This is a genomic window from Massilia eburnea (genome assembly GCF_050709955.1).
Taxonomy (GTDB): domain Bacteria; phylum Pseudomonadota; class Gammaproteobacteria; order Burkholderiales; family Burkholderiaceae_D; genus Rugamonas; species Rugamonas eburnea_A.
The window spans coordinates 1-46035 of record NZ_JBNZFX010000019.1 but is presented as its reverse complement, the minus strand read 5'-3'; the positions used below and the strand labels follow the sequence as shown (position 1 = coordinate 46035).

Annotated in this window: 44 protein-coding genes, 1 tRNA gene and 2 pseudogenes; 15 read left to right on the top strand and 32 right to left on the bottom strand. The window is 63.4% G+C overall.

What is annotated here, in order from left to right; genetic code table 11:
• Positions 1-152 precede the first annotated feature (152 nt).
• From ACQ4MM_RS10895 to ACQ4MM_RS10865, 7 genes are all read right to left on the bottom strand, one after another.
• On the bottom strand, positions 153-2519 hold the full coding sequence (locus tag ACQ4MM_RS10895) for an ATP-binding cassette domain-containing protein (protein ID WP_431477386.1): 2367 nt from the start codon (positions 2517-2519) through the stop codon (positions 153-155).
• Complete coding sequence (locus tag ACQ4MM_RS10890; RefSeq protein ID WP_431477385.1) at positions 2516-3373, bottom strand: SagB/ThcOx family dehydrogenase; 858 nt, start codon at positions 3371-3373, stop codon at positions 2516-2518. Before ACQ4MM_RS10890 ends, ACQ4MM_RS10895 begins: the two co-directional genes overlap by 4 nt.
• Complete coding sequence (locus ACQ4MM_RS10885; protein WP_431477384.1) at positions 3370-4698, bottom strand: YcaO-like family protein; 1329 nt, start codon at positions 4696-4698, stop codon at positions 3370-3372. The genes ACQ4MM_RS10890 and ACQ4MM_RS10885 overlap by 4 nt, the downstream gene beginning before the upstream one ends.
• Positions 4699-4701: 3 nt before the next feature.
• Positions 4702-5676, bottom strand: coding sequence for a TOMM precursor leader peptide-binding protein (locus ACQ4MM_RS10880; protein WP_431477383.1), 975 nt, complete (start codon positions 5674-5676; stop codon positions 4702-4704).
• 81 nt (positions 5677-5757) lie between these two features.
• The gene (locus tag ACQ4MM_RS10875; protein WP_154668206.1) at positions 5758-5895 is read right to left on the bottom strand and encodes a hypothetical protein; all 138 of its coding nucleotides are present in this window, start codon (positions 5893-5895) and stop codon (positions 5758-5760) included.
• Positions 5896-6051: 156 nt separating this feature from the next.
• A complete protein-coding gene (locus ACQ4MM_RS10870; protein WP_431477382.1) occupies positions 6052-6915 on the bottom strand; it encodes a class I SAM-dependent methyltransferase in 864 nt (287 codons plus the stop codon).
• Between the two features lie 6 nt (positions 6916-6921).
• Positions 6922-7047: a hypothetical protein gene (locus ACQ4MM_RS10865; RefSeq protein WP_431477381.1), complete on the bottom strand. Its 126-nt coding sequence runs from the start codon at positions 7045-7047 to the stop codon at positions 6922-6924.
• On the opposite strand from ACQ4MM_RS10865, the gene ACQ4MM_RS10860 reads away from it, so the two are divergent.
• On the top strand, positions 7037-7357 hold the full coding sequence (locus tag ACQ4MM_RS10860; RefSeq protein ID WP_431477380.1) for a hypothetical protein: 321 nt from the start codon (positions 7037-7039) through the stop codon (positions 7355-7357). The genes ACQ4MM_RS10865 and ACQ4MM_RS10860 overlap by 11 nt on opposite strands.
• Here the strand turns inward: ACQ4MM_RS10860 and ACQ4MM_RS10855 are convergent.
• Complete coding sequence (locus ACQ4MM_RS10855) at positions 7350-7487, bottom strand: hypothetical protein (RefSeq protein ID WP_431477379.1); 138 nt, start codon at positions 7485-7487, stop codon at positions 7350-7352. The genes ACQ4MM_RS10860 and ACQ4MM_RS10855 overlap by 8 nt on opposite strands.
• A gap of 174 nt (positions 7488-7661) precedes the next feature.
• Here ACQ4MM_RS10855 and ACQ4MM_RS10850 point away from each other — a divergent pair, with 174 nt between their 5' ends.
• Positions 7662-7847, top strand: coding sequence for a hypothetical protein (locus tag ACQ4MM_RS10850; protein ID WP_431477378.1), 186 nt, complete (start codon positions 7662-7664; stop codon positions 7845-7847).
• A 152-nt stretch (positions 7848-7999) separates the two neighbouring features.
• On the opposite strand, the gene ACQ4MM_RS10845 is transcribed toward ACQ4MM_RS10850, so the two are convergent.
• From ACQ4MM_RS10845 to ACQ4MM_RS10790, 12 genes and pseudogenes are all read right to left on the bottom strand, one after another.
• On the bottom strand, positions 8000-9139 hold the full coding sequence (locus ACQ4MM_RS10845; protein ID WP_431477388.1) for a hybrid sensor histidine kinase/response regulator: 1140 nt from the start codon (positions 9137-9139) through the stop codon (positions 8000-8002).
• A gap of 1 nt (position 9140) precedes the next feature.
• Positions 9141-9878 (bottom strand): CHASE sensor domain-containing protein, encoded by a 738-nt coding sequence (locus ACQ4MM_RS10840; RefSeq protein ID WP_431477377.1) that lies wholly within the window; start codon positions 9876-9878, stop codon positions 9141-9143.
• Positions 9878-10474, bottom strand: coding sequence for a YfiR family protein (locus tag ACQ4MM_RS10835; protein WP_431477376.1), 597 nt, complete (start codon positions 10472-10474; stop codon positions 9878-9880). Before ACQ4MM_RS10835 ends, ACQ4MM_RS10840 begins: the two co-directional genes overlap by 1 nt.
• A complete protein-coding gene (locus ACQ4MM_RS10830) occupies positions 10402-10839 on the bottom strand; it encodes a hypothetical protein (RefSeq protein ID WP_431477389.1) in 438 nt (145 codons plus the stop codon). The genes ACQ4MM_RS10835 and ACQ4MM_RS10830 overlap by 73 nt, the downstream gene beginning before the upstream one ends.
• Entirely contained in the window at positions 10761-11234 is a 474-nt protein-coding gene (locus ACQ4MM_RS10825; protein WP_431477375.1) for a hypothetical protein, read from the bottom strand. Before ACQ4MM_RS10825 ends, ACQ4MM_RS10830 begins: the two co-directional genes overlap by 79 nt.
• Before the next feature lie 697 nt (positions 11235-11931).
• A pseudogene (locus tag ACQ4MM_RS10820) lies at positions 11932-12405 on the bottom strand (TonB-dependent receptor plug domain-containing protein); the annotation flags it as partial.
• A gap of 295 nt (positions 12406-12700) precedes the next feature.
• Positions 12701-12853, bottom strand: coding sequence for a hypothetical protein (locus ACQ4MM_RS10815; protein ID WP_431477374.1), 153 nt, complete (start codon positions 12851-12853; stop codon positions 12701-12703).
• Entirely contained in the window at positions 12837-13793 is a 957-nt protein-coding gene (locus ACQ4MM_RS10810; protein WP_431477373.1) for an SMP-30/gluconolactonase/LRE family protein, read from the bottom strand. The genes ACQ4MM_RS10815 and ACQ4MM_RS10810 overlap by 17 nt, the downstream gene beginning before the upstream one ends.
• Positions 13794-13888: 95 nt before the next feature.
• Entirely contained in the window at positions 13889-14326 is a 438-nt protein-coding gene (locus ACQ4MM_RS10805) for a DUF5605 domain-containing protein (protein WP_431477387.1), read from the bottom strand.
• 49 nt (positions 14327-14375) lie between these two features.
• A pseudogene (locus tag ACQ4MM_RS10800) lies at positions 14376-15098 on the bottom strand (DUF4038 domain-containing protein); the annotation flags it as partial.
• Between the two features lie 62 nt (positions 15099-15160).
• On the bottom strand, positions 15161-17602 hold the full coding sequence (locus ACQ4MM_RS10795; RefSeq protein ID WP_431477372.1) for a pectinesterase family protein: 2442 nt from the start codon (positions 17600-17602) through the stop codon (positions 15161-15163).
• Position 17603: 1 nt separating this feature from the next.
• The gene (locus tag ACQ4MM_RS10790; protein ID WP_431477371.1) at positions 17604-20513 is read right to left on the bottom strand and encodes a TonB-dependent receptor domain-containing protein; all 2910 of its coding nucleotides are present in this window, start codon (positions 20511-20513) and stop codon (positions 17604-17606) included.
• 174 nt (positions 20514-20687) lie between these two features.
• Between ACQ4MM_RS10790 and ACQ4MM_RS10785 the strand changes: the two genes are divergently transcribed.
• The 4 genes from ACQ4MM_RS10785 to ACQ4MM_RS10770 all read left to right on the top strand — a co-directional run bounded on the left by ACQ4MM_RS10785 (position 20688) and on the right by ACQ4MM_RS10770 (position 28241).
• The gene (locus ACQ4MM_RS10785; protein ID WP_431477370.1) at positions 20688-21344 is read left to right on the top strand and encodes a FadR/GntR family transcriptional regulator; all 657 of its coding nucleotides are present in this window, start codon (positions 20688-20690) and stop codon (positions 21342-21344) included.
• 10 nt (positions 21345-21354) lie between these two features.
• A complete protein-coding gene (locus tag ACQ4MM_RS10780) occupies positions 21355-23220 on the top strand; it encodes a glycoside hydrolase family 28 protein (protein ID WP_431477369.1) in 1866 nt (621 codons plus the stop codon).
• Positions 23221-23245: 25 nt separating this feature from the next.
• The gene (locus tag ACQ4MM_RS10775; RefSeq protein ID WP_431477368.1) at positions 23246-25234 is read left to right on the top strand and encodes a site-specific recombinase; all 1989 of its coding nucleotides are present in this window, start codon (positions 23246-23248) and stop codon (positions 25232-25234) included.
• Between the two features lie 103 nt (positions 25235-25337).
• On the top strand, positions 25338-28241 hold the full coding sequence (locus tag ACQ4MM_RS10770; protein ID WP_431477367.1) for a response regulator: 2904 nt from the start codon (positions 25338-25340) through the stop codon (positions 28239-28241).
• Here ACQ4MM_RS10770 and ACQ4MM_RS10765 read toward each other — a convergent pair.
• Positions 28238-28753, bottom strand: coding sequence for a DUF4256 domain-containing protein (locus tag ACQ4MM_RS10765; protein WP_431477366.1), 516 nt, complete (start codon positions 28751-28753; stop codon positions 28238-28240). The genes ACQ4MM_RS10770 and ACQ4MM_RS10765 overlap by 4 nt on opposite strands.
• A gap of 178 nt (positions 28754-28931) precedes the next feature.
• On the opposite strand from ACQ4MM_RS10765, the gene ACQ4MM_RS10760 reads away from it, so the two are divergent.
• On the top strand, positions 28932-29945 hold the full coding sequence (locus ACQ4MM_RS10760; protein ID WP_431477365.1) for a glycoside hydrolase family 53 protein: 1014 nt from the start codon (positions 28932-28934) through the stop codon (positions 29943-29945).
• A 1-nt stretch (position 29946) separates the two neighbouring features.
• On the opposite strand, the gene ACQ4MM_RS10755 is transcribed toward ACQ4MM_RS10760, so the two are convergent.
• Together ACQ4MM_RS10755 and ACQ4MM_RS10750 are read right to left on the bottom strand one after the other, a co-directional pair.
• Complete coding sequence (locus ACQ4MM_RS10755; protein ID WP_431477364.1) at positions 29947-30579, bottom strand: glutathione S-transferase family protein; 633 nt, start codon at positions 30577-30579, stop codon at positions 29947-29949.
• Positions 30580-30645: 66 nt separating this feature from the next.
• Positions 30646-31164: a hypothetical protein gene (locus ACQ4MM_RS10750; RefSeq protein WP_431477363.1), complete on the bottom strand. Its 519-nt coding sequence runs from the start codon at positions 31162-31164 to the stop codon at positions 30646-30648.
• A gap of 116 nt (positions 31165-31280) precedes the next feature.
• On the opposite strand from ACQ4MM_RS10750, the gene ACQ4MM_RS10745 reads away from it, so the two are divergent.
• Positions 31281-32177 carry a LysR family transcriptional regulator gene (locus tag ACQ4MM_RS10745; protein WP_431477362.1) on the top strand — a complete coding sequence of 299 codons (897 nt, stop codon included), beginning with the start codon at positions 31281-31283 and terminating at the stop codon, positions 32175-32177.
• Here ACQ4MM_RS10745 and ACQ4MM_RS10740 read toward each other — a convergent pair.
• Positions 32174-32551, bottom strand: a complete 378-nt coding sequence (locus tag ACQ4MM_RS10740) for a thermonuclease family protein (RefSeq protein ID WP_431477361.1) — start codon at positions 32549-32551, stop codon at positions 32174-32176. The two genes, ACQ4MM_RS10745 and ACQ4MM_RS10740, sit on opposite strands and share 4 nt — an antisense overlap.
• 128 nt (positions 32552-32679) lie before the next feature.
• A complete protein-coding gene (locus ACQ4MM_RS10735) occupies positions 32680-34752 on the bottom strand; it encodes a TonB-dependent receptor plug domain-containing protein (RefSeq protein ID WP_431477360.1) in 2073 nt (690 codons plus the stop codon).
• A 104-nt stretch (positions 34753-34856) separates the two neighbouring features.
• Here ACQ4MM_RS10735 and ACQ4MM_RS10730 point away from each other — a divergent pair, with 104 nt between their 5' ends.
• Positions 34857-35975 (top strand): sensor histidine kinase, encoded by a 1119-nt coding sequence (locus tag ACQ4MM_RS10730; protein WP_431477359.1) that lies wholly within the window; start codon positions 34857-34859, stop codon positions 35973-35975.
• Positions 35972-36727: a LytR/AlgR family response regulator transcription factor gene (locus ACQ4MM_RS10725; protein ID WP_431477358.1), complete on the top strand. Its 756-nt coding sequence runs from the start codon at positions 35972-35974 to the stop codon at positions 36725-36727. The genes ACQ4MM_RS10730 and ACQ4MM_RS10725 overlap by 4 nt, the downstream gene beginning before the upstream one ends.
• On the opposite strand, the gene zwf is transcribed toward ACQ4MM_RS10725, so the two are convergent.
• Positions 36711-38174 (bottom strand): glucose-6-phosphate dehydrogenase, encoded by a 1464-nt coding sequence (zwf, locus tag ACQ4MM_RS10720; protein ID WP_431477357.1) that lies wholly within the window; start codon positions 38172-38174, stop codon positions 36711-36713. The genes ACQ4MM_RS10725 and zwf overlap by 17 nt on opposite strands.
• A 317-nt stretch (positions 38175-38491) precedes the next feature.
• On the opposite strand from zwf, the gene ACQ4MM_RS10715 reads away from it, so the two are divergent.
• Positions 38492-38878 (top strand): hypothetical protein, encoded by a 387-nt coding sequence (locus ACQ4MM_RS10715; protein WP_431477356.1) that lies wholly within the window; start codon positions 38492-38494, stop codon positions 38876-38878.
• Here the strand turns inward: ACQ4MM_RS10715 and ACQ4MM_RS10710 are convergent.
• The 4 genes from ACQ4MM_RS10710 to ACQ4MM_RS10695 are packed head-to-tail and all read right to left on the bottom strand — an operon-like array spanning position 38871 to position 42832.
• Positions 38871-40103 (bottom strand): MFS transporter, encoded by a 1233-nt coding sequence (locus ACQ4MM_RS10710; RefSeq protein ID WP_431477355.1) that lies wholly within the window; start codon positions 40101-40103, stop codon positions 38871-38873. The two genes, ACQ4MM_RS10715 and ACQ4MM_RS10710, sit on opposite strands and share 8 nt — an antisense overlap.
• A gap of 11 nt (positions 40104-40114) precedes the next feature.
• A complete protein-coding gene (locus ACQ4MM_RS10705) occupies positions 40115-41008 on the bottom strand; it encodes a sterol desaturase family protein (protein WP_431477354.1) in 894 nt (297 codons plus the stop codon).
• Between the two features lie 13 nt (positions 41009-41021).
• Entirely contained in the window at positions 41022-42464 is a 1443-nt protein-coding gene (locus ACQ4MM_RS10700; RefSeq protein WP_431477353.1) for an NAD(P)-binding domain-containing protein, read from the bottom strand.
• A 56-nt stretch (positions 42465-42520) separates the two neighbouring features.
• Positions 42521-42832 carry an ArsR/SmtB family transcription factor gene (locus tag ACQ4MM_RS10695; RefSeq protein ID WP_431477352.1) on the bottom strand — a complete coding sequence of 104 codons (312 nt, stop codon included), beginning with the start codon at positions 42830-42832 and terminating at the stop codon, positions 42521-42523.
• A 163-nt stretch (positions 42833-42995) separates the two neighbouring features.
• Here ACQ4MM_RS10695 and ACQ4MM_RS10690 point away from each other — a divergent pair, with 163 nt between their 5' ends.
• From ACQ4MM_RS10690 to arsH, 4 genes are read left to right on the top strand one after another with little or no spacing between them, the layout of a single operon-like run.
• Complete coding sequence (locus tag ACQ4MM_RS10690; protein WP_431477351.1) at positions 42996-43334, top strand: ArsR/SmtB family transcription factor; 339 nt, start codon at positions 42996-42998, stop codon at positions 43332-43334.
• Between the two features lie 40 nt (positions 43335-43374).
• Positions 43375-43854: an arsenate reductase ArsC gene (locus ACQ4MM_RS10685; RefSeq protein ID WP_431477350.1), complete on the top strand. Its 480-nt coding sequence runs from the start codon at positions 43375-43377 to the stop codon at positions 43852-43854.
• Positions 43855-43869: 15 nt separating this feature from the next.
• Positions 43870-44631 (top strand): aquaporin, encoded by a 762-nt coding sequence (locus tag ACQ4MM_RS10680; protein WP_431477349.1) that lies wholly within the window; start codon positions 43870-43872, stop codon positions 44629-44631.
• 5 nt (positions 44632-44636) lie between these two features.
• Positions 44637-45350 carry an arsenical resistance protein ArsH gene (arsH, locus tag ACQ4MM_RS10675; RefSeq protein ID WP_431477348.1) on the top strand — a complete coding sequence of 238 codons (714 nt, stop codon included), beginning with the start codon at positions 44637-44639 and terminating at the stop codon, positions 45348-45350.
• A 137-nt stretch (positions 45351-45487) separates the two neighbouring features.
• On the opposite strand, the gene ACQ4MM_RS10670 is transcribed toward arsH, so the two are convergent.
• Positions 45488-45577, bottom strand: a tRNA-Ser gene (locus ACQ4MM_RS10670).
• A gap of 82 nt (positions 45578-45659) precedes the next feature.
• Positions 45660-46035, bottom strand: a 376-nt coding sequence (locus ACQ4MM_RS10665) for an aminoacyl--tRNA ligase-related protein (protein WP_431477347.1), incomplete at its 5' end; no start/stop codon positions are given.

Sequence of the window (46035 nt, the reverse complement as noted above, 5' to 3'; positions counted from 1 at the left end):
CACCAGCGTTACCGGGCCGAGCTTCGCCTCCTGCCCGAACAAGGCCATCTGCATCATCAGCATCAACAGCGGGAAAGCAAAGGTCCAGAACAGCGCCAGGCGGCCGCGCAGGAAAAGCGCCAGGTCGGCGCGCACCAGGTGCAGCAGGTTCTTCATGCGGTTTCACCTTTGGTGAGGTCGGCCAGGAAGTCTTCGATGGTCGAAGCTTCGAGGCTGAAGTTGGCGATGCCGTGCTGCTCGATGAAGTGCCGGAAGCCGGCATCGAAACCTTGCCCGCCCTGTAGCTGCCAGCCTTCTTGCGTCGCTTCGGCACGCAAAAGCGCCGGCAGCGCGTGCATGGCCTGTTCTACGTCGCCGGTCAATATCTGGCCGATTCGGGCCTTGAAGCGGCCAATGCGCCGCGCCAGCAGTGCATCGAGCGTGCCGCCGTCGACAAGCCTGCCCTGTTCCATGCACAGGATGCGGTCCATGCCGAGCAGGTCGGCCGGGATGTGGGAGATTTGCAGCACGGTCGTCGGCATGCCGGCCAACAGCTCGCGCAGCGCGCGCGCGTGCCATTCGTCAAGGCCGAGCGAAGGTTCGTCGAGCAGCGCCAGCTCGGGTACGTGGGACAGTGCGAGCCACAGCATGACGCGCTGCTTCTGGCCGCGCGAGAGCTGTTGCCAGAGTTTGGTGCGCAGTTCTTCCATGCCGAGGGCGCGGGTCACAGCCGGCTCGGTGCGGGTGTAAATCGTGGCGTGCATCGTCATGATCTCGCTGACGCGCATCTGGCCTGGCAGGTCGGCGCTTTGCAGCAGGCCGCCCAGCTGCTGCCTTACCTTGGCGTTGCGTGGGTCGCCGATTGCCAACTGGACCTTGCCGCTGTCGGGTGTACGCAGGCCGAGCAAGGTCTCCAGGAGGATGGTCTTGCCGCTGCCATTAGGGCCGACGACGGCGACGCGTTCGCCCTGGAGCAGCGTTATGTCGCCCGGATTCAGCATGAACCCGGAAGGAAGGCGCAGTGTGATCCCGTGCGCTTCGAGCGCGATTGCCGCCGATGCAGCGGCGGCAATCGCGGCAGCGCTGGAGTTCGCCGGCACTGCTGTCGGCTCGGGCGCCGAAGGAGCAATGGCCAGCACCTGGTCGCCCGGATCGATCTCGTTATCGAGCAGCATTTCGCGCGCGTGGGCGCGGTAAAGCGGGTGCTGCATCGCTTCGCGCAGCATGCCTGCGCCGCGGTCGCGGTCACCGCCGTAATTGGGCGGCGCGTGCAGCAGCAGCGAGGCGTGATGGATCAGCAGGTCCGGGTCACCGGCAATCAGTTCCTGCGCCTTGCCAAAGGCGTGCAAAGCATTCTGCCCTGCTGTTGCGACCTTGATGATATTGGGTTGGGCCAGCAGGATCGCGAGGATGGCGCGGACGCCGCGCCACAGCCACTGTCGTCCGGCCGGCAGGATGTCGGCGGCCTTGAGCAAGGCGTCAATGCCAGCCTCCTGCTCGGGCGCCAGCTTGGCGCCGCTATGGACGTGGAGCAGCGCCTGGTTCAGGCGGGCACCAAGCAAGGCGTCCAGCAAGGAAGGCTGGACAAATACAGGTTGCGCTTCGAGCTGAGCGATGCTGTCCGACAGGTCTTCGGCACGCTTGCTGCTCCAGGCGGCAAAGATGGCCTGCTGTGATTGCGAGATCAACGCGGCATGACCCGCGCCGACGCCGCCACCGCTCCCCTGTCCCGTGGTATTGGCGTCCGCAGCAGCGATTGCGATGCCGCTGGCCCGCCCTGCCAACTCGGCGATCTGGGCGTCCGTTGCGGCGCGCGCGACGGCACGGAACAGCGAGACAATCGCCACAGCACCGCCCCGGGCATCGACCGCTTCCAGCAGGTCGGCACCGAGACGGCAGGCGGCACGATAGGCGTCAATGCCCGCTCCTGTCGCTGCGCCGAACATGGCATTGCCGTCGCGGGACAGCATCGCAAGCAGCGGCGGAGCCAGTTCCGGACGCTGCGGCAATGGCGCAGCGCCGCCGAAGCGGTTGGCAAACAACTGCGCCAGCCCTTCATCCAGCAAGCGCACGCCGCAAGTCAGGAAGCAATGCGCGACTTCATGGAACACCACGGCGCGCAGGCCGTCGGCATATCCGTCCGACTGGGTAGAGAGCCGCACCATCGCCAACCCCGGCAAGCTCTCCATCGTCAAATGCATATCGCGCTCCGATGGCACGCATTGCAGCAGGATGCACGGCGGCGGTAAGCCTAGAAAAGCGGCGCAAGCGCCGACCGCCTCGTCGAAATTGCGCAGCAGCGCGGGCGGAAGCTCGGCATCGCCCAGCACATAGACGCTGCCGCAAGCACGCCACGGGCGCCGCCCGGCCAGCATGTCCTGCAGGATCGAAAAGGCATGAAAGCGCCCGCGCAGTGCGAACAGGCGCTCCAGCGCCTGCCCAGCACCATCGCTGTCGCCGGTTGCAGCCTGCCGCAGCACGGCACCAGCCGCGTCGCGCAGCCACAACTCGCTATCCTGCCAGCCCGGTGCGTCGTTCATTCGTCCTCGCTGGCGGCAGGTGCCGGCGGCGCTTCGCGGCCCAGCAGCATGACCGAAGCCACCGTCTCGGTCACGCCGTCGATATCCAGCAAGGCCGCCAGCTCATCGTCGTAGTAGGCGCCATATACCAGGGAGCCAAGCCCCAGCCCCTGCGCCGCAAGGCACAGGTTCTGCGACGCGTGCCCCGCCTCCAGCAGCGACATGCGGTAGCCGCGCGCGCCATATTTGGCAGTCGCCCGCTGCGGCACGCTGGTCATGACGCACACCACGGGAGCCTTGACGCCCGATTCGCCCGACTTGACTTCCGCGCTGCCGAAAGCATCGCCCTGCTGCGGCTTCAGCACGCGCAGCAGATGGTTGCGCGCGTCGTAATGCGCGATGCAAGGCGCGATGCCTTCCACGTCATTGAGGAAGAAATAGAACTCGGTCGGATACAAGCCGCCCGGCGATGGGTAGGAACGGAAAGCCAGTTTCACGTGCGGCGCGATATCGCTCTTCGCCATGCGGCGCACACGCAGCGAATGATGCAGCAGGCTGGAAAGCTCCTGCAGCGTCATGGCACCGGCAAAGGCGCGCGCGCTCTTGCGCTGCTCCAGCGCCTGCGCCAGGTCGCCCAGCGCCAGCACCGGTTCCGGCAATTCGATCGCCGGGCAGGACGGGTAAGCGTTATAGCCCGCCGCCCCGCGCGCGATATAGGCCGGGTGGCGCAGGAAACGCACGATGTTCTTCACCTGCCCCATCAAGGTAGCGCGGTGGAACTTGGTCTGCTCGTGCAGGATCTCGGCCGGGTCGTCGATATCGAACTGGCCTGCCATGGCCTGCGGCGGCAGCAACTCCTGAAGGGTCTTGGTCATGGGAACGGATGCGGTTCGAGGTTAGGTTCAGGCACGCCCGGCAAGCCCCAGTGCGCGGCAATGGCGCGCAGGCGGCGCTCGTCGCGGCTCACCAGGCCGTCGCCAAACAGCAGCGGATGCAGGCCGGGAATGAAGGCGCGCAGCACGCAGAAGCCCAGGCTGGCCACGTCGGCGGACGTCACATCCACCGCCAATGCGCGCAAGCCCATGACTTTCAGGCGCGCCAGCAGGTCGCCCATGCCGGACAACTGGCGCAGTGATGGATCGTCGGACGAAACCGTGGCCTCGCTGGTGAACAGGAAATCCATCGCGCCCTGGCGCGAACGGTCCAGGAAGAAGGCGAAGTGGTCGCCCGGATTGCGGATCGCGCTCTGCTCCGGCAGCGGCGCGCCGGCTGACAGGATCGAGCTGCCCCACACATAGCCGTGGAAGGCTTCCACCACGGCCTTGTTGATGGCCGTTGCCACATCCAGGTGGGCGCTGGCGCCGAGCGACATGGTGCCGTCGTTGCGGCTGCGCGCCAGGCACAGCACCACCGGCATGCCGACGTCGGTCGTGATATCCCACAGGTGAACGTCCAGGCTTGGATGCGCCAGCTGGCGGCGCACGCCGGGCAGCAGGCGTTCCATGGTGGATGGTGCCACCACCAGCCTGCGCGGCGGATACTTCATTTGCCACATGGCGGCAAAGGCATCGCGCTCGATCACTTCAGCCAGGCCGCTCAGCAGCGCCCTGCCCTCGTCCATGCCCGTTGCCAGGCCGGTCGAAGAAGACTGCATCACGATCTCGCGCTTGTCCTTGACCTGCATCCCGAGGTAGACCATCTGCGCCGGCACATAGGTCTCACGCGCAGGGTCCATCAGGTCGGCGGCCGGCGCCCAGGCGCGTACCACCGAGGTGTCGTCGGGCGCGAATTCAAAGCCTTCGCCGTATTGTTCGGGCGCGAACAGCACGAACTGGCTCGGGCCAACTGCCGCATCACCCAGCGCTTCCTGCGAGGCATACAGCACCTGGTCGTCGAAATGCGCAGCCGCCGCATAGCGTTCCACCGCTTCGCCGAACGCCGCCCACATGGCCGAGGTACGGTCGAAGGCAGCGCCGGAACCGGCCAGGCTGGCGCGGTCGGAATTGGGGTTATTCGCTTTGCCGCGCGCCGGGTCGATCATCATGCTCTTGATGTCCACCATCAGGGCATTGAAGACGAACAGGCCGCGCGCGTCGGGGTGCTCGGTTTCTTCCAGCAGCGAAGTGATGATGCCGTGGCGCCGGTGCACCAGGGCGTCGTGTACCAGGGCCAACTGGCCCGCATCGGACAAGCGCTCCATGGCTCAGGCCCGACGGCGCAACAGCGCCTGCTGGAATACGCTGCCCACCGGGCGCTCCGTGCTGGCGGTACCGCACACCTGGCAACGCGGCAGGCGCAGCACGCGGGAGCGCACAATCTCGCCGCTCGCACTGTCGATTTCGCTGAACACGCTTTGCTGCAAGCCTTCCAGCGTGCCGGCCAGGAATTGCAGGGCCACGCGCGACGCTTCCGCCACGCCGAACTGCACCGCCAGGCGGCTAGGCAGGGCGTGGTACAGGATGTTTTCGGACTGGCTGCGCATATCGAATTCCGCCACGAACGTGCGGGTCGAGCGCACGCGGTGGAAATAGCATTCGTAGCAGCCGGTGGCTTTCGGCAGTACCAGCGGCCCGCAATGCACGGTGTTCCAGTCGATGCCGACGAACAGCGCCGGCCAGCCGGCGGCAACCGCCTTGGCATTCATGGCGCGGAACAGCGCGATATCGTCGAAGTCGGACGCCACCAGCAGCAGCACGCGGCGTTCGCCCTTGTCCGGCAAGGGTCCGTCGCGCACCACGCGATGGACCTGCACACCGAGTTCGGTCAGCGATGCGGCCAGCGCATCGGCGCAGGAACCGGTGCCGGCCAGCGCCAGCACCCAGTTCGACTTGTCGTACAGCGGGCGCTGGGCCGGGCCGGACATGCCATCCTGCTCGCGGCGGTGCTGCAAATGATGGAAGGTGGCATCGCCGCCGCTGCGGCCATTCTGTTTCAGCAGCACGCGCGCTTCGACCAGGGCATTGACCGCCGCTTCCACCGCCTCGGGCGGGAAGCTCTCGGCACGGGAATCGAGCAGTTGTTTCAGCGTGACGCCTTGCGCGGCGTCGGCCAGGATGCTTTTCAGGATGCCGACCCGGTCTTCCACCGTAAAACGGCGGCCCACGACGGAAATGGCAATCTTGTCTTCGCCCAGCGTGGTCACTTCGGCCAGCGGCGAGATGTACAGGGACTCACTCATTCTCTTAACCAATCTCAGAAAAAAGGCGTAGCACCGGCGAAGGTGCGCGAGGCATCGACGCCGGTGTCCGGACTTAGCCGTTTAGCAGCAGCAAGAGCAAGAGCAGGTGCAGCAGGAGACACTAACGTCGGCCAGGGCGCCGCTCATGTCGTCCATCAGGTATTCCGGCTCGGTGGAGTCGGTGATCTGGATGTGGGTGGTTTCAATCAGAATGGTCATTTCTCTGCTTCCTTTTGAGTTTTTAAGAGAATGGACGCGCCATATGCGAAACCAGCATAAGCAAATGCGGATTCCGCATTGGGCACGACCGCTCAGGAAGGTAGCATGAAACTAAACTACATCTAGTAGAAGAAACATTCCAAAAATTATAACTATTTAGTTGCTAGCAAGCATCAAATGGGTGCCGCCGCCGAGCCGCAGATTGTCGCCGCGCCCAGCAAAATAGCGGGTTTCCAGGGCGTCACGCCCAAAATCTTGCACTATGGAAAAATTTAACGCTCGTAGTTGCGCACACAGTTCAGCAGGATCAAAAAACGACAACCAGGGCTCGCCTTGCTCGGCATAACGGCGGGCAAAGTACTCGACGCCGGCCTTTTCCAGCGTATCCAGCAGCTCCGGCTTGACGCCGTAATCGAAGACGATGCCACTGCCGGGGGGCAGGCTGGCGACCAGGCGCAGGGTGTCGAAAATAGCCGGCCCGGTCAGGTAGAGCGTGACGCCGAGCCACGAAAAGAATACCGGCTGGTCCAGGCGGCAGCCGGCCGCGCGCAGCGCATCGGCCAGCGCATCGCGCTCGAAATCGACCGGCACGAAGCGCAGGCTGTCCGGCACGGTGATGCTGCTGGCGGCCAGCAGCCCGCGCTTCCATGCCTGCGTGGCAGGATGGTCGACCTCGAACACCCGCAGCGCCGCGTCATGCTGGTGGCGGCAGGCAAAGGTATCGAGGCCGGCGCCCAGCACCACGTATTGCCGCACGCCGGCTGCGGCAGCGCGCGCCAGTTCATCTTCGGCAAAGCGGCTGCGCACGGCCATGGCAGCGCGCAGGATGCGGCTGAAACCGGCGTCGTAGGAACGCGCATTGGACTGCACCTGCACGCAGTCTTCCGGCCCCAGCACCGGCAGTGCCAGCGGGTCGTCAAAAATGGCGGGAGTGTCCAGCAACTGGTGGGCGGCACGCAAGCGCGCCACCATCAGCGCGCTGCGGCTGGGCTGGCCTTCGCTGAGCAGGTGGCTGGACATGGGCGCTTACATGCCCAGTGCTTCGATATCGGCCAAGGACTCGCGGCCTTTCTCGGTGATCGCGAAACCATCCTCCGTCGCCACGATGTGCGACTTCTTGCCGAGGAACAGCGCCACGTCCTTGTCCGCCACTGCCCCCGGCGCCGTGGCCCAGTGCCCGCAGCGCCAACACGCAGCGGCGCAGGAACAGCTGCTGGCGGCCGGCATCGGTCAGGATGATGGCGCCGCTGCGCTCAAATTTGATGAACTTGATGCCGGACAGGCGTTTGCTGTTGCGGCCAACGCAAGCGCTGGGCTTGCCCTTGATGCCGCGGGCAATCTCTTCCAGCGCGTTGAATTCGTCGGTGCTCAGTTTTTCGTTTTTCATTGCTCGTATTCCATGATGGTGCCTTTGCAACCCATCATGGTACGCGCCCGCACCCGACGCGGCAAGCTTACTTGAGCGCGCGCAGCGCCAACCACATGAGCGCAAGCCCTGTTACGGCACTGGCACAGACCAGCGCCTGGACACGGCGGCTGTGCAGGTCAATACGGCGTTTGAGGTAGATCTTGTTGTGCAGTGAATTGCCCATCGCGGCCTCCGACTAAGAAAAAGCGTATGTCGATGACCTATTATAGATAGCGGACCGTGACGCGCTCGTGACAGGGCAAAATATATTCTATGCGCACAACACTTATTTCCTTTTAGCAAGCAAGCGACAGCACGCGTGGGGCGCTGGTAGCATCGGCAACAAGGAGGGCTTAGCATGGAACAGCCAGCAAAATCGCAGCCTGAAAAAGGCCGCCATCTGATTGAGGAAGCCGATATCGGCAGCGGCGAGAAAACGCCGGGCGAGCAGGATACCGACGAGCAGATCCGCCAGATTCCTCCGTTGCCCGAGCCGCCCGTCAAGCCTGCATCGGCGGCGCCTTCGGCTGCGGTTCCTCGATAGGCGGCTCGCTCGGCCGTGGCTGGTCGTCCGCCGGCGGATCTTTTTCCGGTTCGGGCGGCGGGGATTCCGGGTCGGGTGTGGTATGCGCTCGCATGGCATTACTCCTCGATTAACATTGCCTGTTAAAGCAGATCGGGCGCTTTCCCGATTTATCAAGGGCCAGTCTGGGACAGGAGTTCCTGGAACTGGTCAATACTGACCGGCTTCACCAGGTGATGGTGGAAGCCCGCTTCGAACGCCTGCTGGCGGTCCTTCTGCTGGCCCCAGCCGGTCACCGCCACCAGCACCGTGTGGCGCAGCGCCGGCAAGCGCTTCAGCGCGCGCGCCAGGTCGTAGCCGTTCAATTCCGGCAAGCCGATATCGAGGAAGGCGAATTCCGGCGCAAACGCTTCGGCCGCCGCCAGCGCCTGCTTGCCGTCGTGCGAGATATGCACCTGGTGGCCCATCGAGCGCAGCAAGCCGCCGATGCCGTTGACGAAATCCACATTGTCGTCAGCCAGCAGGATGCGGTGCAGACGCGCATCGGCCGGCAGCGCTTCCGCCGCAGGCGCGGCGACACTGGCATCGGACAACTGCGGCAGCGTGACGGTGAAGGTGCTGCCGTGCCCGTCGCCGTCACTGTCGGCGCGGATGCTGCCGCCATGCAGTTCCACCAGCTTGCGCGCCAGCGACAGGCCGACACCCAGGCCGGCCGTGCTGCGCTCAAGCGAAGAATCGGCCTGGATGAACATCTCAAAAATATCGTGCAGCAGCGCCGGCGCAATGCCGATACCGTTGTCGCGCACGCGCAGTTCGACCTGCCCCGCTCGCGCCGCCGCTTCCAGCGTGATGCTGCCGCCGCGCGCGGTGTACTTGGCGGCGTTGTGCAACAGGTTGGAGACCACCTGCGCCAGGCGCGTCGCATCGCCCACCAGATATACCGCCTGGTCCGGCACCTGCACATGCAGCGTATGGCCCTGCGAGGCGATGAAAGGCCGCGCCAGTTCCAGCGCATCGTTCACCACGTCCTGCAGCATCAGCTGCTCGCGGCGGATGGTCAGCTTGCCGGTATTGATGCGCGAGACGTCCAGCAGGTCGTCCACCAGCCGCACCATCTGCTTCAACTGGCGCTCCATGATGGAACGGGCGCGCTCGCAGGCCACCGGATCGCTGGCATTGATGCGCATGATGTCGAGGCCGGTGCGGATCGGCGCCAGCGGGTTGCGCAGCTCGTGCGCCAGCGTGGCCAGGAATTCGTCCTTGCGGCGGTCGGCCAGCAGCAGCGCGCGCTCGGCGCCCTGGCGCACCGTCATTTCATGTTCCAATGTGCGGTTGGCGTCCTGCAGCGCGTTCGAGCGGCGCGAGATCTCGGCCAGCATGTCGTTGAAGGCATCGATCAGGGTGCCGATTTCGCCGCTGTCCTGCTCGCCGACCCGCAGCGAATAGTCGCGCCGCAGCATCACGGTGCGCGCCACGTCGGTCACCGCCAGCAGCGGACGGGGTGATGGTCTGCTGCAGCCGGTGCGCCACCACCGCTGCCAGCAGCAGGCTGCCGAGCGTCACGCCGAGCAGGATCAGGGCATAACTTTGCACGCGGTCCAGCAGGCGATAGGAGGCGCTCAGGTAGACCGTGCCGATACGCTCGCCCTCTTCGACGATCGGGTGCGTCACCACCATATGCCCGCCTTCGATCGCATAGCCGAGCGGACCGGGCTTGGGCGGCAGCGCCGGCACTTCGGCCGGTGCGTGCACATACGAGGCGAACAGCGCGCCGCTGGCACTGTAGATCGCACCGGCCTCGATCTGCGGCCGCACACGCAGCAGGCCCAGGTTCTGGCGCGCCGCGCGCGGGTCGTTGAAGGAGAGCGCCGGCGCCGAGGCGGTGGCAACCAGTTCGGCCTGCGTGGTGAGGTCATCGACCCAGCCCTGCTGGAAGCTGTGCAGGTCGTACACCAGCATCGACACCGTCGTCACCACCAGTGCGACGAACGTAGTGGCCAGTGCCGTCAGGATCAGTTTGATGCGTACCGATCCCGCCGCCTTGGCGATCATCACTGCCCGCCTTTCTGCACGAAATAGGCGACCGACAACAGGCGTGAGCTGAGGCGCACATTGCAGCGCTCGGCAGCCGGCAGCGACACTTCAAAGCGCACGCGCTCGTCGACCAGGCGGAAATTGATGACACTACCGTTTTGCAATCCATTATCCTGCTCGGTGACGATCACCGTGCCGTTCTTTTCCGCCGCGCGCTGCGCCGCTTCCGGCAAGGCAGCATCGCCGCCGACAAACAACAGGTTCAGGCCGCCCAGTGCATCGCCCTCGCCCAGCTTGCGCACGCTGATGCTGCGATTGCCGACGTTGCGGCCGCTGGTGATCTGCGCCAGCTCCGCCGCCACGTCGTCCGCGCCAAGCACGCCAACCACCAGGCTTGACCCTGAGTCGGATGGAAACTCCATGTAACCCAGGAATTTATACAAGAAAGCAGCTTTGACGCTGCGCTCCAGCAAGGGCGTGGTGCCACCCTGCTGGGAGCCCACCGCCAGGCAGCTGAAGGCGAACAGCAGCATCGCCAGCGCTACCAGGCGAGTTCTCCAGCCGCCCGCCAGCAAAGGCGGTACGCCAAATAAACCAAGGCTTGCGCTTGCCATCTCGTTAGTATCGCATCGTCAATTTCAGGAACGCGCGCCGCTCGAACACATTGCGGCCAGGGTGGCCGCCCCCACTCGCCATGCCGCGCATGCAGCAGGTTCTGCCCAGCGAGCGCGACGTCAATATGCGGACTGGCTTTCCACACCAGGTTCGCATCCAGTTCATGATACGACGGAACGTGGGGCTTCGGCATGCTGCCGTTGTAACGTAACGTCCAGTCGAACTGCATGTGCTCGCCAATTTCGTGGGAAGAACGCAACTGCCAGTAGCTGTGCGGGTCGTTGATCACCAGGCCGACGGTGGTGGCGTCCTTGCTGCCGGGCTTGAGGCGGGTATCGACGTCCTGCACCACCAGCCCCCGCATTCAGGCGCCAGCGCAGCATCGGCTGCCAGCGCGCCCAGAGTTCGAGGCCGCGCGTACGGCCCTCGGCCAGGTTGCGGAATTCCAGGATGCCGCGGTAGGGGCCGGCGGGAGTATTCGGCCTCCAGCGTGCGCAGCTTGTCGTAGTCGGCGTACCAGGCAGTGGCTGAATAAGACCAGTTCTGCGCAGGCTGCGCGCGGTAGCCCAGCTCCAGCACGTTAGCCACTTCAGATTCGAATTCGGGGCTGGTGCCGATGCTGAAGCGCGGCACGCCGCCGATCATGACCGGCTTCGCTGGCAATACGAAGTCGCGGTCGCTGCGTGCCGGCGCGCGCACTGTGCGCGACAGCGCGCTCCAGACAGTGTGCGTGCTGTTGGGGCTCCAGGCCAGGCGCACCGTGGGCAGCCATTCGGTGCCGGTGTAGGTGTTGTGCTCCGCCTTGACGCCGCCCCGTCACGTGCAGGTTCCCTGTCAGCGCCACTTCATCCTGCGCGAACAGGCTCCCCCAATGCAGATTGCGCTCATAAGGCCAGAAGCCAAAGACCGGGCCGGGCATATTGTCGTCGCGCGAATGGCGGTAGCCGCCGCCCCAGGACAGCTTGTGGATGCCGAAGCGCACGTCGTGCTGCCCTTCCAGTTCCACCGTATCGAGGCGGTCGATATAGGCGCCGGGCTGGTTGCGCTCCGTGTGGTCCAGCACCAATTGCACGCGCAAGGCGTTGCCGCCGGCCAGTTGGCGCATGTAACGCCCGACCAGGTTGGCGCCGGACAGGCGGATGTCGCGGGTACCGATCTGCCCCAGGTTGGCCTGGTAGGCGTCGCCCGACACAGTAAAGCTGCCGTCCTGCAGGCTCCAGTCGGCGCGGAAGCCGGCCTGCCGGCGCTGCATGCCGGTGAAAGTGTTGACGCCGGCCGCAGTTTCTGTATCTTCGGCGGCCATGGTTTGCGCGTAGGCGCGGTAGTAGCCGTTGTTGGACAGGCGCCCACCGAAGCGCAGGCTGGCATCGCCCTCCCCGCTCGACGCTGCGACCGACAGCAAGGTGCCCTGGCTGTCTTTCGCGTTGCGCGTGATGACGTTGATCACGCCGTTGACGGCATTCACGCCCCAGATGGTGGCGCCGGGGCCGCTGATTACCTCAATGCGTTCGATATCTTCCATCACCACCGACTGGGCGTCCCAGAACACGGCGGAAAAGAACGGCGAATAGACGCTGCGGCCGTCGATCAGCACCAGCAGCTTATTGGCGAAGGGACTGTTGAAGCCGCGTGCGCTGATCGCGTAATTGCGGGCGTCGACGCGCGCCACTTCCAGGTTCGGCGCCAGGCGCAATGCTTCCGGCAGGCTGCGCGCGCCGCTGCGGCGGATATCGGTGGCGCTGATGACGAACAGCGAAGCGGCCGCATTGCTCAGCTTTTCCTCCTGCCGCGACACCGAGGTGACAACAATTTCGTTGAGCTGTTCCAGCGTGAGGTCGGCGATGTCGCCATCCCCCAAACCCTCAGCGCGCGCACCCGGCGCAATGGACAGCACGGCCAGCAACAGCAAGGGAGTAGGTTTCCGGTACATGGCTAGGAGGCAAATTGTCGGTAGGGAATTATAAGCACAACTTTCAGAAGCACGATTCACATTGTGCGTATTGGCAACATCAAGTGCTTGCAAAATTGCCAATGCGCCCAATATGGGCCCAAGTCCTACAGGAGTCTTAATGTTCCCCAAACCGCCCCGACCCGAACCGCCGCGCAGAGCGGTCGCCATGCAAGTGGTCCAGCAGCGGCGTGACCGGCGCCGTGGATACCACGACTATTGTGCTTGCTGCACCGGCCCCGCCAGCGCCAGCGCTGCTGGACGATGCGCCGCCCGCTCAGGGACGCGGCATCCAGCCGATATAACCAGCGTGCAAGCTCTGGATGTAGAGGCGGTCCCGGGTTTCGAGGACAGCCGTGGTTTCCGGATAGGCGCCGGCGGGGTCTTGCAGGTCGGCCAGCACTTTTCCGTCTTCACTGAACGCGAACACGTGGCCGTAAGCCCTTCGGCACCGGCCACATGGCGCGTGGCAGGCGCAGCGTGAGCTTGCGCATGAAAGGCTTCTGGGCGAGCTTGTCGATGGTCGGGTTGCGTGGCTTGACCAGGCCCACCCAGATCTTTCCGTCACGGCCGCGCATCAGGTTATCGGGGTAGCCGGGCAGGTTGTCGAACAGGACCTCGCGCTTGCCGCTTTGCACGTCGATTTTCCAGATGCGGTAGCGGCCAGTCTCGTTCACGAACAGCGTGCGGCCATCGCCGGACAAGGCAATCCCGTTGGCAAACGACAGGCCGCCGGCGACGATTCGGGTCGAGCCGTTCGATGGGTCATAGGCCAGCACGCGTCCGGTCGATGACTGTTCGAGAATGTCCAGCACGCTCGCTTCGAAGGTGCCGCCCCATTCGGCAGGCGCGAAGTGGGTCGAGGCATCGGTGAAGTAGATCATGCCGCTGGGCGCTACCACCACGCCGTCGGCATAGCGGATTGGATCGCCTTGAGCGACTTGCGCGGTCAGCACGCTGACCTTGCCATCCGGAGCGATGGCCAGCAGGCCTTTCATCGCATCGGCCGCGATCAGGCGCCCGCTGGCGTCGAAGTCAAAACCCAGCACCCGGCCGCCGGTGCTGGCGAACACTTCGCGCTGGCTGCCGTCAGGTGCCATGCGCAGGATTCTTCCGCTGGCGACGGCGGCGTACAGTTTGCCGTCCGGGCCCACGGCAAGGTGCTCCGGGCCCTGCTCGGTACCGATGTCGATCTTCTGCAGGCCCGCCAGCCTGGTGTTCAGCGTGTGCGCGCCAAGGTATCCGGGCGCCTGCTGCGGGGTCCACGACACTGGTTCAGCAGGTACCGGCCACAGAAGCAGGTACCCCACCAGTCCCGCCAGCGTCAGGGCGGCGCCGGCCGCGATCTTATGTCCCTTCGAGCTTTCCAAGCGCATCTCCTTCCGATCAAGCCAGTCGACATTGTTAACTAATTATTAACCATCATCGAGCAATTTCGGTGCCGGCTGTCGCGGGGAAGCGAGAATCACGGCAGCCGCGTGATGCGAATCGCCATATAAGGCCTGCCGGGCAGCGCGATGCTGCGCCCACCCTTGTCGGCAAAGCTGTAGTTATCCCGCTTGCGGATTTCAAATGCCTCCGCAACCGGCGTGACCGTCATGTTCCAGGTGTCGATCACCTCGGCCTTGAACTTCATGCCGTCCGCCAGGCCCGGCTGGGCCAGCACAAACGGCCAGGTCGCCGGCGCCTGGCGGCCGAAGTAACCAAGGTAATACTGGCCAGGCTTGCCGGCGAATGGATACTCCTGCCACTTGTCGATCGGTTCCAGTCCCTCTGCCGGGCTTTCGGACAGGATCTTGCGGAAGAACGCCAGCCCGCGCCGGGCTCTCGCCACGCATGGTCCCACCCTTCGCCAGCCAGGACATATCGCCAGGGTCCTTGAAAATCTCGCTATGGCCGACATAGGTGCCGGCAATCGCACCCATCCAGAACCGCAGTACCATTTCCTGCCCCGACAACTGGCCCCAGCGCCGCTCGATGTTGCCCTCATATTTCACTTCGTCGTAAATCACCGGCTTTGAATACACGTCGCGCAACAGCACGGCGCGTTCGAAGTCTTCTGCGATGGCGCCGCTTTGCACGCTGACGTGGGTCACCCAGGGCTTGCTATGGTTGTACAGCACCATGGCGTTGTGGATCGATCGCAGGTGCTGGTATGGGTCGCGTGCCCGGACGATTTCAAAATAGCGGTCCCATTCCGGCATCTGCTTTTTGGTGAGGTAGTCGAATTCATTCGCCATCGACCACCACACATTGCGATAGGACGCGAGGCGCGCCACGACATAGCGCAGGTAGCGCTCATTGACCGCGGCAGGCATCTGGTCGAATCCCCAGTACCCTTTGTCGTAAGGGTGGAAAAGGATGACATCGGCCTCGATGCCAAGCGCGCGCAGGTCGCCAAGGCGCTGCTCGATATGGCGGAAGAACGCGGGATTGAAGCGCGAAAAGTCCCATGCCTGGGGCGGTGATCCTTCGAACGGAAAGCGCGGCGGCGGCTGCTTGACGTCCCGGTTCGGAAAAACCAGCATGCGGATCTTGTTGAACGGCCCGGCTGCGAGCGTCGCCAGGGTCTGGCGTTCGGTCGCTTCAGTCTGGTGGGTCCAGCCATAACTGGTGGTGCCGACCTGCCAGAACGGCGTGCCATCGGCATAGCTGAAATGATGGCCCCCCTTCACGCGCACCGGGCCATGGTTGCCTGGCTGCGCGCCAATCACCGTGAACTTGCCACGCTTGCCGTTCAGCGCCGCCCGATTGCTGTGTGGGTCTCGTATTCCCACTCGCCCGTGCTGTCTGGCATGAACCGTAACTTGTACTGGCCTTCGCCATCGTAGAATCCGTCCACTGCCACGGTTCGCGCGCCCTGGCGGAAAGTTGCGGAGAGCTCCACCTCGGTGAAAGGGTTGCCGTCGCGCGGCCCGTCCAGCGTGAGCTCCTTGCTGCCCCAACGCTCAACAGGATCGGCGTCTTGTGCCAGGGCTGGCTGGGGATTCCATCCTTTTCCATTGGCGAATTGCGCGAATACCTTGGTGCGGCTATCGTAGCGCGCGGCATCGGCTGGCGCCAGCACGCCCCCTGCCACGCGCTGCGACAGGTCAAGTGGCCGGCCCGCAAGGTCGGTGCTGCCGCCCTCTTCCCACCCTTTGCCGCCGCGCGGCCTGCCGTGCCAACCCTGCGCATTGATGTGCGGGCCGATGCTGCAATTGATGTAGCGGACACTATCCCAGGCAGCGACCACACCCGGCCGCGCGAGAAAGGCCGCGCCCGGCGCCACATCATTGCCTGCGGGGCCGGGGCCGTGCGTCAGGCGGCTGTTCAGGAATACGAAACCGGGATCGCCTTCGGCCACGGTGCGCGCCTGCACCAGGTAGCCGCCGCTCGATGGATTGGCGCTGTCGCCGACCGACCGGATTTCGGATTCTTCGAACAGGGCGGCGCGGTTGTAGCCCCAGATGAAATCCACATTGCCTGCAACAAGGCTGCGGTAGAACCAGGCATAGCCCTTGACCTGGATGGTGTCCTGCTCACTGAAGAAATCGACCTCATTGGCGATGAGGCGGCCCTCGCTGCTGAAGTTGAGCACTTCCGCCTGCGCGCCAATGGTCCTGCTGCGCCAGGTGGTGTTGGCCAGGGTCAGCGTATCGAGGCGCAGCAGGTCGGCGTCTTCGACCAGGAAAACCGAGCGGCCACCGGTGGCGCCGGGAGCAAGCGGTAACTGGCCTGCACCGCTGCCTGGATTGATGCCGTCGCTGTTCTCGCCCGTGATGACGGCGCCGTGACGGCTGTCGCCGCGCAGTGTGACATTGTCTTTGCCACGCAGGTACAGCAATCCTTCGTACCTGCCATCGGCAAGGCGGATGGTCACTGGCTGTTCACGCGGGAAGTTCCGCATCACATGGTTCAAGGCGCCCTGCACCGTGCGGAAATCGGCCTTTCCTTTAGCCGCTACCCGCAGCGTTATGCCGCGCGGCGCCTGCTCCCGGGTACGAAACGCCCAGGCGGTCCTCGATGCGATACCGTCAAATGGCGCGCCGCCCAGCGTGGCGCCGGTGAAGACGTTGCCGTCGACCAGGACGTAATAGCCGGTACCATATGCCAGCTTGCCATCGTGCGGGTGGATAGTCGCTGTGGCGCCGTCGAAAGAAATTGCCTTATAGCGGACGACACGCTTGACGCCGTCACGGGTGGCGCCGATTTCATCGAGCTCCATGCCGGGGCGGATCACATCGACTGTCACATTGTCTTTCGCCCGGACGATGCGTATCGAGCCGTTCTCGCCGATGATCGGCGCCTGGTCGAAGCGAATCTGAAGGCGGGTGTCGACCGGAACGTCACGCTCCTTCGCTGCCGGCAACACCCTGCCCGCCGCCATCGGAACGCGGCCTGCCGGCGCAGCGAACGCTTCTCCTACGCGCACCGCCAGCGTCACCGCCACGTTAGGATCTTCAGCGCTGGTGAGCGTGACTGCCGCCCGGCCGAGGCCGCGCGGCGCCAACAGAAGCTTGTCGCCATCCACGCCGGCTTCCAGCACCGATGCGTCGCTCGACGTGGCGGAGAAAGGCACGGCACGCACTTCGCCGCGGCGGGATGCGCGAACTGCAAACCGCTGTGGCGCATCGCCAAGCTGCAGCGTCAGCTGCTTATGCCTGTGGACCAGCCCAATGCTGGTTGGCGCTTGCGTGATGTCGCCTGCACGCAGGCCGTCGATTTCGAACTGGCCGCCTTGCGCCAGTATGCCGATGCCCGGCGGCAGCGGCGTGGGCTCGTCGACCCCGATCAGGCGCGTGCCATTGACATAGGCCGTGAGAGCTGCGCCATCCACGTCGAGGCGGATGGTGTAGAACGCATCGCCCGCGTCGGGATCAATCCTTACTTGCTTGAGGAACTTCGGTTCGCCATCGACCATGCGAACGATATTGACTGCCAGCTTGCCGGCCGCGGCCGCATCCAGCCCAAAACCCAGCCAGTTGCGGTCATCGCGGTAGCGGACAATGACATAGCCCTGCCCAACCGCGCCGGGCGCCGCGCGCATGCGAGCTTCGACGAAGTACGGGCCGGAACCCGGGGCGGCGGCTTCCACCGCCGGCACGCGTTTCACGGCTCCAGGCGCCGGCAAGCCGGCGTACGCCCCTGCTGTCCACGTCAGCAGGAAGCCGGCCAGCAGCAGGCAGCGTCGCAGCATCTTAGAACTTGTACTCCACCGAGAAGCGATAGACACGGCCCAGCATATCCGCCATCGACGTCACGTAGCCGCCGCTGTAGGTGCTGTTGGAGGTCAGTGGCGGCCATTCCCCGGTCAGGTTGTTGACGCCGAAACTGATGGTCGTGTTCTTGAAGCCGGTGTAGTTCACGTTCAGGTTGTACTGCTTGTAGGCTTCCACTTCGGTCAGGGTGGAACCGGCACGCGGTGTAACGTCGGTCACGCTGGAGTTATAGCGCTGCGACAGCGTGCTGGCCCAGGCGCCGTTGGTATAGGTGACCGAGGCGGTATGCTTCCAGCGCGGGTTGATCTGCGGCAGGCCGGCCAGGCCGGCGTTCGGGCCCGAGCCGCCGTAGCGGCCATCGTTGGTGATGATGCCCACGTTGCTCAGCCAAGGACCGTTCTTCTCGGACTGGAACTCATACTTGTCCATGTAAGTACCGTCCAGTTTCGCATCGAAGGTGCCGAAGCTGGTTTTCGGGAAGCGGTAGCTGGCCGACAGGTCCAGGCCACGGATGCGGGTCTGGCCGCGGTTGGCCTGGCTCGCCACGATGTGGTCGATGGTGCCGTCCGCATTGCGCACGAAATTCACTTCGTACTTGGCTGGATTCTGCTGGATCTCGGCGATGGTCACGGCGCCCAGCACGTCGCGCAGTTTCAGGCCCCAGTAGTCGACGGTGATCGACAGGTCTTTCACAGGCTCCAGCGCAAAGCCGAAGGAGAAGCCACGCGATTTTTCCGGCTTCAGGAAATCGTTGTTGGGCGACTTGGTCCAGTAGTTGGTGGCGACGTTACAGACCTGGTCATAGGTGTAGCCGGACTTTGGCGTTCCGGTAGCGGCTACCAGCGGCTGCGAGCTTGGGCACAGGACCGGATCGTCCATCACCTGGTTGCGCACTTCCGGCGTCGGGTTCTGGATGTCGATGATCGACGGCGCGCGGAAGCCCGTATTCACGTTACCGCGCAGGACCAGCTGCTGGAACGGCTGCCAGCGTGCGGCCAGCTTGGGATTGACGGTGGTCTGTTTCAGGTCGGAATATCGGTCGGCACGCACCGCGGCGTTGAGCAGGAACTTGTCGGTGATCGGCGCTTCCGCTTCCATCAGCAGCGACGCGATGGTGCGGTGAATCTTCTTGGCCACGCCTTGCGGGGTTTCGCCCACCAGGTCGGACTGCACGACACTGCCTGCGGCGTCGATGTTGTAGCTGCCGTCAGCCTTTTTCAGCACATAATCCAGCGGCGCATTGAAGGTCTGCGCGCCGTCGCGGCGCAACTCGCCGGATACCGCCAGGGTCAGCGGACCGCCCGGCAAGTCCCACAGGCCTTTGGACAGCGTCACGTCCACGCTCTGGTTGTAGGCTTTATTCAGGCGATAGGTATAGTCTTCCGCCTGGATGCTCTCCAGGTAGGCCTGGCCGGCGGCGTCCTGCAGGCCGAAGGGATTCAGGGTGCCGTTGTTGAAGCCTTCCTGCGCCTTGCTGTACAGGATATAGCCTTCGCCGGCGCGGGTGTCGCGCTTCGATTCGCCGTAATTCAAGCCTGCGCGATAGTCCCAGCCCAACACCTCGCCCTCGGCGCTCAGCACGATGCGGTCATTGGACTGCTTGTCGTTGCGGTATGCTGGGCCAAGTTCGGCGGGACCCCACTGGAAGTAGATGGTGCGGTTGTTCATGTTCAGGTCACTGACCGTGCCTGGCGTCTTGGCCGGGTCGATGAACATGGCCGGTGTGTTGGAGCCGGTATTGCTGCCCACCACCGGCACAGCCGGGGTGATGCCTTTGCCCGGATAGTATTTGCTGGTGGCCGGCAGCGAATAGGTGGTGAACGGCTGGGCGGTGCCCGGCACCTGCATGCCGCGGTACTTCTGCACCGTGAATTCGGAGTGCAGGACATCCAGGTCCAGCTTATGGCCGCCCGGCAGGTTCAAGCTGGCACGGCCGCTGACGTTGATGATTTCGCTGCCGTCGGTCACCGCATTCCAGAACAGCGGATTGCGCACGCAGCCCGCTGCATAAACCGGCGTTGCAGCAGTACTGTTGTTGCCCAGGGTCGGCGTGGCGTACGGTGCCAGGCAGCCGGTGGCGAAGGTCGGGTTGTAGTTCGAGTTGGCATTGCGCGCAAAGCCGAAGTTGGCAACCGGGGTCGGATTGCGTGCATCGGGCGTAATGCCCAGGCCCAGCGTGCGCAGGATGGCCGGATCATGCTGCTGCGGCCGATCGCCCTGGAACAGGGCATCCTTCTTCTGGTAATCGAGCGCCAGGTAGGCATTCCAGCCGTCGCGCGACAGGTTGCCGGTACCCAGGATGGCGCCGACGCTCTTCGAATCGGCACCGCCCTTCTGCGTCGGCGCGTACTCGGCCTTGACCGAGACGCCTTCGAAACCGCGCTTGGTCAGGAAGTTCTGCACGCCGCCGATGGCATCCGCACCGTAGATCGAGGCGGCGCCGCCGTTCAGGGTTTCCACGCGGTCCAGCGCCATGCGCGGCATCACGTTGACGGAGACATACTGGTCCTGCAGCGGCTCGTTGGCCAGGCGGCGGCCGTTCAACAGGGTCAGCGTCCGCATCGGGCCCAGGCCGCGCAGGTTGATGACCGGGCCGGCCGCACCGCTATTGGTACCGAGCGACAGCGACTGCGGCATCTCCAGCACCAGGTCTTTCAACTCGGTATTGCCGCGCGCCTGGAGCTCGCTGGACTTGATGGTGACCAGCGGGGTCGCGCCCTCATTGGCGACGCGGCGGATCAGGGAGCCGGTCACCACCACGGCAGTCATCGCTTCCTCCGCCGGGGCGGCGGTCTGGGCGGCCGCCTGGTTCGCCATCTGCAAAACGGCAGCGGCCACTGCTGCCGCCAGTACGGCGCGTTTGGTTTGAGGGCCTGGAACGTAATTCATGAGTCTCCTCCATATTTGCGATCAAATTGGTTTGATCGATTTTCAGTTTTGGTATAACCACAGACTAAAGTGGTTAGGCCAATTTAACAAGAGAAAATTCCGGAACTGTGTAAAAAAGCCACTATTGGCCAGTCCGCATTGCTGTTTTGGCCTGACCACTTTAGAATTCAACTTATGGAGACCAGGCTATATAAACAGGTGGCGGACAAGATCCAGGCGATGATCGCCACCGAAGGATTTACCTGCGGCGAGCGGCTGCCGTCGGAACGCGAGCTTGCGGCCAAGCTGGAAGTGAGCCGCGCATCCCTGCGCGAGGGGCTGATTGCGCTGGAATTGAGCGGCGTGATCGAGGTGAGGAGCAATTCCGGCGTGTATATATGCGGCCGCCCCGGCCACGCGCCGCTGCCGGAAGCCGGTCCGGGGCCATTCGAGGTGCTGTCCGCACGGCGCGTGATCGAGTCCGAGATTGCGGCAATCGCAGCGCAGGTGGCCACCGACCGCGCCATCGACGCCATCCTGGTCGCGGTGGAAGCCATGGAACGCGACCACGACGACGTGGCCACCAATGAACAGGCGGACCGCAACTTCCACATGGCGCTCGCCCATGCTACCGGCAACAGCGCACTGGTCGGCGTGATGAACCACCTGTGGGACCAGCGCGGCCACCTGTGGCACAAGCTCAAGGAACACTTCCAGACCGAAGAGCTACGCAAGGAAACCCTGGGCGACCACCGCGCCATCCTGCAGGCCATCGCCAGCCATGACCCGGCCGCCGCCCGCAAAGCCATGCGCGTACACCTTGGCCGCGTTACCCGAACCTTCTCTTCCTAGGAGATGCACCTTGACCGCATCACGACAACTGCGCCGCCGCAGCCTGCTGCAAGCCGGTGCTGCCGCCCTACTCGCTTCGCATTGGCTTCCGGCGCTGGCCGCGGCGCGTTCCAGCGGCGCTGCCGCGCGCGCCAAAGCATGGCGCCGCGCCGACGCCATCGTTGCCGCACTGCGCGCGCACGTCAGCTTCCGCAATGAGGACTTCCTGGTCACGGATTTCGGCGCGCAGCCGTGCGGCACCAGGCAGGTCAAGGCCTGGGTCAGCCACGACGACCAGCAAGCAGTGCCAAGCCAGGCCGACAGCGCCCACGACTGTTATGCCGGTTTCAAAGCCGCCATCGATGCCTGCGCCGCTGCCGGCGGCGGCCGCGTCGTGATCCCGCAAGGCTATTGGTACTGCGCCGGCCCGCTGGTGCTGCGCTCCAACGTCCATGTCCACCTGCAAGCCGGTGCCCACATCCTGTTCTCGCAAAACCCCGAACACTACGCCCGCCATGGCGACTTCGATTGCGGCGCCAACGGCAAGCTGTCGCTCTCGCGCTGGCAAAGCAACGACTGCCTGAACTACTCGCCCATGATCTACGCCCTCAACGCCAGGAATATCGCGCTGACCGGCGCAGACTGGAGCTCGAAACTGGACGGCCAGGGCGGCGTTGCCTTCAACGAAGCCGGCGACTGCTGGTGGTCCTGGAAAGGCCGGAACCGCACCATGAACGCCGTTTCGCAGACCACCGCACCGGGCTACAAGGAAGGCCAGCCGACGCAAGTCGTGCCCAATCCGCTCAACAAACCGCTGGCGGAAATCGCGCCGGGCCTGAATGCCGCACAGCGCAAGCTGATCGAGGGCGAAGGCGAGCAATGGCGCAGCGATGAACGCTACCTGCCTGCCCTCTCCGAGGCCGGCGTGCCGGTCGAACAGCGCGTGTTCGGCAAAGGCCACTACCTGCGTCCGCCGATGATCCACTTCATCAACTGCAGCAACGTGCTGCTGGAGGGCTACCATGTGCTGAACACGCCTTTCTGGCAGCACCACCCGGTCAACTGCCGCAACCTCGTGATCCGCAAGGTACACGCCGAAAGCCGCGGCCCGAACAGCGACGGATTCGACCCTGAAGCCTGCGACCACGTGCTGGTGGAAGACTGCGTTTTCGATTCCGGCGATGACTGCATCGCCATCAAGGCCGGCAAGAACCGCGACATCCAGTACGGCCCGTCGCGCAATATCGTGATCCAGGGCTGCACCATGCACAGCGGCCACGGCGCCGTCACGCTCGGCTCCGAGATGGCCGGCGGCATCGAGCATGTCTACGCCCGCGACCTGGTATTCGAAAACGCGCATTGGGAAACCGACCCGCTGAATATCGCGATCCGTCTCAAGACCAATATGAACCGCGGCGGCTACCTGCGCCACTTCTACGTCAAGAACATCAAGATCCCGAACGGCGTGCAGCTTAGTGCCTCGCATTACACCCTACTGCCCGGCTCCCCGATCGACACCAAAGGCCTGGCCACGGCGGCCGGTGCCGTGGTCTCCTTCGACTGCGACTACCAGCCGGCTGCCGACAGCGTGCGCATACGGCCGCCGGAAGTCTCCGACGTCCACATCGAGAACATCACCGTCGGCAACGTAAGCAAAGCTGGCACCACCGGCTCCTGCTACCAGGCCGTCGCCATCCTCGGCCCGGTGGCCAGCGATTACAACGGCGCGCTGCAGGCGCCGCCTGTACTCCCGGTACGCCGAATAACGATCAGCAACTGCGACTTCGGCAACCCCGTCAACGCCAGCCAGCCGATCTGGCTGTACAACGTGTCCGACCTCACACTGGACAATGTGACCATCGGCGGCAAACTTCTTAAGGCTACCCTAAGGTCCTGATTGGACAATCCTAGCGAACGCCAGTATGCTTTCGCGCATGATGATGGACAGCATACTGGCGCGCATCCAGGCTACGGCCCCCTCGCGCGATACCTCCCTGCTGCAGGATTTGATTGGCACGGTACGTCCCAAGCACGCCAATGACCTGCAACAGGCTACCAACCGCCTGCGTGCGCTGACGCACCTGCTTGCAACGCGGCCCGAATGGGCGCAAGCCTTGCGCGAATACCTTGCTGAGGTAATCGGGCAGCGCAAGCTGGTGCACCTGCTCACCGATACCGGCGTCCTGCAGAACCAGGGCTTCTTTGGTGAGCTATGGCGCCGCCTGAATCACAAGTGGCTGCCGCCGACGGTCAACGACGCTTACCTGAAAGACGTCTTCGGCCGCATCTTCGATCAGCGGGACGATCACAAGTGGGTCAACGGCATCGAACCATCGGTCTGGCTGGACTTGCTCAATGCCCTCCAATTGCCTCCGCATGGATGGTTGCAAGGCCAGGTGCTGGGCGAACTGCTGGAAGCCATCCAGGTGCTGTCGTACCGCGTCAGCGCCATCGGGCTGGAGCCTGAACTGGTACGCATCCACCCCGACATCGAACGCTTCGAATCGCCCTTCCTGCGCCAGAACGCCGAGGTGGTGCAGCTCACGGAAGCCTGGCGCGCGCGCCAGGTCGATGCGCAAGCCGAAGTGCCGGACGCCCGCCACCTCGACGTGCTCCTCAGCCAGTGCGAAGAAATTATCGGCCGTGTGCGTAAGGCGGCATCGGTGCAAGGGGTGTCGGTGAGCCTGACCCGCCTGCTGTTGCGCCTGACGCAAAGCATCGGCCGCCTGCGCATCCTGCTGGACTTGCTGGAAGCGCCCTCGCTGCAGCAAGCCCTGCCCACTGCGCTCGGCCTGTTCCAGCAGTTGGTGGAAGCCGACAACCGGAAGCTGAGCCTGACCGACCTGTTCCAGACCAACACCGAATTGCTGGCACTGCAGGTCACCGAGCACGCCGGCCGTTCGGGCGAACACTATGTGGCCAGCTCGCGCGCGGAATGGCTGTCCATGATGCGCTCGGCGGCCGGCGCGGGATTCATTGTCGGCTTCATGGCAACGCTCAAGGTGCTGATGGCGCGCCTGCTGCTTGCTCCGGTCGGCTATGCGGCGCTGTATAGCCTGAACTACTCGCTCGGCTTCATGCTGATCCACGTGCTGCACTTCACCGTCGCCACCAAGCAGCCGGCGATGACCGCGGCGCGCATCGCCGCCGCCATCGACCAAGGCCAGAAGAAGCTGGACGAACTGGCGGAACTGGTCGTCAGGGTGCTGCGCTCGCAGTTTGTGGCCATCGTCGGCAACGTGGCGCTGGCCATGCCAACCGCCTTCGCCATCGCCGTGGCATGGCAGGCTGCTTTCGGCCAGCATCTGGCCGGCGCGGAAAAGGCACAACATCTGCTGCACGATATCGACCCGCTGCATAGCCTGGCATTGCCGCATGCCGCCATCGCCGGCGTCTGCCTGTTCCTGGCAGGCCTGATTTCAGGCTACTACGACAACAAGGCAGCGTATAACGACATCGCGGCCCGCCTGCGGCAACTGCGATGGCTGCGCTGGCTGCTGGGCGAAAAGCGCCTGGCGCGCGTGACCGATTACATCGGCCGCAATCTTGGCGCACTGGCAGGTAACTTCTTCTTCGGGATCATGCTGGGAACGATCGGCACCATCGGTTACGTCCTCGGCCTGCCGCTCGACATCCGCCATGTCACCTTCTCCAGCGCCAATTTCGCTTTCGCGCTGGTCGGGCTGGATTACCAGCTCACCACGGAGCAGTGGCTGCTGTCGCTGTCGGGCATTGTGCTGATCGCGCTGACCAACCTGGCGGTGAGCTTCACGCTGGCCCTGCTGGTTGCGCTGCGCTCGCGCCGCGTCAGTTTCGGGCGCGGCCGCGCGTTGGCTGGCCTGGTATGGCAGCGGTTCCGCCTGTCGCCGCGCAGCTTCTTCCTGCCGCCGCGGGAGGTGGAGGCAAGTTGAGCCGCCCTCCCGCACTCGATCGGAATCCTGCGCCCAGCCGAAGCCGACAACGGTACAATGCCGTGACCAGCTTACGACTTGCCCATCTGAAGGAAGATGCAACTTGGCTCGAACCCGGCAACCAAGGCGGCCCACCCTGCGCCGCATGCTGTTCGCACTGGTGCTGGCATGCACATTGCCAGCGACCCTCGGCTTCGGCCTGCTGATCCAGCACTTCTATACCCGCGAGCGGGTCCAGGTTGAGCGTGACTCCCTGTTCGTGGTGCGCTCGATGATGCAGGCGGTCGACCGCGACCTCGATCTCGGCATCGTCGCGGCGCGGGCCCTGGCCATGTCGGCGGAGCTGGACCAGGGCGACCTGGCCGGTTTCCATCGCAAGGCCGTCGGCATCGTCAATGCCGGTTTTCCCGGCTCGAATATCGTCCTCAGCACGCGCGACTCGGTCCAGTTGCTCAACACCCTGCGTCCCTTCGGCCAACCGATACCCGACCCCGGCAGCCGCGAACGCATCCAGCGCGTGTTCGAAACGGGACAGGTGGTGGTGTCGGACCTGTTTATCGGCGGCGTGACCCATAAACCACTGGTTGCCGTCCACCTGCCTGTGATTCGGGCCGGCCAGGTCGTGTATTGCCTCTCGGTCGGCTACCAGCCGGAACATCTGGGGCGGGTGCTCAGCTCGGAAAGCCTGCCAAAAGACCGTGTCATCGCCATCCTGGACCGTAAAGGCGTGATCATCGCCCGCACCCATGACGCGCAGCGCTTTGTCGGCAAGCCCGGTTCGGCGACCCTGGTCAAGCGGCTGGCCGAGGCCGACGAGGACGTATTCGAATCGACCACCCTGGAAGGCATTCCGGTATACACGACTTTCACGCGCTCCAGCCGCACCGGCTGGGCCGTCGCGGTCGGCGTGCCGCGCGCTACCATCCTGCAAGAGCTGCTGGCATCGGTCACCTGGCTTACCTGGATCGTGCTGCTGTTGTTGCTGGCGGGCTTCGGCCTGGCCTGGTTCATCAGCGGCAAAATCCGCCAGCTCGAAGGCTTGATCCACGAACGCACCGACCAGCTCGAGGACGCCAACCTGCGCATCAGCACCGTGGTCGACAGCGTTGGCGAAGGCATCGTCACCATCAATGAAGAAGGCCAGATCGAGACCTTCAACCGCGCGGCCAGCCAGATTTTCGGCTACTCCGCAGAAGAGGTCATCGGCGCCGGCATCCAGGTGCTGATGCCGGAATCCATGCGCGCCGCGCACCAGCAGGGCATGCAGCGCTTCCTGTCGGGCGGGCCGCCGCACGTGATCGGCAGGGGCGCGGTCGAATTGCCGGCCCTGCGCAAGGATGGCAGCCAGTTCACTGTCGAACTGACCATCAGCGCCATCATCGATGAAGGCAACTACCGCTTTGTCGGCGTGCTGCGCGACGTGACCGAGTTGAAGAAGTCGCAGGCTGCCTTGCGCGAGGCGGTCAAGGAAGCGCAGGCAGCCAACGCGGCCAAGAGCTCCTTCCTGGCCAATATGAGCCACGAATTGCGCACCCCGATGAACGCCGTGCTGGGCATGGCGCACCTGATGACCACCACCCCGCTGTCGCTGGAGCAGCGGCGCTACCTGACCATGCTGCGTACCTCGGGCCAGTCCTTGCTGGCACTGTTGAACGACATCCTCGACTTTTCCAAGATCGAAGCGGGCAAGATCCAGCTCAACGCCATCCGTTTCGAGCTCGATCCGGTACTGCACTCCGTATCGACCATCATGAGCGTGAATGCGGGCGAGAAGGAACTGGAACTGGCCATCGGTGTCGAGCCGGATGTTCCGCGCCAATTGGTGGGCGACCCGCTGCGCCTGCAGCAGATACTGGTCAACCTGACCAGTAACGCCATCAAGTTCACGGCACGCGGTGAAGTCAGTCTCAAGGTCGAATGCGCGCAGTGCACCGAAGAGCGCAGCGTCATGCGCTTCATCGTGCGCGACACCGGCATCGGCATTTCGCTGGAACAGAAGGTCAACCTGTTTGCGCCCTTTGCCCAGGCCGACGAATCCGTTACCCGCAAATATGGCGGCACCGGACTTGGCCTGGTGATCTGCCAGCGCCTGGTGGAACTGCAAGGCGGCAGCATTGCGCTCGAAAGCCGCCCCGGTGAGGGCAGCACGTTTACCGTCACCCTGCCATTCGGCACCGTGCCGCCAGCACAGCAGCAAGCCCCAACCGGTGCCGGCTCGCGGCCGTTGCGCGTGCTGGTGGTCGACGACCATTTCACCAGCCGCGTCTACCTTTCCAAGACGCTGCAAGCCTGGGGCTGGAGCGTCGACGTGGCTTCCTCGGGCGAGGAAGCGGAAAAATTGCTGGCCCTTGCCCGCCTGCGCGCCCTGCCCTATGACGTAATCCTCGCCGACTGGAGCATGCCTGCCGATGACCAGCGCTATATCGACTCGCTGCGCCACGCGGAAGCGGCGGCGGCCCCCGTGATACTCATGGTGAGCGCTTATGAACGCAGCAAGATGCTGGAAGAAGACGCTGACCGCAAAGGACTGGTCACCAAGCCGATCACCGCCTCCACGCTGTTCGATACGGTGCATGAAATGCTGGACCAGGCCGAGACCCTTGAGGTGCACGCCGACGCGCCGCCCGCCCCGCGCATCAGCGGCCGCCTGCTGCTGGTGGAAGACAACGCCATGAACCAGCTGGTTGCCGTCGGCATCCTGGAACGCGCCGGCGCGACCATTGAAGTCGCCCACAACGGCGAAGAGGCCGTGCGCATGTTGCGCGCCGCGCCCGACGCCTACCGCATGGTCCTGATGGACGTGCAGATGCCGGTCATGGATGGCTATACGGCGACCCGCATCATCCGCCAGGATCTGGGACTGAAGCTGCCTATCGTGGCGATGACGGCCGGCGTGATGGAGTCCGAACGCGCCGACTGCCTGGCGGCCGGGATGGACGATTTCATTCCCAAGCCGCTCGACATCGACGAGATGATGCAGACGCTGGAACGCTACCTGCCGCCTTAAACCCGCAGCATGCCGCGGAAGCCGCGCGCTGCGTAATACGAATCGGCGCCGTTGTGGTACAGGAAAACGTGGCCATAACGCCGATCGCAAAACAAGGCGCCGCCCTGCTGGCGGATAGCGTCCGGCGTCTGCACCCAGCTCGAAGTCTTGCGGTCGAATTCACCCAGCGTTTGCAAATGACGGTATTCGGCTTCGGTGAGCAGCATGATGCCCATCGCTTGCGCCACTTCCAGCGCGCTGCCGGATGGTTTGTTTTCCTTGCGGGCATCGAGTGCGGCCCGGTCGAAACACAGGCTGCGCCGGCCCGCCGGGCTTTCCGGCGAACAATCGCAGAACACGACTTCGCCTGTTGAGGGATCGACGCCGACAACATCCGGTTCGCCGCCGGTATGCTCCATTTCAGCCAGCACCTGCAACTTGCCATCGTTGAGCCGTGCGCGCACAGTTTCCCACGCCAGCCCGGCATGGCGCCGCATATTCTTGCTGAACCGTTCTTCCAGGATAGCAATCAACTTGGTATCTCCTTGTCCAATCGCCTGCGTGGCCGAAGACTCGATACTAAAGCCATCCACCTGCCTGGCACAACACGCTTGTCATATCGATCCGGCATGGACCCGACGAGTTTCGTCATACCTGCGATGCGGCGGCTTGCTCTAGCATTGCTGCCATTTACCAGATCGAAAGCGCTAAATGAAGAAATTCGGCTTGCTGTTTGCCTTGTTTGTTGCGCACGCATTCTCCGCCCATGCCGGGGAATTCGCCAAAGGCGCCGACATCGGCTGGCTGCAGCAGATGGAGTCGACCGGCTACAAGTTTTACGACGACCAGGGAAAGCAGGAAGACGCGCTGCAAATCCTCAAGGATCACGGCATCAACACTGTACGCCTGCGCACCTGGGTCAACCCTTCGGACGACAGGACCAATGGCCACAACAGCAAGGAAGAAACGGTCGCCATGGCGGTGCGCGCCCAGCGCATGGGCATGCGGGTCATGATCAACTTCCACTACAGCGATAGTTGGGCCGACCCGTCGAAGCAGCAAAAGCCGGCCGCGTGGGTGGGCCACGGCTTCCCTCGCCTGCTGGAAGACGTCTACGGCCATACCTTTGATGTGATGAGCGCCCTCAAGGCCGCCGGCGTCACGCCGGAGTGGGTCCAGGTAGGGAATGAAACCCCGGGCGGCATGATTTATCCGGAAGGCAGCACCAAAAACTGGCCGCAACTGGCGCAGCTGATCAACCAGGGTCATGACGCCGTCAAGGCCGTCAGTCCGACCTCAAAAGTGGTCCTGCACCTTGACCGTGGCAATGACAGCAAACGTTTCAGGACCTGGTTCGACAACGCCAAGGCCAACGGAGCGCGCTACGACGTGATCGGCCTGTCGTACTACCCCTACTGGCTGCCCGGCAAACCGGATTACAAAAAATCGATTGGCGACCTTGGCCGCAATATGAACGACATGGCCTCGCGCTATGGCAAGGAAGTCATGGTGGTGGAAGTGGGCGGCGAAGACAAGCGCGCGCAAAACACTTACGACATGCTGGTTGCCGTGCAGCGCAAAGTCAAAGCGGTGCCCGGCCGGAAAGGCCTGGGCGTCATCTACTGGGAGCCCCTGGGTGCGCGCAGCTGGAGCCAATACCCGCTGAGCGCGTGGGGCGAAGACGGAAGGCCGACCAAGGCGATGCAAGCCTTCCTCGCTGAATAGGTCAAAACGCCTTCTTGCCCGGCATCAGGTCGTGCGGATGACGCCAGCCGGGAAGATCGCTGATGCGCCCCTTCCAGGCCGCGATGTTGGGGAACTCGCTCATGTCGATGCCGGTTTCCTCCGGCATGTAGACATAGCCAACCAGCGACAGGTCCGCGATGGTCAGGCGGTCGCCGACCAGGAATCTGTTTTCCGCCAGATGCTTATCGACGATCCGGTAAGCACCCACCGCACGCTCGCGCAGGAACTGGGTCACGGGCGTGTCGCCAACCTTCTGCAAGCCGACCATGAAGCGCAAGGTGGCGTAATAACTGGTGAACTTGTGATTGTCGAACAGGATCCAGCGCCAGATGTCGCGCTTCTCATCGTCGTTGCGGGCGCCGAATTGGCCGGTCACCTCGGCCAGGTAGTCGAGGATCACGCCGGACTGGCTGATCTTCAGGCCTTTGTGCTCCAGCACCGGGATTTCCCCCATCTCGTTCAGGTTATCGCGCCAGCTTTCAGTGCGCGTCTCGCCACCGAAATAGTCCACCACCACAGGTTCCCAGTCCGCCTTGGCCAGCGCCAGGAAAAGGGCAACCTTGTACGAGTTGCCCGAAGCAGCAAAGCAGTGCAGTTTGAATTCCGCCATCATGGTCCTTTTGAGTTGGAGTAATCAGGCGGACAATAGTAAAACAGTTTGCCGGCGGCTGCAGGCGCCCTACTTTACCAGGACTTTATCGGTACGGCGCAGCCATGCTTCGTGCAGGACGTTCCAGGTCACGCCGCCATCCGTGGTGGCATCCCACACATGGTGCACGCCGCCAGGAATTGGCTTCCATACCGTGCGATGGAATTCCCGCTCGCCCTTGTCGTTGATGAAGTAACCAGTCATCAGCATACGGTCGCCCTGCCAGCCGCCATCGATCGGCGCGAAATTGCCGCGCGCGCTGGCCCAGACATGGCGCCACAGTTTGTGCTTGCGGTCATACATGCTGAGGCTTGTACCTGCACCGTTTTCCGCGCCATTCCCGCGCCACCACTCCTGCAATACGCAACCCTGCTCAATTTTCTCGATCAGCGTATGACCAAGCAGCTTGCCATCACGGTCGAAGGCTTCCCAGTTGCCGACCCAGAAATCGAACTGTTTGTATTCAGGCGCGCTGCAAGCCGCATTTTCAGCGCCGTGCGCAGAGGCGGCGACCAACATGGCAAGTGCTATCAGGAGCTTGCGAATCATTTTTCATTCCTTGGAAGAGTGGTTGAATGGCTCCATTCTGGCCACCGGCGCCACCGGGCGACAGGCATGGAATGAACAACGTGCTTTCAAAAATGAACAACGCGTAGAATGCGGCGATGAACAAATTCCTGACCAGCCGACTCGCCTGGAACGATTACCAGGTGATTCTTGCCGTGGCCCGCCACGGTTCCCTGTCCAAAGCCGCCGAAGCCTTGGGCTCCAGCCATCCAACCCTGTTCCGCCGAATTCGCGATATCGAGGCCAGCCTCGGAGCCACCTTGTTTGAGCGCAGCCGGCAGGGATACCAGCCAACTGCGGCCGCGACGGAGCTGTTGGCCGTCGCGGAAGAATTCGACCTGCGCCTGCGCGACCTGGAGCGTGATGCCGATCTGGGTGTCGCCGGCCGCCTGACCCTGGCCACGACCGAAGTGCTGATGCCGCGCATCGTGCCGCCACTGCTGGCGCGCTGCCGGCGCGAACTGCCCGACATCACAGTCAACCTGCAAATCGGCGAAAGCCTGGCAAACGTACGCCAGCGCGAAGCAGATATCGCCCTGCGCTCCGGAGGGGAACCGGATGGAGAGTTGATCGGCCGCGTAATCTGCAATATCGAGTTGGCCATTTACGTCCCGGTGGGCTGGCCCAACGTCTCCGAAGAGAACCTGCACCAGCAGGCCTGGGTCACGGTCGATGAATCGCTGGGACACCTGGCGTCATCGAAATGGCTTGAAGCGGAAGGCCTGATGCGGCGCGCGGTGGCGCGCTGCTCCAGCACCCTGGCGGTATGCCGGCTGCTTGAAGAAGGACTAGGCGTCGGCATCCTGCCTTGCCACCTGGGCGATGCCAACCCGCGCCTGCGGCGCGTATCGCCGCTGCTGACGGACTTCCGTTCGCAGCTTTGGCTGCTCACGCCACGCCAGCTGCGCGGCATTCCGAAGGTATCTGCGACAGTCGAATGCCTGACCGCCGGCCTGCGCGAAATGAAAGACCTGTTTGAAGGCCGAGGCGCCTAGTTCAGGTAACTGCTGCGCGCCTTGCGCTCCTTGCGGTACAGCCAAGGCTCGAGCGGATCGCGTTCCGCCCATAAACCGACCCGGGAATTGCGCGCCGCGGCCTCGACCGCCGGCAGCGACGGGTCGTGGTTGTACTGGGGGTAGACCCAGGCCATTCCTTTGCGGACTTGCGCCACGTTGGCGTTAACGTTGCCGCAACGGACAACAGCTACGGTGCGCCCATAGCGGTCCTGTTTTCCCGAGTCGAGCGTCGCATCGCGGCCAAAGCAAAGGTCCGACAGCGACTGCTTGGAGCGCGCGCCGAAAGGCTGCTTCTTTTCCGGCGCATCGATATTCGCAAGGCGGACCTTGACGGGGTGTCCTTTGCTCAGCACAGTCAGCGTATCGCCATCGGAAACGCCGATGACCGGGTCTGCGTATGATTGGTTGCAAATCAGTGCAAAGATCAGTGCAAGCTTCTTAATTTCCTACTCCACTTGTTTGGATGGCCGCAATTGTATCGTCACAGCGCGACTTCCGCAGCAAGCTTGAAGGTGCGCTGACCACTGCCCGTCACCTCGCGCAGGGCATCGTGGCGTCCATCCTCGAATAGTTGTGTATTGCGCGTGTCAGGCTTCAGCGCATTGCTTGCAATGGCGCGCAAGGTCAGGCCAGGCCGCAAAGGCCAGGTGGCCTGCAGGTCCAGGCGGCGTTCTGTGCTTTGCCCGCGCCATTGCGAGACCGATACATGCGTCTGGCCGCCCTTCTGCAAATTCCAGTTGAAGCCTGCCGTCGCTCCAGCGCTAAAGCGGAAATCAAGGCCCGCGTTGATCGTCAGCGGCACTTGCTCGCCAAGGCGGTTGCCTGGCGCCGGCACCGAATCGACATGCGACCAATTGCGCGTCACTCCCAAACGCGCCATAGAACCCGCGCCGAATGCCAAACGCGCGTCGAGTTCCAGGCCCTGGGTAACGGCGCCGCCGATGTTGCTTGGTGTCGCCACCCATTTCCCCTTATCCTCGAAGAGGAGCGACTGGATAACGTTGGCAATGCGCCGGTGATAGGCAGCCACACTGAACATGCTGTCCTTGCTGAAATAGCTTTCGTACGCGGCATCGATTCCCCACGCCAGTTCCGGACGCAGGGCCGGGTTGCCCTGCACGTCGGGATTGGCCGGGCCGTTGCCATTGTTGACGGTGAAGCGGCGCGGCACCAGGTCACGCGTATTGGGCGCCTTGTAGCTGCGGGCAAGGCCGAGCCGCAGCTGGTCGCGCGAACCGGGCAAGCGCCACAGCAGGTGGGCCACCGGGCTCCAGACGCTGGACGTGCTGCTGACGTCCGCCAAATCACGTCCATTGGTCAAGGTGCGCAAGCCTTCCCAGCGCAGGCCGAGATATGCGTCGAACCCGGGTGATACCGTCCATTCATCTTGCGCATACATGGCGAATCGCCGCACGCGTGCGGTGTAGCGCTGGTCAAGCTCGCCAAGCGGTGCCCCCGCCGCACTGGCATCCTCTTGCCGCCGCCATTCGGCACGCCGAACTACCGAGCCATCCCATCCTGCTGCCAGCGCGTGCACGCCGCTGCCGCCAAAACGCAGCTTGCCACTGCTGCTGGCGCCATCGTCCGCCGCGCTTGAGGTGACGTGACGCAGCCAGAGCGCATCGCCCGCCGCGCTATTTCCATTGAAAATATAGTCGCCATCGCGCCGGTTATGCGCCAACCCGGCTTTCCAGTCGATGCGGTTTGCGTCGCCAAAGCGATGGCTCGCCTCAATGTCGCTGCGGGCAATGTCCGTGCGGGCATCTGCGCTGTATGCATTCAGGGGAAAATCGCTCGAATCACCGAACAAGGCAATTTCCCGGGCTGTTCCACGGTTGCGATTGCGGGAATGATCCAGCAGGCCTTGCCAGGCCATCTTGGTTTCGCTGTCGAATTTCCAGGTCAGGCGCGGGGCCAGTCCTATACGCTCGCTGGCCGAGAAATTCTGTTCCGCAGTGAGTCGCCTGGCCGACGATGTGCTGTCGAAGATGCTGCTTTCGGACGCACTCTTCCCGCGCGCGGCCTGTATCGTCACGTTGCCGGAATAATCGTCACCGGGGCGAGACAGGTCGAACGACGCTTCCGGTGACCAGCCGGAGCCAGAGTCCTTGCCGGCCAGCGTGGCCAGCGACCTGGCACGCCCGGCGCTTCGGCGCAGAACGAGATTGATGCTGCCGGCGATACCCTGGGTACTGCTGTCGGCACTGGCGCTGCGCAGGATTTCGATGCGCTCGATAAGTTCCGGCGCCAGGCTGTCCGGCGAAAATCCCGGCGGTGCCGGTTCTCCATTCAGCAGGAATTGCGTGCGCCCGCCGCCAAGCCCCCGCAACTGAACTTGCGCCCCGTTTACCGTCACCCCGGGCTGGCGCCGCAGGGTATCGGCCAGGGTGGAATCGCCGTAACGTAAAAGCTCGTCGCGTGACACGACAACCCGGCCGGCACTATCGTCGCGGCGTTGTTGCAGGGTGCTGGCCGCCTTGACCTCGACACGCACCACATCGTCTGCGGCACTGGCGCAAAGCGGAACTAAAAACATGGAAAGCAGGATTCGCATCGTAATTACCCGGTTGTGAAAGAACGATGCGCATTGTTGGCGAGAGTTCCGGAGAAACGATACGGATTGTGACGAACACCGGGCCCACCGGGACGAGCGCCCAAATGCGGCTGATATACTGCCGCGCCATGGACCGACTACTTTCAATGCCGCCCTGGCTGCGCGCTTTGCTGGCCAACTTCGCGCTGTGGACGCTAGTCTGCGCGCTGGCCGGCATCACCACCTACGGCGACCGTATCGACAGCGGCGACACGCGCAGCTACTGGCAAATGACAGCCGGGTGGTGGTTCGGCTACTCCCTGATGATGGCGCAAAGCTATCTGTTGTACATGCTCTACCGGCGCCATCCTGGTTGGCTCGCCAGCATGCGGCGTGTCGGCCTGGGCTACCTCGCCTATCTCGCACTGTGCTGGCCGACAGCGATGCTTGGACTGGCATTCCGCCGTTGCTTTAAATTCGACATTCCACCGACCCTTGGCAACGCCTGGAATTATGTGCTGACCATGGACAAACTCGAATGGTTTGTCGAATACGTATTGTTGACGATGGCCTTTGGGGTCGTAGTGGCGATCCACCTTTGGCGCCAACGGCGGCGGCAAGACCAGCAACTGGCCCAGGCCCTGCTGTCGCTTGAGCGCCAGCGGCTCGCCGCGCTGCGTGGCCAGCTCGAACCGCACTTCATTTTCAACACGCTGAGCGCGATCGGCGCCCTGGTGCGCATGGACGACAAGACACTCGCGCTGGAGGGACTGTCCCGCCTCGGCGACCTGCTGGAATATGCCTTGGCAAGCAGCGAAAACGACTGGGTGGAAGCTTCCAAGGAACTGGAGTTCGTCCAGAATTACCTGGACTTGCAGCGCCTGCGTTTTGGCGAACGCCTGCAGGTAAGCATTGAAGGCGCACACTTGCTGGAGAACGGCATCGATTGCCCGCCGATGCTGCTGCAGCCACTGGTCGAGAACGCCTTGCGCCACGATCTTGAATGCCGTGAAGGCGCCAGCGATATCGAAGTGGCATTCATGCGGCACGGTGACCATCTCAAAGTGCGGGTCTCGAACCCGGTCAGTTCGCTGGCGGCTCCATCCGCGGGCCTGGGAATCGGCTTGCGCGGCATTCGCGCGCGCCTTCAGCTGGCCTACGGTGACGCCGCCATGCTGGTGACCAGGCATTCCGGCAACCGCTTCCTGGCGGAGCTGTCGCTGCCCTGGAGGTCTCGCCAATGAGAGCACTCATCGTAGACGACGAGGCCCACGCCCGCACCAACCTTCGGTTTGCCCTGCACGCTTTGGGCTGGCAGGTCGCCGCGGAATGCGCCAGTGCGGCGGCCGCGCGCTCCTTCCTGGAATCGGGCAGCGCAGACATCGTGCTGCTCGACGTGCAGATGCCGGTGGAGTCAGGCCTGGATTTTGCGCTTGAAGTAAGCCGCCTTGAATCTCCGCCCTTGATCGTATTTGTAACGGCCCACCGTGGCCACGCCCTGGAGGCATTTGACGTCCACGCGCTCGATTACATCGTCAAGCCGGTGGACGAACGCAGGCTGCGGCAAGCACTCGATCGCGCCGGCAAACTGGTTGACCAGCGCGCCGCATATACACGGGCCCTGCGCGGTTTCGTCGACCCAACGCCAGGCTACTGGACCGAACTGGCGGTACGCTCAGTCGGCAGGATAGACCGCGTCAACCTGGCGGACGTGCTATGGATTGAGTCTGCGGGCAATTACGTCGAGCTGCACCTGTCGCAGCGCACCTTCCTGCACCGCAGCACCCTGTCGGAGCTGGAACGCTACCTGGACCCGGCACAATTCCTCCGCATCCACCGCCGCATCCTTGTGCGCAGCAGCCAGTTGCAGGCCATGCGCCAGCTCCAGGAAGGAAGCCACGAATTGACGCTGGCCGGCGGTGCGCAGCTGCCGGTCAGCGAGCGTTATGCCGCATCGGTGAAGGCGCGCCTCGCGCGGCCTACTCTACCCAGCTAAAGCCATCGCGCGCCAGCAGCGCGAACGATTCGGACGGCCCCCAGGTACCGGCAGCGTAAGGATTCGGCTTTTCGGCCAGGGCGCTCCAGCCGTTGATAATCGGATCGGCCCATTCCCAGGCCGCTTCCAGCTCGTCGCGGCGCATGAAGTGGGTCAGGCGGCCGCGCACCACGTCGATCAGCAGGCGCTCGTAGGCTTCGGCCCGGCGCTGCGAGAACGCGGACTGCAGGTCCAGGTTCAGCGCCACCTGCTGCATCTGCATGCCACTGCCAGGCTGCTTTGCCATGAGCTGAAGCTTGATCGCCTCTTCCGGCTGCAGCTCGATCACCAGCCGGTTGGCCACCCCGCCCGGCGTCTCCGGGAACAATGGGAACGGTGGATTTGCGAACTCAATCACGATCTTGGACGAGCGGCGCGCCATGCGCTTGCCGGTACGCAGGTAGAACGGCACCTTGGACCAGCGCCAAGTGTCGATGTAGGCGCGCATTGCCACAAAGGTCTCGGTGCCGCTGCCCTCAGGCACATTGCGCTCTTCCAGGTAGCCGGGCACTTCCTGGTTGCCGCTCACGCCGCGCACGTATTGGCCGCGCACGGTGTCGCGCGCGATAGAGGCCAGGCTGAAACGGCGCAGCGAGCGCAGGACCTTGAGTTTCTCGTCACGCACCGCATCCGGCGCCAACGAGGCCGGCGGCTCCATCGCGACGATGCACAGCAGCTGCAGCAAGTGGTTCTGCACCATGTCGCGCATGGCGCCGGCACTGTCGTAGAAGCCGGCGCGGCTGCCCACGCCCACTTCTTCGGCGACCGTGATCTGCACACTGGTGATGTTCGGCGCGCGCCACAGGGGTTCCAGGATCGAGTTACCGAAGCGCAGCACCATCAGGTTTTGCACGGTTTCCTTACCGAGGTAGTGGTCGATGCGGTAAATCTGCGATTCCTCGAAATGCTTGCCGACTGCCTCGTTAATCTCAACTGCGGACGCAAGGTCGCGCCCCAGCGGCTTTTCGAGCACCACGCGCGCGTTCCGGTCGACCAGGCCCGCTTCGGACAATTTGTCGCAGATGGTGGTGAACAGCGACGGCGCGGTAGCCAGGTAGAACACCCGTTCCGCGCCTTGGCGCGAGACTTTTGCCAGCGGCGCCATGCCGTCCTTTTCCACGTCGATCCGCACGAACTCGAGCAGCTGCAGGAAACTGCGCCAGGCCTCGTCCGTGAAATTTTCACCGCTGACGAAGGGGCGTGAATGCTCCTCGACGAAGGCCAGGTACGCCGCGCGGTCATACTCCTGGCGGCCCGTGGAAATGATGCGGGTCCCTGGCGGCAGGTTGCCGTGCAGGTGCGCCATATACAGCGCCGGCAGCAGCTTGCGCATCGCGAGGTCACCCACCCCGCCAAAAATGATCATGTCGAGTGGCAGGCTTGAATCGAATTGAGTAGTAGAGGTCATATCAAGGTTCAATTGCGTTTGCGGTAGCGGGTCGGTATGACAATAATACCCAAAGTCTCGCCAGACGGCAGAGTGACATTAACGGAGGAAGCTTGCCTGGAAGTTTACGATCGGCTATTTGGGGCGCCTGGCTCCTGACGACTTGCCCCGCCTGGGCCGGGGGAGTCCTTTGCGAGCCGCCCTACTATCGCCCTGCAGACGGTGGTCCATACCGCGAGCTGTGCGAAGCCCAGGCGGCTGCCAGAAGGTTTCTGGATCGGCACAACCTCGAAAACAGGACTGACTGGGAACCCATCGGGCCAGATCAACGAATAGTGGTGCCCGCTTGCCTGACTCCGCTGCGTGCCACCTGGACGGTGCACGAAAACGAAAAGAGCGTGCTCGTCACATGTATCCGCAGCGCGGCGCCCGAAATCAAACGCAAGTGGACGCTTCATGTGCATGTATTTGGAAAAAGCCTGCAGCAAAATTACTTCATCCGGGAGGCGGCCAAGCAGTTCATTCAACGAGAGAATGTGAGACTCAAATCGAACCGGATAGTGTGGAATCCGTCGGATCCGCCAATGGTTCCAAAATGCGAAGTGCCACTCGCCGTCCGCTGGCATACGAAAAATGTGAAGAACGACGTTGATGTCATCTGCCGCAAAGCAGTCAATACGGCGTGGGGCAAGGCAGACTGGCGAGTAACAATACCCGTCATTTAGCGGGCAGGCGGAAAAAACGGCCGCGTTTCCACCGCCGTTGTTCGTCGGCAGTTTGGGCCTCCGACCGCACTTGGCACCTGACCGACAGTATGAACAGTCCGAACGACATCGCAGCAAGAACGACCAACGGCATGAGCATCGACTGGACGCCGGCATAGTCCAACGCTATGGCAAACACCAGTGGTCCACTGGCCTTGGCAAGCAGTGCCGGCGCCGCCAGCGCACCGGAAATTGCACCGTACTGTTTGCGGCCGAACATCGAGGCAGGTAGCGTCCCGCGGAGGATGGTCAGCACGCCGTTACTTAGTCCGTACAGGATGCAGAACAATCCGGCCGCGTAGGCGTGGCGACCGCACAGCGCGAACACCAGCAGCGCTACGGGCAGCGCCGCGAAGGTGTATGCGCCAATCAGCGCTGGCGGGCGGCGTGCGCCCAAGGTGCGCTCCGCGAGCCGTCCGGCGACCTGCATCGGCCCGATCAACGCGGCCAGCGATAACGCCAAGCCCATGCCGTGCCCCAACCCGTGCACGACACGAATCAGGTGCACCGACAACGCGGAGAAGATAAAGGCATTGAACGCGAATGCCGCCGCGAGCAGCCAGAACTGCGGTTGGCGCATGGCTTGCGGCAGCGTGACGCCGCCGTGCTGCTGCCCCGCCACGCTGTGCCGGTTGCGCCCATCCAAAGCCCAGTGAAGCGGCGCGCACAAAACCAATTGCACACCGGCGTAGGCCATGAGCGTTGCACGCCAGCCCAGTTGCGCGGCCAAGGCTTCGGTAAGCGGCCAAAAGACGGTGCTGGCCAGGCCGCCGACCAGGGTCACGGTCGAAATCGACTTCGCGGCGTCGCCGGTGATGGACTTGTTCAACGTGGCGAATGCCGCTTCATACAGGGTCAGCGACATGGCTGCCCCGAGAATCGTCCACGCCAACAGGTAGCCGCCGAACGATGCGGCCGTGGCCATGGTACACAATCCCACCGATGCCAGGATGGAGCCCAGCACCATGATCCCGCGCCCACCATGGCGGTCGATCGCGATGCCGACCGGCGTCGCGGCCAGTCCGGCGACCAGCACGCTCAAGGAGAACGCGCCAAATGTCTGGCTGGCGGTGAGCGCCAGGTCGGACTGTATCCGGCTCGCCAGCACGCCGAACGCGTAGTACAGCATGCCCCACAAGACAAGCTGCGTGATGGCGAGGATGGCGACGGGTTTGCGATCATGCATGCGCACCATCCTCACGCTGCCGCACGGCAGCAACCCGGCAGGAACATCGACCACACCTGCTGTTCGAACGTCGAGCGCGCGGGATAGCGGGTCGGCAGGTACAGACCGACCTGCGCGGGATCGTTGCCGGCCGGGCGATAGTGGAAGGTGCGGAATACCATATCCCACACCACCAGCGCGCGGCCGAAGTTGCGGTCCCCCTCTTTCACATCGTTCGCATGGTGCCAGCGGTGTACTTCATTGGTACTGAACACGTAATTCAGCCAGCCGCTGCGCAGTGGCAGGTTGGCGTGCTGCAGCATCAGCACCGGGTAGGTCAGCGCAAGGTAGCCAAGGATGATGTCCGTTGGCACACCCATTAACAGCAGCGGAGCGAACCCCAGCACGTAGTTGATCGCATAGTTCAACGGGTGAATGCGGAAGTTGTTCAGCCAGTACATCCGTTCGCTGCCATGGTGCAGCGCGTGCAGCCACCACAATGCCGGCACGTGGTGGTGCAGGCGGTGCGACCAATAGCTTGTGAACTCCGCGAGCAGCGCGGCCAGCAGGACTTGCGCGAAGAACGGCCACTCGACCGGGAAAAGCGCGGCGCCCGCCGCTTGCACGCCAGTGCCGGCCAAGCCCAGCACGGCCACCGGCAGCCCCCACTTCAGCAGCGGGTCGAGCACCGCGAACAGTAGTGCCGCGCTGGTGATGTCGGTGCGCAGGTCGCCCTGCCCTTCACGCCAGTCGTGTCGGTACGGCATTTGCCGCTCTGCGATGCCGGCGGCGATCAACAGCAGGATATTCGGCAGCACAACCGCGAGCTCAAGGTTCGCTCCGACTGCCCTGGCCAGCATGAACGAGACCAGGCTGAGCGCAAGGCCGGCCTGGAGCAAGTAGCGTTCGACAATTGTCTTGAACATGGCGTCTCCCGGATCACGCGCAGCAGGCGCTTGCTTTGGGTTGCGGGCTGCATGCGGCCAGCGTCGCGCAGCCGGGGCGTCCCTGCGACTTCTCGCCTTCGTCGAGCGCGCAGCATGCGGCGTTGGCATCAGCGGCGGGGCCGCCGCAGCATCCGGTTGGCGCGGCGGCCTGCGGTTCGTAGGCGAAACGCGTGTTACAGACGCCGGTTTCCGGCAGGTCCAACTGCACATCGTCGGCGGCGACAAGGTCGCCCGCCAGTCGCGCCACCACGGAGCGCACTTGCTCGTAGCCGGTCGCCATCAGGAAGTTCGGCGCGCGGCCGTAACTCTTGGCGCCCACCGCGTAGTAGCCCGCTTCCGGGTGCTCCAGCTCACGGTGTCCGTGTGGGCGCACACTGCCGCAGCTATGCTCGTTAGGATCGATCAGGGGCGCCAGCGCGTCGGTGCTTTCCAGCCATGGGTCGTGCCGGACTCGCATTTCGCGGGTCAGGTTCAGGTCGGGGCGCGCTCCGGTCGCGGCGACGATGCGGTCGATGCCGCCGATGACCGCCTGGTTCCCGCTCGGGGCTTCGCCAAGCACATTGATGGCGCCAGTCACCTCCATTAACGTGGTCATGTGGAAGTTGGTGTGCAGCTCCAGCTTTCCGGAATCGCGCAGCGCCTTGAGGCGCAAGCCAAGTTGGCCCCGCGCCGGCAGGCCGTCGGCTTCGCCCCCGCCAAAGACACGCGCCAGTTGGTCGCCGCGCGTTGCCCACACGATCGACGTACCAGGCACCGTTTCAGCGATGTCGGCCAGCGCCAGCAAGGTACCGGCGGCCGAATGGCCTGCGCCAACGACCAGCGTGCGCTTGCCGGCGTAGCTTGCACGCTCGGCCCCTGCCACATCAGGCATGCCGTAAGCGATTTTTCCGGCAAAGCCAAGTTCGCCCAAGGCAGGCAGGCCGTTTGCGCCCAATGGATTCGGATTCGACCATGTTCCGGTCGCGTCGATCACCGCTTGCGCATGGTAGTCGCGCTCACCTTCCGGCCCAGCCACCCGGACAACAAACGGCGCCTGTTCCCTGCCCCGGCTTTTCACCTTATCGAAACCCTGTCGCGCCACCTGGATGACCTTGTGCCCCAATTTCAATGCCGACGCCATCTCTGGCAGTTTGGCCAGCGGGGCAAGGTATGTCTCCAGCAGTTCGCCAGCGGTAGGCAATCCATCCTGTGCCGGCGCGAGCCAGCCACTGCGCTCCAGCAGCTTGCGCGCCGCCTTGTCGATGTTGTACTGCCATGGCGAGAACAGGCGCACATGGCGATAGGTTTCCAGGTTGGCGCCAACTGCAGTGCCCTGCTCGAATACCAGCGGCATGAACCCGCGTTCAATCAGGTGCGCGGCGGCGGCAAGGCCGATGGGACCCGCACCCAGGACGGCAACGGGCAGGTTCAACTTTGTGATGGCAATGCTTTGCATAATCCTCTCCTTTGTCATTCGTCGAATAACGAATTAATAGATTCAAAAAAATGCCCTCAAAGGGCATTGATGAGCTGCTTGAGCTGCCCGATCCGCTCGGGGTTGATGCAATAGCACACCCTTTGTGCATCGGACGACCCCAATATCAGGCCCGCGTCTTTGAGAATCGTCACGTGCTGCGAGATGGTCGATGGCGACAACGGCAAGATATCGGCCAAGTTACCGAAGTAGCAGGCGCCATAGGCGGCCAGGTAGCACAGTAGCTGCACTCGGGCTGGATGGGCTAAGGCCTTGCAGAGTTGGGCGACCTCCTCCGCGTTCACTTCCGGGAGCTTCCCATCCCCTTTCTCACCGCAACAGCTGCTCATGCATGCCTCATTCGTTCATCGACGAATGAAGAATAGTTCCGATGTCATCAGGCTGTCAAGATAATTCGATATTCTTTGAAATGTCAAAGCAATGCGGCGACTTGCGGTATCATTTCGATCATCAATCAATATCGAATCAGACAAAATCGAATCGAACAGGCACATGGAAACCAAGGACATCATCGCGGCACTCGCCGCGCTGGCGCAAGAATCCCGCCTCAGCACTTTCCGTTTGCTGGTGCAGACCGGCCCGCAAGGGCTCGCGGCCAGCAAGATCGCTGAACATTTGGACGTGGCGCCATCCTCCCTCTCGTTCCACCTGAAGGAGTTGTCCCACGCCGGCCTGGTCACTTCCCGCCAGGAAGGACGCTTCGTCATTTATAGCGCCAACTTCGACACGATAAATGGCGTCCTGGCCTACCTGACCGACAACTGCTGCGGCGGCGCCAGTTGCGCCCCGGCCACGGCGACCAGTTGCCAGCCAGGCCAGACGACGACCTGATTAACAACGATTTCAACTTTCATCTATAGAACCCAGCAACATGAACGTACTGATTCTCTGCACCGGCAACTCCTGCCGCTCCATCTTGGGCGAAGCGACTTTCAACCACCTTGCACCGGAAGGCTGGCATGCCGTCAGTGCCGGCAGCAAACCGGCCGGCTATGTCCACCCGCGCTCCCTGGCGCTGCTGCAACGCCAGGGTATTTCCACCGAGGGCTACCACAGCAAATCGTGGGACAAGCTCCCTGTCACTCCTGACATCGTCATCACCGTCTGCGGCAGCGCCGCCGGCGAGGAGTGCCCGGCCTACCTGGGGCCGGTCATGCGCGCGCACTGGGGGGTGGAAGATCCTGCCTACGCGACCGGTACCGACGAAGAGATCGACGCCGCCTTCATGCATGCCTACCGCACCCTGCGCGCGCGCATTGAGGCCTTCTTCGCCCTGCCGCTGGAAGCACTAAAGAAAGATCCAGTCCAGATGAAGACGGAACTGGATCGCATTGGCACGCTGCAAGCCTAAGCGCAGGAAACGTCCATGACCGAGATCGATAAGCTGGACACGCAGGCCGTGAAGCGCATGAGCCGCGCGCGACGCCTGGTTGCCGAGGGCCTGGGCACTACCATGCTGCTGGCGGTGGTAGTGGGATCAGGCATCATGGCTGAACGCCTGGCGGGCGGCAATGTCGCCATCGCGCTGCTGGCCAACACCATCGCCACCGGCGCCGGTCTGGTTGCGCTGATCCTGATGTTTGGCACAATCTCCGGCGCCCACTTCAATCCCGTTGTCACGCTGTCGGAAGCGTGGCAAAAGAACGTTGCCGCCGGCGACGTAGTGCCGTACGTGGTGGTCCAGGTCGTAGGCGCCTTCGCAGGCGTGGCCGCCGCGCACGCGATGTTCGGCGAACCGGTGTTTCAGGCTTCGGAGCACGTGCGCAGCGGCGCTTCGCAATGGTGGAGCGAATGCGTGGCGACCTTCGGCCTGATCGGCGTCATCATCGGTTGCTCGCGCAGCCGCCCGGGCATCACGCCATTCGCCGTCGCAGCCTACATCACGTCGGCCTACTGGTTCACGGCGTCGACTTCGTTCGCCAACCCGGCCGTCACCTTGGCGCGCGCCGCCACCAATACCTTTGCCGGCATCCGTCCTTCGGATACGCCAGGGTTCATCCTGGCGCAGTTGGCAGGCGCCACCGCCGCGACCGCGCTCTTCACTTGGCTCTACCCTGCACCGCCTGCGGACGCAACTGTCGGTGGCACCGTGGCGCCGAGCGATTTCGCCAACCAAATGGAATCTTGAACTATATGTCCATACCTGATTTACCGAATCTCAAAGGCGAGCTGCTGGACATCCCCAGCGTTGACAAACTGGCGCCGGTGGGCGACCTGTCCCACCCGCCGCGCATCCTGATGCTGTATGGATCGTTGCGGGAACGCTCCTTCAGCCGCTTTCTTACCGAGGAGGCGGCCCGCATCCTGACCCACCTCGGCGCCGAGGTGAAGGTTTTTGATCCGATGCAGCTGCCGATGGTGGGCAGCGTCCCGGAAGAGCACCCGAAGGTCCAGGAGCTACGCGCATTGTGCCTTTGGTCGGAAGGCCAGGTCTGGTGCAGCCCCGAACGCCATGGGGCCATCACGGCTGTCATGAAGAATCAGATCGACTGGATCCCGCTCGAACAAGGCGCCGTTCGCCCCAGCCAAGGACGCACGTTGGCGGTCATGCAGGTATGCGGTGGCTCGCAGTCATTCAACGTCGTCAACACGCTGCGTCTGTTGGGGCGCTGGATGCGCATGTTCACCATCCCCAACCAGTCATCGGTGCCGATGGCGTACAAGGAGTTCGACGAAGCCGGCCGCATGCGCCCTTCGGCCTATTACGACCGCGTAGTCGACGTGATGGAGGAGCTGTTCAAAATGACGCTGCTGCTGCGCGGGCGCACCGATTACCTGACTGACCGCTACAGTGAACGCAATGAGCGCGCCAGGAAGGCCATTGACCGCCAGATCGAGAAGCTCTGAAAGAGCCCCACCGATCCCGGTAGCCCAGCGCCTCATTGCCAGCATTCGAACGCAGTGCGTTGAAAGGTGGACAGGCAGTAGAAATCAGACGAAGAAAAAGAAAAAGCCCTTGATCAACAAGGGCTTTTTCAGTGTTTTGGCGGAGAGGGTGGGATTCGAACCCACGGTACGATTTAACGTACGCCTGATTTCGAGTCAGGTACATTCGACCACTCTGCCACCTCTCCAGGTGTTGCACTTAACGGTGGTCGCCGTTGAGAGCCAAGATTATAGCAGCCCCTTAAAAAAAAGGAAGGGCTATTTTCAACTTTATGCTACGAGCTTGGTCAGGCCGCCCATATAAGGCTGCAGCGCGGCTGGAATGTCCACCGAACCGTCGGCCTGCTGGTAGTTTTCCAGCACGGCGACCAGGGTGCGGCCCACTGCCAGGCCGGAGCCGTTCAGTGTGTGCAGCAGTTCAGGCTTGCCCGCAGCATTGCGGAAACGTGCCTGCATGCGGCGGGCCTGGAAGGCTTCGCAGTTCGACAGCGAAGAAATCTCGCGGTAGGTGTTCTGTGCCGGCAGCCATACTTCCAGGTCGTAGGTCTTGGCGGCGCCAAAGCCCATGTCGCCGGTGCACAGCTGCATGACGCGGTATGGCAAGCCCAGTGCCTGCAGGATGGTTTCGGCGTGGCCGACCATTTCT

Bases quoted from the DNA above. Each gene is read 5' to 3' on its own strand.
- ACQ4MM_RS10895 (WP_431477386.1), bottom strand. From the start codon at position 2,519: ATGAACGACGCACCGGGCTGGCAGGATAGCGAGTTGTGGCTGCGCGAC.
- ACQ4MM_RS10890 (WP_431477385.1), bottom strand. From the start codon at position 3,373: ATGACCAAGACCCTTCAGGAGTTGCTGCCGCCGCAGGCCATGGCAGGC.
- ACQ4MM_RS10885 (WP_431477384.1), bottom strand. From the start codon at position 4,698: ATGGAGCGCTTGTCCGATGCGGGCCAGTTGGCCCTGGTACACGACGCC.
- ACQ4MM_RS10880 (WP_431477383.1), bottom strand. From the start codon at position 5,676: ATGAGTGAGTCCCTGTACATCTCGCCGCTGGCCGAAGTGACCACGCTG.
- ACQ4MM_RS10875 (WP_154668206.1), bottom strand. From the start codon at position 5,895: ATGACCATTCTGATTGAAACCACCCACATCCAGATCACCGACTCCACC.
- ACQ4MM_RS10870 (WP_431477382.1), bottom strand. From the start codon at position 6,915: ATGTCCAGCCACCTGCTCAGCGAAGGCCAGCCCAGCCGCAGCGCGCTG.
- ACQ4MM_RS10855 (WP_431477379.1), bottom strand. From the start codon at position 7,487: ATGGGCAATTCACTGCACAACAAGATCTACCTCAAACGCCGTATTGAC.
- ACQ4MM_RS10850 (WP_431477378.1), top strand. From the start codon at position 7,662: ATGGAACAGCCAGCAAAATCGCAGCCTGAAAAAGGCCGCCATCTGATT.
- ACQ4MM_RS10845 (WP_431477388.1), bottom strand. From the start codon at position 9,139: ATGACGGTGCGCCAGGGCGCCGAGCGCGCGCTGCTGCTGGCCGACCGC.
- ACQ4MM_RS10840 (WP_431477377.1), bottom strand. From the start codon at position 9,878: ATGATCGCCAAGGCGGCGGGATCGGTACGCATCAAACTGATCCTGACG.
- ACQ4MM_RS10835 (WP_431477376.1), bottom strand. From the start codon at position 10,474: ATGGCAAGCGCAAGCCTTGGTTTATTTGGCGTACCGCCTTTGCTGGCG.
- ACQ4MM_RS10830 (WP_431477389.1), bottom strand. From the start codon at position 10,839: ATGCGGGGGCTGGTGGTGCAGGACGTCGATACCCGCCTCAAGCCCGGC.
- ACQ4MM_RS10805 (WP_431477387.1), bottom strand. From the start codon at position 14,326: ATGTCGGCCATAGCGAGATTTTCAAGGACCCTGGCGATATGTCCTGGC.
- ACQ4MM_RS10795 (WP_431477372.1), bottom strand. From the start codon at position 17,602: ATGCTGCGACGCTGCCTGCTGCTGGCCGGCTTCCTGCTGACGTGGACA.
- ACQ4MM_RS10790 (WP_431477371.1), bottom strand. From the start codon at position 20,513: ATGAATTACGTTCCAGGCCCTCAAACCAAACGCGCCGTACTGGCGGCA.
- ACQ4MM_RS10785 (WP_431477370.1), top strand. From the start codon at position 20,688: ATGGAGACCAGGCTATATAAACAGGTGGCGGACAAGATCCAGGCGATG.
- ACQ4MM_RS10775 (WP_431477368.1), top strand. From the start codon at position 23,246: ATGCTTTCGCGCATGATGATGGACAGCATACTGGCGCGCATCCAGGCT.
- ACQ4MM_RS10760 (WP_431477365.1), top strand. From the start codon at position 28,932: ATGAAGAAATTCGGCTTGCTGTTTGCCTTGTTTGTTGCGCACGCATTC.
- ACQ4MM_RS10755 (WP_431477364.1), bottom strand. From the start codon at position 30,579: ATGATGGCGGAATTCAAACTGCACTGCTTTGCTGCTTCGGGCAACTCG.
- ACQ4MM_RS10750 (WP_431477363.1), bottom strand. From the start codon at position 31,164: ATGATTCGCAAGCTCCTGATAGCACTTGCCATGTTGGTCGCCGCCTCT.
- ACQ4MM_RS10745 (WP_431477362.1), top strand. From the start codon at position 31,281: ATGAACAAATTCCTGACCAGCCGACTCGCCTGGAACGATTACCAGGTG.
- ACQ4MM_RS10735 (WP_431477360.1), bottom strand. From the start codon at position 34,752: ATGCGAATCCTGCTTTCCATGTTTTTAGTTCCGCTTTGCGCCAGTGCC.
- ACQ4MM_RS10730 (WP_431477359.1), top strand. From the start codon at position 34,857: ATGCGGCTGATATACTGCCGCGCCATGGACCGACTACTTTCAATGCCG.
- ACQ4MM_RS10725 (WP_431477358.1), top strand. From the start codon at position 35,972: ATGAGAGCACTCATCGTAGACGACGAGGCCCACGCCCGCACCAACCTT.
- zwf (WP_431477357.1), bottom strand. From the start codon at position 38,174: ATGACCTCTACTACTCAATTCGATTCAAGCCTGCCACTCGACATGATC.
- ACQ4MM_RS10710 (WP_431477355.1), bottom strand. From the start codon at position 40,103: ATGCATGATCGCAAACCCGTCGCCATCCTCGCCATCACGCAGCTTGTC.
- ACQ4MM_RS10705 (WP_431477354.1), bottom strand. From the start codon at position 41,008: ATGTTCAAGACAATTGTCGAACGCTACTTGCTCCAGGCCGGCCTTGCG.
- ACQ4MM_RS10700 (WP_431477353.1), bottom strand. From the start codon at position 42,464: ATGCAAAGCATTGCCATCACAAAGTTGAACCTGCCCGTTGCCGTCCTG.
- ACQ4MM_RS10695 (WP_431477352.1), bottom strand. From the start codon at position 42,832: ATGAGCAGCTGTTGCGGTGAGAAAGGGGATGGGAAGCTCCCGGAAGTG.
- ACQ4MM_RS10690 (WP_431477351.1), top strand. From the start codon at position 42,996: ATGGAAACCAAGGACATCATCGCGGCACTCGCCGCGCTGGCGCAAGAA.
- ACQ4MM_RS10685 (WP_431477350.1), top strand. From the start codon at position 43,375: ATGAACGTACTGATTCTCTGCACCGGCAACTCCTGCCGCTCCATCTTG.
- ACQ4MM_RS10680 (WP_431477349.1), top strand. From the start codon at position 43,870: ATGACCGAGATCGATAAGCTGGACACGCAGGCCGTGAAGCGCATGAGC.
- arsH (WP_431477348.1), top strand. From the start codon at position 44,637: ATGTCCATACCTGATTTACCGAATCTCAAAGGCGAGCTGCTGGACATC.